Origin of the sequence: Paenibacillus ginsengarvi (assembly GCF_003626695.1) — a bacterium.
GTDB classification, from domain to species: domain Bacteria; phylum Bacillota; class Bacilli; order Paenibacillales; family NBRC-103111; genus Paenibacillus_AB; species Paenibacillus_AB ginsengarvi.
This window is the reverse complement of record NZ_RBAH01000001.1, coordinates 230,093-287,763: the sequence shown is the minus strand read 5'-3', so window position 1 is coordinate 287,763 and position 57,671 is coordinate 230,093. Positions and strand designations below refer to the sequence as shown.

Annotated in this window: 54 protein-coding genes (2 of these 54 running past the window's edge); 43 read left to right on the top strand and 11 right to left on the bottom strand. The window is 56.4% G+C overall.

What is annotated here, in order from left to right:
- Nucleotides 1–136 carry the 5' portion of an asparaginase gene (locus D7M11_RS01445; protein ID WP_120745361.1) on the bottom strand. 875 nt of this gene lie to the left of the window's left edge, so 136 of the gene's 1,011 nt are visible here — the first part of the coding sequence; its start codon is at nt 134–136; its stop codon lies beyond the left edge, outside the window.
- 56 nt (nt 137–192) lie between these two features.
- Between D7M11_RS01445 and D7M11_RS01440 the strand changes: the two genes are divergently transcribed.
- The 5 genes from D7M11_RS01440 to galU all read left to right on the top strand — a co-directional run bounded on the left by D7M11_RS01440 (nt 193) and on the right by galU (nt 3,969).
- Nucleotides 193–453 carry a YlbG family protein gene (locus D7M11_RS01440; RefSeq protein ID WP_120745360.1) on the top strand — a complete coding sequence of 87 codons (261 nt, stop codon included), beginning with the start codon at nt 193–195 and terminating at the stop codon, nt 451–453.
- Nucleotides 454–652: 199 nt separating this feature from the next.
- On the top strand, nt 653–1,090 hold the full coding sequence (locus D7M11_RS01435) for a hypothetical protein (RefSeq protein ID WP_120745359.1): 438 nt from the start codon (nt 653–655) through the stop codon (nt 1,088–1,090).
- Nucleotides 1,091–1,240: 150 nt separating this feature from the next.
- Nucleotides 1,241–2,152, top strand: coding sequence for a selenium metabolism-associated LysR family transcriptional regulator (locus D7M11_RS01430; RefSeq protein ID WP_120745358.1), 912 nt, complete (start codon nt 1,241–1,243; stop codon nt 2,150–2,152).
- 54 nt (nt 2,153–2,206) lie between these two features.
- Entirely contained in the window at nt 2,207–3,064 is an 858-nt protein-coding gene (locus tag D7M11_RS01425) for a PHP domain-containing protein (RefSeq protein ID WP_120745357.1), read from the top strand.
- 8 nt (nt 3,065–3,072) lie between these two features.
- Nucleotides 3,073–3,969, top strand: a complete 897-nt coding sequence (galU, locus tag D7M11_RS01420; protein ID WP_120745356.1) for a UTP--glucose-1-phosphate uridylyltransferase GalU — start codon at nt 3,073–3,075, stop codon at nt 3,967–3,969.
- 73 nt (nt 3,970–4,042) lie between these two features.
- Here galU and D7M11_RS01415 read toward each other — a convergent pair whose 3' ends face one another.
- Nucleotides 4,043–4,969 (bottom strand): SDR family oxidoreductase, encoded by a 927-nt coding sequence (locus tag D7M11_RS01415; RefSeq protein WP_120745355.1) that lies wholly within the window; start codon nt 4,967–4,969, stop codon nt 4,043–4,045.
- On the opposite strand from D7M11_RS01415, the gene D7M11_RS01410 reads away from it, so the two are divergent.
- From D7M11_RS01410 to D7M11_RS01385, 6 genes are all read left to right on the top strand, one after another.
- Entirely contained in the window at nt 4,953–5,975 is a 1,023-nt protein-coding gene (locus D7M11_RS01410; protein WP_120745354.1) for a Gfo/Idh/MocA family protein, read from the top strand. The two genes, D7M11_RS01415 and D7M11_RS01410, sit on opposite strands and share 17 nt — an antisense overlap.
- A complete protein-coding gene (locus D7M11_RS01405) occupies nt 5,972–6,976 on the top strand; it encodes a helix-turn-helix domain-containing protein (RefSeq protein ID WP_240040913.1) in 1,005 nt (334 codons plus the stop codon). The genes D7M11_RS01410 and D7M11_RS01405 overlap by 4 nt, the downstream gene beginning before the upstream one ends.
- 4 nt (nt 6,977–6,980) lie before the next feature.
- The gene (locus D7M11_RS01400) at nt 6,981–8,072 is read left to right on the top strand and encodes a Gfo/Idh/MocA family protein (protein ID WP_120745352.1); all 1,092 of its coding nucleotides are present in this window, start codon (nt 6,981–6,983) and stop codon (nt 8,070–8,072) included.
- Nucleotides 8,072–8,806, top strand: a complete 735-nt coding sequence (locus D7M11_RS01395) for an endonuclease/exonuclease/phosphatase family protein (protein ID WP_120745351.1) — start codon at nt 8,072–8,074, stop codon at nt 8,804–8,806. The genes D7M11_RS01400 and D7M11_RS01395 overlap by 1 nt, the downstream gene beginning before the upstream one ends.
- A gap of 207 nt (nt 8,807–9,013) precedes the next feature.
- Nucleotides 9,014–10,336, top strand: a complete 1,323-nt coding sequence (locus D7M11_RS01390) for an ABC transporter substrate-binding protein (protein WP_120745350.1) — start codon at nt 9,014–9,016, stop codon at nt 10,334–10,336.
- Nucleotides 10,337–10,357: 21 nt separating this feature from the next.
- Nucleotides 10,358–12,232, top strand: coding sequence for a NosD domain-containing protein (locus D7M11_RS01385; protein ID WP_158606378.1), 1,875 nt, complete (start codon nt 10,358–10,360; stop codon nt 12,230–12,232).
- Between the two features lie 20 nt (nt 12,233–12,252).
- On the opposite strand, the gene D7M11_RS01380 is transcribed toward D7M11_RS01385, so the two are convergent.
- Nucleotides 12,253–13,176 carry an AraC family transcriptional regulator gene (locus D7M11_RS01380; RefSeq protein ID WP_120745348.1) on the bottom strand — a complete coding sequence of 308 codons (924 nt, stop codon included), beginning with the start codon at nt 13,174–13,176 and terminating at the stop codon, nt 12,253–12,255.
- 85 nt (nt 13,177–13,261) lie between these two features.
- On the opposite strand from D7M11_RS01380, the gene D7M11_RS01375 reads away from it, so the two are divergent.
- Nucleotides 13,262–15,352 (top strand): right-handed parallel beta-helix repeat-containing protein, encoded by a 2,091-nt coding sequence (locus D7M11_RS01375; protein WP_120745347.1) that lies wholly within the window; start codon nt 13,262–13,264, stop codon nt 15,350–15,352.
- Between the two features lie 57 nt (nt 15,353–15,409).
- Here D7M11_RS01375 and D7M11_RS01370 read toward each other — a convergent pair whose 3' ends face one another.
- Nucleotides 15,410–17,167, bottom strand: coding sequence for an Rqc2 family fibronectin-binding protein (locus D7M11_RS01370; protein ID WP_120745346.1), 1,758 nt, complete (start codon nt 17,165–17,167; stop codon nt 15,410–15,412).
- Nucleotides 17,168–17,412: 245 nt separating this feature from the next.
- Between D7M11_RS01370 and D7M11_RS01365 the strand changes: the two genes are divergently transcribed.
- Complete coding sequence (locus D7M11_RS01365) at nt 17,413–20,193, top strand: calcium-translocating P-type ATPase, SERCA-type (RefSeq protein ID WP_193556072.1); 2,781 nt, start codon at nt 17,413–17,415, stop codon at nt 20,191–20,193.
- 9 nt (nt 20,194–20,202) lie between these two features.
- On the opposite strand, the gene D7M11_RS01360 is transcribed toward D7M11_RS01365, so the two are convergent.
- Nucleotides 20,203–21,117 carry a helix-turn-helix domain-containing protein gene (locus D7M11_RS01360; protein ID WP_158606377.1) on the bottom strand — a complete coding sequence of 305 codons (915 nt, stop codon included), beginning with the start codon at nt 21,115–21,117 and terminating at the stop codon, nt 20,203–20,205.
- Nucleotides 21,118–21,307: 190 nt separating this feature from the next.
- Here D7M11_RS01360 and D7M11_RS01355 point away from each other — a divergent pair, with 190 nt between their 5' ends.
- From D7M11_RS01355 to D7M11_RS01335, 5 genes are read left to right on the top strand one after another with little or no spacing between them, the layout of a single operon-like run.
- Nucleotides 21,308–22,294 carry a Gfo/Idh/MocA family protein gene (locus tag D7M11_RS01355; protein ID WP_120745344.1) on the top strand — a complete coding sequence of 329 codons (987 nt, stop codon included), beginning with the start codon at nt 21,308–21,310 and terminating at the stop codon, nt 22,292–22,294.
- Nucleotides 22,295–22,325: 31 nt separating this feature from the next.
- A complete protein-coding gene (locus D7M11_RS01350; RefSeq protein ID WP_120745343.1) occupies nt 22,326–23,372 on the top strand; it encodes a Gfo/Idh/MocA family protein in 1,047 nt (348 codons plus the stop codon).
- A gap of 23 nt (nt 23,373–23,395) precedes the next feature.
- Nucleotides 23,396–24,235 carry a sugar phosphate isomerase/epimerase family protein gene (locus tag D7M11_RS01345; RefSeq protein ID WP_193556071.1) on the top strand — a complete coding sequence of 280 codons (840 nt, stop codon included), beginning with the start codon at nt 23,396–23,398 and terminating at the stop codon, nt 24,233–24,235.
- Between the two features lie 22 nt (nt 24,236–24,257).
- On the top strand, nt 24,258–25,178 hold the full coding sequence (locus D7M11_RS01340) for a GNAT family N-acetyltransferase (protein ID WP_120745341.1): 921 nt from the start codon (nt 24,258–24,260) through the stop codon (nt 25,176–25,178).
- 40 nt (nt 25,179–25,218) lie between these two features.
- A complete protein-coding gene (locus D7M11_RS01335) occupies nt 25,219–26,523 on the top strand; it encodes a neutral/alkaline non-lysosomal ceramidase N-terminal domain-containing protein (protein ID WP_158606376.1) in 1,305 nt (434 codons plus the stop codon).
- Between the two features lie 70 nt (nt 26,524–26,593).
- Here D7M11_RS01335 and D7M11_RS01330 read toward each other — a convergent pair whose 3' ends face one another.
- Nucleotides 26,594–26,806 (bottom strand): alpha/beta fold hydrolase, encoded by a 213-nt coding sequence (locus tag D7M11_RS01330; RefSeq protein WP_240040912.1) that lies wholly within the window; start codon nt 26,804–26,806, stop codon nt 26,594–26,596.
- A 246-nt stretch (nt 26,807–27,052) separates the two neighbouring features.
- On the opposite strand from D7M11_RS01330, the gene dapF reads away from it, so the two are divergent.
- From dapF to spoVM, 17 genes are all read left to right on the top strand, one after another.
- A complete protein-coding gene (dapF, locus tag D7M11_RS01325; protein ID WP_120745339.1) occupies nt 27,053–27,886 on the top strand; it encodes a diaminopimelate epimerase in 834 nt (277 codons plus the stop codon).
- Between the two features lie 31 nt (nt 27,887–27,917).
- A complete protein-coding gene (locus D7M11_RS01320; protein WP_120745338.1) occupies nt 27,918–29,804 on the top strand; it encodes a bifunctional homocysteine S-methyltransferase/methylenetetrahydrofolate reductase in 1,887 nt (628 codons plus the stop codon).
- A 226-nt stretch (nt 29,805–30,030) separates the two neighbouring features.
- Nucleotides 30,031–30,294, top strand: a complete 264-nt coding sequence (gene remA / locus D7M11_RS01315) for an extracellular matrix/biofilm regulator RemA (protein WP_110840413.1) — start codon at nt 30,031–30,033, stop codon at nt 30,292–30,294.
- On the top strand, nt 30,284–30,907 hold the full coding sequence (gene gmk, locus D7M11_RS01310; protein WP_120745337.1) for a guanylate kinase: 624 nt from the start codon (nt 30,284–30,286) through the stop codon (nt 30,905–30,907). Before remA ends, gmk begins: the two co-directional genes overlap by 11 nt.
- 3 nt (nt 30,908–30,910) lie before the next feature.
- Nucleotides 30,911–31,129: a DNA-directed RNA polymerase subunit omega gene (rpoZ, locus tag D7M11_RS01305; protein ID WP_120745336.1), complete on the top strand. Its 219-nt coding sequence runs from the start codon at nt 30,911–30,913 to the stop codon at nt 31,127–31,129.
- A gap of 120 nt (nt 31,130–31,249) precedes the next feature.
- Nucleotides 31,250–32,464, top strand: coding sequence for a bifunctional phosphopantothenoylcysteine decarboxylase/phosphopantothenate--cysteine ligase CoaBC (gene coaBC, locus D7M11_RS01300; RefSeq protein WP_120745335.1), 1,215 nt, complete (start codon nt 31,250–31,252; stop codon nt 32,462–32,464).
- 77 nt (nt 32,465–32,541) lie between these two features.
- The gene (gene priA, locus D7M11_RS01295; protein ID WP_240040932.1) at nt 32,542–35,070 is read left to right on the top strand and encodes a primosomal protein N'; all 2,529 of its coding nucleotides are present in this window, start codon (nt 32,542–32,544) and stop codon (nt 35,068–35,070) included.
- Between the two features lie 60 nt (nt 35,071–35,130).
- On the top strand, nt 35,131–35,616 hold the full coding sequence (def, locus tag D7M11_RS01290; protein ID WP_120745333.1) for a peptide deformylase: 486 nt from the start codon (nt 35,131–35,133) through the stop codon (nt 35,614–35,616).
- A 4-nt stretch (nt 35,617–35,620) separates the two neighbouring features.
- Nucleotides 35,621–36,571 (top strand): methionyl-tRNA formyltransferase, encoded by a 951-nt coding sequence (fmt, locus tag D7M11_RS01285; protein ID WP_120745332.1) that lies wholly within the window; start codon nt 35,621–35,623, stop codon nt 36,569–36,571.
- 104 nt (nt 36,572–36,675) lie between these two features.
- The gene (gene rsmB / locus D7M11_RS01280) at nt 36,676–38,073 is read left to right on the top strand and encodes a 16S rRNA (cytosine(967)-C(5))-methyltransferase RsmB (RefSeq protein WP_240040931.1); all 1,398 of its coding nucleotides are present in this window, start codon (nt 36,676–36,678) and stop codon (nt 38,071–38,073) included.
- A 180-nt stretch (nt 38,074–38,253) separates the two neighbouring features.
- Complete coding sequence (gene rlmN / locus D7M11_RS01275) at nt 38,254–39,345, top strand: dual-specificity RNA methyltransferase RlmN (protein WP_240040911.1); 1,092 nt, start codon at nt 38,254–38,256, stop codon at nt 39,343–39,345.
- Between the two features lie 16 nt (nt 39,346–39,361).
- Entirely contained in the window at nt 39,362–40,144 is a 783-nt protein-coding gene (locus tag D7M11_RS01270) for a Stp1/IreP family PP2C-type Ser/Thr phosphatase (protein WP_120745330.1), read from the top strand.
- The gene (gene pknB / locus D7M11_RS01265) at nt 40,141–42,321 is read left to right on the top strand and encodes a Stk1 family PASTA domain-containing Ser/Thr kinase (RefSeq protein WP_120745329.1); all 2,181 of its coding nucleotides are present in this window, start codon (nt 40,141–40,143) and stop codon (nt 42,319–42,321) included. The genes D7M11_RS01270 and pknB overlap by 4 nt, the downstream gene beginning before the upstream one ends.
- Nucleotides 42,321–43,244, top strand: a complete 924-nt coding sequence (gene rsgA / locus D7M11_RS01260) for a ribosome small subunit-dependent GTPase A (protein ID WP_120745328.1) — start codon at nt 42,321–42,323, stop codon at nt 43,242–43,244. Before pknB ends, rsgA begins: the two co-directional genes overlap by 1 nt.
- Before the next feature lie 2 nt (nt 43,245–43,246).
- Nucleotides 43,247–43,918: a ribulose-phosphate 3-epimerase gene (gene rpe / locus D7M11_RS01255; RefSeq protein ID WP_120745327.1), complete on the top strand. Its 672-nt coding sequence runs from the start codon at nt 43,247–43,249 to the stop codon at nt 43,916–43,918.
- A 5-nt stretch (nt 43,919–43,923) separates the two neighbouring features.
- Entirely contained in the window at nt 43,924–44,202 is a 279-nt protein-coding gene (locus D7M11_RS01250; protein WP_120745326.1) for a hypothetical protein, read from the top strand.
- A gap of 198 nt (nt 44,203–44,400) precedes the next feature.
- Nucleotides 44,401–44,481: a stage V sporulation protein SpoVM gene (spoVM, locus tag D7M11_RS01245; protein WP_120745325.1), complete on the top strand. Its 81-nt coding sequence runs from the start codon at nt 44,401–44,403 to the stop codon at nt 44,479–44,481.
- A gap of 247 nt (nt 44,482–44,728) precedes the next feature.
- Here the strand turns inward: spoVM and rpmB are convergent, their stop codons facing one another.
- A complete protein-coding gene (gene rpmB, locus D7M11_RS01240) occupies nt 44,729–44,917 on the bottom strand; it encodes a 50S ribosomal protein L28 (RefSeq protein ID WP_120745324.1) in 189 nt (62 codons plus the stop codon).
- 181 nt (nt 44,918–45,098) lie between these two features.
- On the opposite strand from rpmB, the gene D7M11_RS01235 reads away from it, so the two are divergent.
- The 6 genes from D7M11_RS01235 to D7M11_RS01210 all read left to right on the top strand — a co-directional run bounded on the left by D7M11_RS01235 (nt 45,099) and on the right by D7M11_RS01210 (nt 51,192).
- Nucleotides 45,099–45,446, top strand: a complete 348-nt coding sequence (locus D7M11_RS01235) for an Asp23/Gls24 family envelope stress response protein (protein ID WP_420817525.1) — start codon at nt 45,099–45,101, stop codon at nt 45,444–45,446.
- Nucleotides 45,447–45,501: 55 nt separating this feature from the next.
- A complete protein-coding gene (locus D7M11_RS01230; protein WP_120745322.1) occupies nt 45,502–47,232 on the top strand; it encodes a DAK2 domain-containing protein in 1,731 nt (576 codons plus the stop codon).
- 28 nt (nt 47,233–47,260) lie between these two features.
- Entirely contained in the window at nt 47,261–48,115 is an 855-nt protein-coding gene (locus D7M11_RS01225) for a DegV family protein (RefSeq protein WP_120745321.1), read from the top strand.
- A 2-nt stretch (nt 48,116–48,117) separates the two neighbouring features.
- Nucleotides 48,118–50,166 carry an ATP-dependent DNA helicase RecG gene (gene recG / locus D7M11_RS01220; protein WP_120745320.1) on the top strand — a complete coding sequence of 683 codons (2,049 nt, stop codon included), beginning with the start codon at nt 48,118–48,120 and terminating at the stop codon, nt 50,164–50,166.
- Between the two features lie 91 nt (nt 50,167–50,257).
- A complete protein-coding gene (locus D7M11_RS01215; RefSeq protein ID WP_240040910.1) occupies nt 50,258–50,548 on the top strand; it encodes a stage VI sporulation protein F in 291 nt (96 codons plus the stop codon).
- Between the two features lie 221 nt (nt 50,549–50,769).
- On the top strand, nt 50,770–51,192 hold the full coding sequence (locus D7M11_RS01210) for a VOC family protein (protein ID WP_120745318.1): 423 nt from the start codon (nt 50,770–50,772) through the stop codon (nt 51,190–51,192).
- 364 nt (nt 51,193–51,556) lie between these two features.
- On the opposite strand, the gene D7M11_RS01205 is transcribed toward D7M11_RS01210, so the two are convergent.
- Nucleotides 51,557–52,414 (bottom strand): alpha/beta fold hydrolase, encoded by an 858-nt coding sequence (locus D7M11_RS01205; protein WP_120745317.1) that lies wholly within the window; start codon nt 52,412–52,414, stop codon nt 51,557–51,559.
- Complete coding sequence (locus tag D7M11_RS01200) at nt 52,411–52,983, bottom strand: PadR family transcriptional regulator (RefSeq protein ID WP_120745316.1); 573 nt, start codon at nt 52,981–52,983, stop codon at nt 52,411–52,413. The genes D7M11_RS01205 and D7M11_RS01200 overlap by 4 nt, the downstream gene beginning before the upstream one ends.
- Nucleotides 52,984–53,155: 172 nt before the next feature.
- On the opposite strand from D7M11_RS01200, the gene D7M11_RS01195 reads away from it, so the two are divergent.
- A complete protein-coding gene (locus D7M11_RS01195) occupies nt 53,156–54,727 on the top strand; it encodes a catalase (RefSeq protein ID WP_120745315.1) in 1,572 nt (523 codons plus the stop codon).
- A 304-nt stretch (nt 54,728–55,031) separates the two neighbouring features.
- Nucleotides 55,032–56,147, top strand: a complete 1,116-nt coding sequence (locus D7M11_RS01190) for a Gfo/Idh/MocA family protein (protein WP_158606375.1) — start codon at nt 55,032–55,034, stop codon at nt 56,145–56,147.
- Nucleotides 56,148–56,202: 55 nt separating this feature from the next.
- Here D7M11_RS01190 and D7M11_RS01185 read toward each other — a convergent pair whose 3' ends face one another.
- Nucleotides 56,203–56,685, bottom strand: a complete 483-nt coding sequence (locus tag D7M11_RS01185) for a GNAT family N-acetyltransferase (RefSeq protein ID WP_158606374.1) — start codon at nt 56,683–56,685, stop codon at nt 56,203–56,205.
- A gap of 159 nt (nt 56,686–56,844) precedes the next feature.
- Nucleotides 56,845–57,671: the final stretch of a glycosyl hydrolase family 18 protein gene (locus D7M11_RS01180; protein ID WP_120745312.1), read on the bottom strand. The gene runs 1,084 nt beyond the window's last position; the window shows 827 of its 1,911 coding nt (coding positions 1,085–1,911); its start codon lies off the right edge, out of view — the gene reads right to left on this strand; it ends in the stop codon at nt 56,845–56,847.

The following is a 57,671-nucleotide window of genomic DNA, read 5'->3' as shown; positions in this document are numbered from 1 at the left end:
TGGCGAACGTCGTATAGCCGGGATCGCCGGCATAAGCGATCACCCGGCCTTTTCCGTCAACAACGGCAATATGTCCGCAATGAATGGATTCCGTTAAAGGTCCGCGCTCTACGCGCACCAGATGTTCCGAAGACATGATGGGAATCACTCCTGATGAAGTAAAGTCGAAAGATCAAGAGAGGAATAAAGACGATGTATCCACAACGCACCGGCCTTATTTTGTGGGTGTCCGATTCAAGGCATACGAAGCAGCTCGAGAAGTTCGGCACCATTCATTACGTTTCGAAGCGAATGCATTATGTCGTCTTGTATGTGAATAGCGATCGCGCGGAAGAGGCGACGAAAGCGATTCAAAAGCTGTCGTTCGTCAAAAAAATCGAACGTTCGTACCGAAATGAAATTCGGACCGAATATAATAGTAATGTTCCTGACAAGGCGAATCTTTACACGTAACCCGTCACCGCGGGCTTATTTATTATAGCAGGCCTCGCCGATTGTGCAACAATCGGCGGGCGATCTTTTCCCTTTCGCACATTTTTTGCAAAATGGGGCAGAATCCATTTGGAAAAATATAAAAGATCGAGTAAAATAAAGTTAACTCCGATGTACATAGGTAAAAGGGCCTGATTCGTTTAGGAAAGGGGTTGGGATTATGAAGGATAAAATTATGGACCGCTGGAGCACTTATGAGCCTTTTTACGTCGTGTTGGGCGATAAAAAAGTAGCAGATATCATTATTACGAATCATGCCCGATCCCGATGGATCGATCGCGTCGAAAGCGAGAAAACCGGCTTCGAGGACATTTGCGCCTTCCTGTGGGACCGGCTCAAAAAAGAGCAGGTTAAGCCTTATTACAAAAATGAAAAAGATGTTTACGTCGTAGAAGAAGATTTGGTCATGGTGGCCGAGTTTTCGATTATAGACAATGAGTTCGATATCGCCGGCAATCCGCTCCACAAAATGATCATCGTTACTTTCCTCGGACGGATGTCCGAAGTTATCGAGCTCCGGGATTTGAAATCATACTATTCATGGCTTCGCCACTCGAGAAGAATGACGCTGATCAAAAACAGCCGGAAACGAAAATGACGGATGGGGCACGGGACAAGCATGCGGGCAAACGCCGCATGCTTTTTTTGCAGGCGCGGCAGCCGGTATGCCATACTGGAGGGAACTTCCAAATTGTTGCAAATGGGCACGAATTTCGGGTACAGTATCTAGTAGAGAGGGGGGACCGGCATGGCGCTTAATTTCCATCAGCTTCATATTTTTTACACCGTAGCCGAGAAAGGAAGCTTCTCTATGGCCGCGCAAGCGCTCCATATGACGCAGCCTGCGGTTACCATGCAGGTCCAGTCGCTTGAAGATTATTTCGGCACGAAGCTGTTTCAGCGCTCGACGAAAAAAATCGAGCTGACCGAAGCGGGCCGCACGCTGCTGCCGTTTGCGAAACGAAGCATCGATCTCATCAAAAGCACGGATGTAGCCATGTCGAAATTCACCCATATGCTGGAAGGCCGGCTGCAGCTCGGCGCCAGCCTGACGATCGGCGAATACATATTGCCCCGGCTGCTGGGGCCGTTCAGCAGGGAGTACCCGAGTATTTCCGTCAGCCTCAAGGTGATGAATACGACGCAAATATTGGAGGAAATTTTTGGTCATCAGCTTACTTTCGGGCTTGTGGAGGCGCCGATCCATCATCCGGACGTGAAAACGGAAGTGGTACTGAACGACGAGCTTATGCTGATCGTCCATGCGGATCATCCGCTGGCCGAGCAGGAAGTCATCACGCTTGACGATGTGCAGCTATACCCGTTTATACTCAGGGAGCAGGGTTCGGGCACACGCCAGGTCATGGAGCAGGAGCTGCAGCGGGTCGGCTTCGGCACGGACAGGCTCAAAATCGTCATGGAGCTCGGCAGTACGGGAGCGATCAAGTCGGCCGTGGAAGCGGGACTCGGCATTACGCTGTTGTCCCAGGCGGCGGTCCGGCACGAAACCGCATTAGGCATTTTTAAGGTGAAGCGGATCGAAGGGCTCACCTTTACGCGCCATTTTTATTCGATTTTTTTGCAGGCCGCACTGCTGCCCATATCGGCGGTCACGTTTTTGACCTTTTTGCGGGAGCGGGATTTGAAGGCCTGGTTATAGTTATAATTCGGCGCGAGTCGGATTACTCTATATAGGAAGCGGGGAACGGTACACATGACGGACCAGTTTGATCTGCATTCGCATACCACCGCATCGGACGGCACGAACGCCCCGGCGGTAAACGTACGGCTGGCCAAGGAAGCCGGGCTGCGCGGACTCGCCATTACCGATCACGACACGATAGCGGGAGTGGCCGAGGCGGTGGAGGAAGGGCGCCTGCTCGGCGTCGAGGTCGTTCCGGGCGTCGAGATCAGCACGGTAGCCGGCGGTCAGGATATTCACGTGTTAGGCTATTATATCGACTACACGGACGAAACGCTCTTGTCGCGGCTCGGGCAACTTAGGGAAACGCGCAATCAGCGCAACGATATGATGTTGGCCAAACTAAGCGAGCTGGGACTTCCGGTGACGATGGAAGAGGTGCTCGAAGTTTCGAAGAAAAAGCCGCGAAAGGATGAAACCGTCGGGCGGCCGCATATTGCGGAGGTGCTCGTTGCCAAAGGCTATGTGTCCTCGATCGCCGAGGCGTTCGACCGGTACTTGGGCAAGGACGGAGCGGCCTATGTGAACCCGCCGCGCATCCGTCCCGAGGATGCGATCGACTGGATTCGCGAGGCGGGAGGCGTATCCGTGCTGGCTCATCCGGGGCTGTATGACGATGACGAACTCGTAGTGCGTCTAATCGGGTACGGAGTAGCGGGTATCGAGGCTTATCATTCCGACCACACGCCGGATACGGAGAAGCGATATGCGGAGCTTGCCGGTCAGCACGGACTTATCGTCACCGGCGGCTCGGATTTCCATGGCTCGCGGAATGGAGTCGTTTTTCATGCGCCGCTGGGAGCCAGGTATGTGGATGATGCAGCCGTCAAACGTTTGCAGGCCGCCAGCCGATTTTTCGAGAGGAGTTAACCCCTGACATGACAATACGTAAAGCTATTATTCCGGCAGCCGGGCTCGGTACGAGATTTTTGCCAGCTACGAAAGCCCAGCCGAAGGAAATGCTGCCGATCGTCGACAAACCGGCAATCCAATATATCATTGAAGAAGCGATCGAGTCCGGGATCGAAGATATCATTATCGTAACCGGGCGCAACAAACGGGCCATCGAAGATCATTTCGACAAGTCGATCGAGCTGGAGGCGACGCTGGAGGAGAAGGGCAATGCCGACCTGCTGCGCGTCGTCCGGGACATCTCGAATATGGCGGATATTCATTATATTCGGCAAAAGCAGCCGCTCGGACTCGGCCACGCCGTGTTTTGCGCACGGAAATTTATCGGTGACGAGCCGTTCGCGGTTCTGCTCGGAGACGATATTATCGACTCCACGCCGCCGTGTCTGAAACGGATGATCGAGCTGTATGAACGCGAGAAAACATCAGTTATCGCCGTGCAGCGCGTTCCATGGGAAGACGTGAACAAATACGGCATCGTTTCGCCGTCGGGCGCGTCCGTTGCGGATGGCTTGTACACCCGGATTGACGATCTGGTCGAAAAGCCGGAGCGGAACGCGGCCCCGTCGAATATGGCCGTGATCGGCAGGTATATTATCGAGCCGGACGTTTTCCGTCTGCTCGAGGATTGCGCGCCGGGCCGGGGAGGAGAAATCCAGCTTACCGATGCGCTGCGCCAGCTCAATGCGGTGAAGCCGATGGTCGCTTATCCGATCGAAGGCAAACGGTACGACATCGGCGATAAATTCGGGTACATCGAGGCTACGATCGAGTTTGCTTTGAGACGCGACGATTTGAAGCAAGATGTGCGAGAGTACTTGTCCTCGCTTGTAAACGGATGGTCAACGGAAGCGAGACGTTAATAGGCGGGGAATACGGGCAGGCTCGGTGCGAGCCTGCTTTTTTGCGCCGCATAAGGTTCATTGAGTTAAAACGCTAGATTAGAAAAGGGGAGATTAATCGTCCATCCACATCGGTGAATCCGTATTCCCGGGCAAGATTGCCGACTTGCAGGACCTGTCCGTTTTTCAAGTGTACCTCTTCATCCCCCGCCAAGGCCGACACAGCTCGCCCGACATAATACGGCGACGCCGTGCGTTTAAGAGCTTCGACCTCTTGCCAATGATCTTCATCTGTATTGAAATTTCTTAATACCAGTTCCGTTCTCATCCAACCAGGGGAGACCGCTAACGCTGTGATCTTAGTAGGTTCCAGATCGTGAGCTAATCCGAACACTAAGCGGTTAATCGCATTTTTGGCAAGGTCGTAATAGAAGGTTCCTAGATACTTGTTCTGATCGCAAAACGTGGTGTGTACGATTAATCCGGAATTTGCTTCCAACATAAGCGGAATCGCATAATGGTTTATGGCTATCTGTGAACGTACTCCGTTCTGGAACGTCGCATTCCACAGTTGCAGCGGATATTGCCAGAAAGGTTTCGGCTGCAAATCGGTTCCCAAGTCATGAAGACCCCAGACGTTATTCGCAAGGATATGAAGACATCCTTGTTCCTGCCGGATTCTCTCGATCAAAGCTTGTGTATCTTCATCGCAGGTATGATCGCAACGGCAGGCGTAAGCCTCTCCTCCATGATTAATAATCTCTCGTACAGTTTCATCAACACTGCCTGGAAAACCGTTTGTCGTAGCACCGCGTAAACTTCTTCCGGTCACATAAACCACTGCCCCGGCTTTCCCAAGTTCATTGCGCCATAATGCGGAACGATGTCGTAAAAGTGAAGTGAAAATGTCACAAAAAAACACTAATAAACTAAGATGAACTGTGGTATTTTGTAGGAGGTGTCGTATTTTTTTAGTATATAATCCGAGAGGGAGTGGATCGGCTTTGATTCGAATCGCCATGTTGAGCTTTTGGCACGTGCACGCGAGAGATTATGCCAAACAAGTGAATGAGCATCCGGATACGGAAATCGTGGCTGTATGGGACGAGCTTGCTGAGAGAGGCCGCAAGGAAGCCGAGGCAAGGGGCGTTCGTTTTTACGAATCGCTTGACGAGCTGCTCGCGCAACCGGATATTGACGCAGTCGTTGTGGATACGCCTTCGAATATGCATGGAGAAGTCATGGTCAAGGCGGCGAATGCCGGCAAACATATTTTTACGGAAAAGGTGCTCGCCACTACGATCCGCGAAGCGAACGAAATCGTCGCAGCCGTCAGGCAGGCGGGAGTCAAGCTGACGGTATCGCTTCCGCGGTTAAATGACGGATATACGCTGGCGATTCAGGAAGTGCTGGAGCAGGGACTGCTCGGCGAGGTTACCTTGGTGCGGGCCAGATTGTCGCATGGCGGCGCCGTGGCCAACTGGCTGCCGGCCCATTTCTATAACCTGGAGCAAACGGGCGGCGGGGCGCTGATCGATCTCGGCTGCCATCCGATGTATTTGACGCGCTTGTTCCTCGGACTTCCGGAAAGCGTTACAGCGAGCTACGGCTATGTGACGGGAAAAGAAGTGGAGGATAATGCGGTATCGGTGCTGCGGTATCCGAACGGAGCGCTCGGCATCGTGGAAGCCGGTTTCGCCAACAAGTTTTCGCCGTTTACGCTCGAGGTGCACGGGACCGAAGGATCGCTGCTGTTCGGAACGCCGGACAGCCGGATGGTGCTTCGTACGTCCAAGCTCGGCGAGGAAGCGAGCAAATCGTGGACCGTCAAGGAGCTGCACGACAACCGTGCCTCCGCTTTTCAGCAATGGGTAGGCCATATCCAGGACGATACGGTCGCGGCCGAGAACATTCAGCTTGCGCTTGATTTGACGAAGCTGATGGAAGCCTCCAATATGTCCGTACAGCAAAACCGGGCGATCGCTCTGGATGAGCTGGAGCAAGAAGCGGACGCTCAGTGGGTGTGACTGAACGGGCGGAGTCGTCTTCTCTTGTGAAACGCGGGGAGAAGCGGAATCCGTATGCATTCCTAAGCGGAAGAAATCATGATCTCGACCGGCTGGACATTCGTTTTCGCTGGGGCGATTACGGCTTTCGGATCCTTCGTTTTCATTGGACGGCGTTTTCTCCGGGAAAAGTGGTCGGATTCCATAAGCATGCCGAATTCGAGTTTCATTTTATTCCGCGGGGAAAAGGCGTCGTCCTGATGGACGATTTGACGCATCCGTTCCATGAAGGGATGTTTTACTTGACCGGCCCGGACGTCGAGCACCGGCAGGAAGCCGACGACGAGGAAGGCATGGACGAATTATGCCTTCATATCGACATTATTAAGCTGGGCCAGCCGCATTCGCAGAGGCAGCAAGAGGCCGACCTGTCCGGTGAGAGATGGGAGCAAGGCGCGGAGGCCGAGGAAGCGGACGAATGCGTGCGCCGGCTGAGGGAGCTTCCGCGCGTGCCGACAGCCGATGCGTATGGGGCGATGGAAGGGTTTATGACGGCGTTCATGGCGTGGACGAACAATGAACCCGGCATGTATACGACGATCAAGCAGGCGGTCATTCAAATTTTGCTTCGCGCCGTGCGCGCTTACGGGCAGCATCAGGCGGGGGCGAGCTTGCCGACGCGGGATATGAACGCGTACCGGGTCCAACTGGCCACCCAGTTTATCGCGGCGAACTTTATGGGACCGATCACGCTTGAGGATGTAGCCGAGAAAATTCATATTAGCGGCAGACAGCTGCAGCGCATTTTTCGCGACAACGGGTTAGGCTCGTTCAGCGATTATGTCGAGTCGGTCCGGCTCGAGCGGGTATGCGAAAGCTTGCTTGCAACCGAGGAGCCGATTGAGCGGATCGCGCTTGCCAAAGGCTTTACGAGCGCCAATTATTTGTATACCGTATTCCGCAAAAGATTCGGAATAACGCCGGGAATGTACCGGAAAAATAGGCGAAATGAGGCGAAATAGGCATATGACGACTACTCAAACGATTCGAATCGGGATTATCGGCAGCGGCGGCATTGCACGTGCCCACGTTAACGCATACAAGACGATCGACAATGTCGAGATTGTGGCCGTGGCCGATCTCGTACCGGGGAAAGCGCGCGAATTTATCGAGGCGAACGGGCTCACAGCCGCCCAGCCGTTCGAGGATCATCGCGAGCTGCTGCAGCTGGATCTGGACGGCGTGAGCATTTGTACGCCGAATATGGCGCATCACCGCACGTCGGTTGATGCGATGAAGGCGGGCAAGCAGGTGCTGCTCGAGAAGCCGATGTCGGTCACGCTGGACGAAGCGATCGAGATGGTGCAAGTATCCAAGCAGACCGGCAATATGCTGACGATCGGCTTTCAACCCCGTTACGATCCGAACATGCATATCGTTCGCAGCATCGTGCAGTCCGGGCAGCTCGGCAACGTGTACTATGTGGAAACCGGAGGCGGACGCCGCCGCGGCATGCCGCGCGGAACGTTCGTGCGCAAGGAACTGGCCGGGGCCGGCGCGATGGCCGATATCGGCTGCTACTCGCTCGATATGGCGCTTCATGCGCTCGGGTATCCGAAGCCGCTCAGCGTGAGCGCGTATACGTCGAACTTTTTCGGCACGAATCCGAAGTATCATCCGGAGGCGGACCGGTTCGACGTGGAAGACTTCGGCGTTGCGCTCATTCGTCTGGAAGGAGGCATCGCGCTTAACTTCAAAATCAGCTGGGCGATGCATATGGACACGCTCGGCGCAACGATGTTCCTCGGTTCCGAGGGCGGGCTGAAAATTACGCCGGCCGGAAAAGGCCCGTGGAGCGGCGTATGGGACGGAAAAGTCGGCAGCATGACGCTGTTCCACGACGTGCTTGGCCATCATACGGAGAGCCCGATTCCAGTCAAGGAGCATAGTCTGAACCTGTTCCAGGAGAAAGTGAAGGACTTTGTCGCCGCCATTCGCGAAGGACGTTCCGCGCCGATTCCGGGCGAGGAAATTTTGTACAATCAGGCGATTATCGACGGGGTGCTTCGTTCTTCGGAGTTGCGGCGCGAAGTCGAAATTTCACTGCCGAACCTGTAATGGCGAAGCTAACAATCAAGCTTATGTCGTATAACATTCACTTCGGCACGGACAGCTCCGGCGCACCGACCCTGCCCCGGATCATGGAGACGATAGCCGAAGCCGGTCCCGACATCGTTTTTCTGCAGGAAGTGGATAAACATTGGTCCCGGCGAAGCGGATTCGCCGACCAGACGAAGCTGCTGTCCGAGACGCTCGGTTTGTCCGTCGTCTACGGAGCGAATCTGGACCTGGATCCGCCTGTGCCGGGAGCGCCGCGCCGGCAGTACGGCACTGCGATACTCAGCAAACACCCGATTATGGAGAGCCGGAACTATCCGCTGAACAGCTTCGGCGATGAGCAGAGAGGACTGCTTGAGGCCGAGATCGAGCTGAGTGCGGATGGCCCCAGCATCCGCGCGTACAACATCCACATGGGGCTTACCGCCCGGCAGCGGATCGCGCAGGTGGAGGATGCGACCCAGATCATCGGCCGGAAAAGCGGGCCGGTCGTACTCGCCGGCGATTTCAACGCCGAGCCGGACAGCCTTGAGCTGCGGCTGCTGCGTGAAGCGGGATTTGTCGACAGCTTGGCCGGTTTGGCGGCGGGGCCGACTTTTCCGTCGACGGCGCCTGAGTCGAGAATCGATTACATTTGGACGAGGGGAAATCTCTCGGTCGACTCCGCGGCCGTATTGCCGTCGATGGCTTCCGATCACTGTCCGATTGTCGGCGAGTACGTTATGAGTTATTGATCGGTATGATTCCAGGTTAATAGGTGATATGCGGAAGAAGCGTCCCGGCGGGCGCTTCTTTTGTTTTTCGCGTGAAACGGGCGAAAAGTATAAATCTATCGGAAAAATCGCCACTGTATTTTTCAACGTAATCCCCTAAACTGAGGTTGCAAGTCGGGAAACCGATTACTATACCGATTGGAAAATGCGAAATGGGGGATCGGCAAAATGAGTTTAGACCGAATGGCCGTTTTGAAATGGATGAGCGTGCTTACGCTATGCGGAGTGATGACGGCGGGGTGCGGGAACACGGGAGATCAAAGCCCGCCTGCGGAAGTGCCGGACAAAGCGGCGAGCGAACCGGCAGAGCTTGTATTCCATTCGAACAACGGAGATTCCGTGGAAACGTTCGACAGCTTATTTGGAAACGCTTTACGCAAACAGTTTCCCCAGTACACGATCAAGTATATCCGCTCGGAGAAAGGGCAGACGCTACCGGAGCTGCTGGCGCAAAATCAGCGGATCGATATCGTATTCGCCTCGATGCCGAACTTTTTCGAGCTGTCGATGGGTTCGAACTTGCAGTTCGACATGACGGAGCTGGCCCAAAAGAATGCCGTCGATCTGGGCAAGTTCGAACCGACGCTGATCGACGGCGTCAAACTGTCGAGTGACGGCAAGTTATACGGTTTGCCGGTAACGAACATGGTTCAGGCGATGTTTTACAACAAATTGATATTCGACAAGTTCGGCGTCCCTTATCCGAAAGACGGCATGACTTGGGAGGAGACGGCGGAAACGGCGAAGAAGCTGAACCGGTCCGACGGGGGCAAGCAGTATTTGGGCTTTGCCGCCTCTCCGGCGCATATTTTGCGAGCCAACTCGCTGTCTCAGCCGTATCTGGACCCGGCCACCGATAAGCCGACCTTCGAACGGGACGAATGGAAAAAGCTGATCGATGCGATGTTTGTCGCTCCCGCCGCCGACCAGGGCTACAAGGATCGGGTCAAAGCGCTCAAGCGTATTCCGTACCGGACCGAATTTACGGATACGCAGGAGCTGGCGCTGTTCGTTTTCAACTCTCAATTTCCGTTTACCGTCCCGAAAGAAATCGAGAAAGTATCATGGGATGTCGTCGCCTTGCCTACGTTTAAAGAGAAACCGAGAGTCGGTTCGCAGGCGACCCCATATCTGATGGGCATTACGTCTATGGCTAAAAACAAAGATGCGGCGATGAATGCAATCCATTACTTGACTTCAAAGGAGGTGCAGGAAAGCTACTCCAAGGACGGTATAATGCCTGTCTTGAACGATGCGGGCATTAAAAAGGCTTACGGTCAAAACTCCGCGTTCAAGGACAAAAACTGGCAGGCAATTTTCTACAATTCTTTCGCGCCGATGACGAAAATATCCCCTTACCACCTGACAGTGGAAAACATCTTCAAATCGGTGCCGGTCGACGTTGTGCAAGGAACGGCCGATATGAACTCCGCTTTGCGCACGGCCGCCGAAAAAGCGGAAAAAGCGATTGCCGAAGTAAAACGCAAGTAAACTGGCGAGGAGGTAATGGGTATGTTGAACCATGGGAGCGGAAATCCGGTATCTGAAAGGAAGGAGGGCATTAGCCGCAGAAAGCTGCTTGTATCGCTCGGAATGGCCGGAGCTGCGGCCGCTTTGAGTCAAACGACGCTGCTTGAGGCAGGCGGTGCGGAGCGACCCTCGGTATCGCATGCGGTATACGGGACCGGAGGCCAGCCCGGAGAATGCTGCGTCACATTAACGGTATCGGGGCTTCGGGCGTCGACAGAACCCTATACGTTAGTGTACATCACCGATCCCGGGCATGAAGGATGGTTTCATGCCGATGCGAACGATAGCTTATCGGCAGACAATACGGGGACGGTGCTCGTGAACACGTCGGGCATCCGGTTCAAACGGCATTACGGCGAAGCGATCCATGCCAAATGGTTCGGCGCCAAAGGAGACGGAAGCACCGACGACACGGGAGCGATCCAGAGTGCTTTGGATAGTGTCCCCGCAGCCGGAGGAACCGTGTATATCGCCGACGGCGTTTACCGGATCGATGCGGTTCGCGAGCTTCGGCCGGCCAGCAATACGACGCTTCTGCTATCTCCCGGCGCCGTGCTAAAAGCGATACCGAACGACAAGGAGCGATTCGCGGTCATCAATATTATTAATAAGGAAAATGTGACGGTTCGCGGAGGGACGGTCGTCGGCGAGCGCAACGAGCATCTGGGAACGACGGGCGAGTGGGGGATGGGCATTTCGATCCGCAGCAGCCGCAATGTCACGGTATGCGATACGATCGTCCGCGATTGCTGGGGAGACGGCATCTACCTGGGAACGAACGACAGCCAAAACCCGCGTGTCGAATGCGAGCAGATCAAAATCATTCGCGTCACCTGTGAAAATAACCGGAGGCAGGGGATGTCGGTCACGGCGTGCAAAGGCGGAATCGCCTTGGCCAGCCGATTCAACAAGACGAACGGAACCGAACCGCAGAGCGGAATCGATCTCGAGCCGAATGGTACCGTCGTCGTCACCGATTTTGCCGTAATCGGCTGCGAATGCAATGACAACGCGGGGAGCGGCATCGGCATATACGGAACGACCGATACGAATGCGCGAAATATCATTCTTGAGTCGAACAGCTGCTTGCACAATACACGCGGCATTCAGATCCGGAGCGCTTCGAACAACAAAGTGCTGTTCAACAATTGCAGCGATAACACGGACATGGGCATTCGGATCGCTATCAACACCCGTTCGGTTATAACCGAACACAACGACATCATGGGGAATACGGCAGCCCGAAACGGCGGGAAAGGGATATCCGTCGAAGGAACCGCGACCTCCCGCATCCGGCATAATACGATCAGCGGTAACGACTGCCTGAATAACGCGCAGGAAGGGATCGGCGTTACGTATAGCCAATATACTCATGTAGCGGATAACCGGTCGAACGGGAATTTGTACGGAATCCGCTTGGTCGGTACGACGAGCCAGTTTAACGACTTGTCGGGCAACTTTTGCATCGAGAACGTTTACGGCATCCAACTGTGGCAGTCCTCTTACAACAAGATTACGGGCAATACATGCAGCGAGAACAAACAGGCCGGTCTGTGGCTGAGAAAGGAATCCCACCATAACGAGTTATTGTCGAACACTTGCATCGGCAACAGTCAGGCCGCCCACAACGTCTACGATAATATTCTTGTCATGGAGAACAGCGGCTTCAACAACTTGCAGTTGAACACGGCTCGCAAAGGAAACGGAGCCGCCCGCGCCGCGTACGGTATTCGCATTCAGTCGGCCGATTGCAGCGATAATCTGGTGGCGAACAACGATATGCTGGACGGGGGAGAGACGGCCTCATACCTCGATGGAGGCAGCGGCACGACGACGCTGGCAGGAAACCGTCTCTAAAAGGAGCCGTTCCAAGGCGGCTAAATGGAAGTAAGCGGCAAATCCAGATTGCCTCTGCCGAATCGGGCATGCACCGTCTTGGCGTACTCCGTCGGCTTCATGCCGGTCAGCCGCTTGAACTGTTTGGAGAAATACTGCACATTGTTGAAGTCGAGCGAAGCGGCAATTTCGGTTATGGTCCGTTTGTCTTCGCGAATAAGCCGCTTCGCTTCTTCCATTTTCAGCAGCTTGAAGTATTCCATAATCCCGTACCCTGTTTTCGTTTTAAAGGCTGCGTACAGCTGCGCTTTACCGATTCCGAACGTTTTGCCGATTTCTTCGGCCGTAACTTGGCCGGACAGCCGGGTTTTCATAAATTCGATAATGTCGGAAACGGTGCCGCCGTCCTTGACCGGTTTGACGATAGACGCCGGAGCCTCGGTCTCGCTTTGCGGCGTTGATCTTCTTGCAAGCGCCAGCAGCAGTAGCTCCAGTACGTTTTTGATCATTTGTTCGCCGCCGAAAGGCGGATTCGGGCTTCTGACGATTTCGCGGTCTTGCGTTTTTAACTCGAACGATCGGTAGGCTTCCTGCAAAATGAAGGAAAGCAGCCGCTTTTCCGAATCCGTCAAAACTAGCGTTTTGTTGGCCAAGCCGTTTAAACCGGGGGAATGGCATTCGAAGGAGACGATCATTACGTTCGGCGCGCTCCGGTCCGAAGACGATACCCGGTGCAGGGTGCCGGGTCTGAAAAGCGTCAATTCGCCTTGCTTCAGCATTCGTTCGTCGTTTTCCAGATTTACGAGCATTTCGCCCTTGTCGATGTAGCTGAGCACCCAGAAATCGTACTGTTCCATCCCGGACATATAGTGCGTAGGCAGTTCGAAATAGTAAAACGTATATAAATCGGCGACCTCGATTTCCGTTTGCAACCGTAAACGTTTTCTTGGTTTGACTTCCGTCATAAGTCACTCCCCCTTACGGTTATAGGATGAATATATTATAGTAAAAGATCGCTAGTTTTTAAATCGGTTGGAAGGGGTTGTGAGGATGAAGGGAAACAACGATGCCGTTCCTCATCTGTCGGGATCGTCGAAATGGACGACCGGAACGATCGAATCGGGAAGCAGACGGCTCGTTCTGGATGAAGAGATCGATTTCGCGGAGGGGCAGGGCATCTTGATTGCGGGGGCGGGAAAACCGCTGCGGGAAGTGCTGTCGCTCGTTATCGAGGAGGATGCGCGAAGTTCGGGCGTAATCAGCCTTGTTCTTCCGGGTGAGGAAGTCCGGGTGACGGAGGTTGAAGCAGGCTGCGAAACGGTTGCGCTGCGCCTGACGCAGGGCTGTTCGGCTTCCGGGTATATAGCAATCGTACTGGATACAGTAGAATTTCTGATTCCCGTCCAAGCGGGCGAGACGGTGCCGGTCATCGCGGATCGGATTCGCGACTGGTTTTTCGAAGGATGGACGAACGGCGGCGAAGCGGGAACGGCAGAAGTGCGGCTGACAGCCGGCGAGCCGGGGATCAAGCGAGATTCTTTTGTATACGGACAGAACACCGGCGTCGAAGCGGAGCTTGTGATGGAGAAAGGGAAGCGGACGGCTGCGCGGGAAATTGCCGCCCAATGGCGAAGCGGCTCCTACAAAAACTGGGTTCCCGGCGGTTATGCGAATTCAAATGTGGTCTTTTTCGTGGCAAAAGTCGAGGGAGCTATGAAGGGAGAAACCGGGACGTACGATTCGGCATCCACCGGAGCCGTCGGCAGATTGGAAGTCGTACAGTTCGGCAGCTATCTGCTTGCCGGAATCGCGGCCGTGGACGGGCGAACGGTAACGCTGGATCGTCCCGCTTTGGAGCAAATGCGCGGCGTTTATGTCGGCCACGACGATTCGGCCGCGCTCCAGGAAGCGCTGGACCGTGCCGCGGGCGGCGAGTTGTCCCTACCACCAGGCACGTATTTAACTGCGGCGACCTTGAAGCCGGGTGCGGCAACATTGTTACGGGGAGCAGGAAAAGCATCTACTGTGCTTCAATTTCAGGCGCTCGGCCCGGGCATCCATATCACATCGCGGGCAAATGATGTTTATATCGGACATCTTCAGGTGAAAAACGTATGCAGTCCGGACGTTTATTACGATGGGACGGATTCGGAAGTTCACGGCATTCATATTACGGGGGCGAAGCGAACGGTAATCGAGCACTGCTGGTTCGACAATTGCGACGATGCCGCCATTCGCGCGGCCACCCATACGTTCGGCACGAAGCTGCTGTACAACGTGATCGTCAACACCGCCGAAGGCTCGGGAATCGAAATCATCCGCGGCGAAGAGTGTCTCATCCAAGGGAACTTCATCAAGAGGAGTTCGCAGCATGCCGTTCGGCTTTGCGGGGCAAGGAAACCGATCGCAATCGGCAACGTGCTCGAGGATAACGTCGACGGCTTCTCGATACAAGGCTTCGGCATGGGACGGGACGTCAACCAGCGTGCTCAGGATTTTATTATCGAGGGCAATACGATCAAAGATCAGGTTCGGGCCGCCATCGTAATCGCCAATCAGACGAACAGCGGACTCATCCAAGGGAACTGGCTGGAGGGAAGGCGTGCGGAGATTGGCATCGAGCTGCGAACGAGCATCATCCGGGGCCGGCTCAGTACCAACTTCGATGTGGTCGTGCAGAACAATTTGTTAAAAGGGTTCCGGAATCCCGTTATTATTCGCGGAGATCAGCAGGGTATTGTGGTCAAGGGCAACACGATCAAAGATTTTACAGCTAATGAGCCGTACGGCGCCTGCGGCATCTATATGAACTGCGACGATATCGGCGATCTGGCGAGTATCGAAATCCAGGGCAACACGATCGTATGCAAAACGCACGACCAGCTAGGCGTACGTTTATTCCGGGCAAGCCGGGGAACTTCCGTGCAGGTGCACGACAATGCTTTTACGATGAGGCGAAGCGAACTTGCCGCGGTAGCGCTGGACGAAATGTGCATCAAGAACGATAGCGGAGCGGAATACAACCAGGCGGCGCTTTGTTCCGTCAAAAGCGGAACGAGCACGCTCCTGATGCCGGACAACCAAAAGATAACGGCTGTGATCTCGCAGGATACGAACAGCTACTCCGTCCTCCCGGTGTAAAGAACGAGTTGATATGCAAAAAGGCGGCACCGCGCATGGTGACCGCCTTTTCTTCTTTTATTTCACCGTTACCGGCAGCGTCTTGATCGCGTCCTCGTCGGGCGTCATATACAGCGTTTTTTGCCGCTCGTAGATAACGAAGCCCGGCTTCGCCCCGTTCGGCTTGCGTACGTGACGGATGAGCGTGTAGTCGACGGGTACTTGGCTGGACGACTTCGCCTGGCTGTAATATGCGGCCAGCATCGCCGCCTCGTGCAGCGTCGCCTCACCGAATTTGTCGGCGCGGATGACGACATGGGAGCCGGGAATATCTTTTGTATGCAGCCACGTATCGTTCGGCTGGGCGACCCGGTTCGTCAAATATTCGTTCTGGATGTTGTTTTTGCCTACATAGATCGGAACGCCTTCGCCGGACGTATAACAGGTAAGCACCGGCTTGTCGTTCTTTTTCTTTTTGACGTTTTTCTTGCCCCCGCGTTCGCGGAGATAACCCTGCTCGATCAATTCCTCGCGGATGCCCTCGATGTCTACCAGCGCAGCCCGGTCGAGCTGAGTGAGCAGCGTATCGAAGTAAATGATTTCTTTGCGGGCCGATTCGATCTGCTCGTTCACCGCTTCGAGGCTGTTCCGCAGCTTCGTATACTTCTTGAAGTAACGCTGCGCGTTCTCGGAAGGGCTCAGCAGCGGGTCGAGCTCGATGCGCAGAGGCTTCTGCTCCTCGTCATAATAGTTAATCACTTCGATCGATTTGTCGCCCTTGCGGATCGTATGCAGGGAGGCGGTGAGCAACTCGCCGAGTATCCGGTATTCGTCCGCCCCTTTCGCTTCCTCGATCGTTTCGTCCAGCTTCTCCAGCTTTTTCGCATTTTTGTTGCGTTCGTTTTGCAGAAAACGGATCATGTCCGAAGCCCGCTGCTTGACCGTATCCCGCACCGCTTTATCTCCGTAATAGGACTCCAGGCACGCGCTCACCGAATCGAACCGGCTTGAAGTGCCTTCGACATGGGTGAGCTCGATGACGGAAAAGTAGGCCTTGCCGCTTCCCGTCTCGTCTGCGATTACCGGTGTAAACCGTCCTGCGCCGACGTCCTGCATCACCTCGCGGAACACATTCCATACGGCGCTCCAATCCGTTTCAAGAGCTAAGGCAGTTGCCGGGATGCCGCTGCGGAACACGATCTCTCTGGCGGCCAGCGGGCTTACGCCGCTGAAGCAATCGACCAGCCGCTGACGAGTTAGCGTACCGGCTTCGTCCGGTTTGTTTACCGCATCCATAAACGTCGCTTCCGTCATCTCAAGCGGATTCGCTTTGCCCTGCTCCGGAGGAGACGTGTAGGAGCTGCCGGGCATGACAATCCGGTAGTTGCTGATAGCCGGGGTGACGTGGTGGATGCCGTCCAGAATCGTGCCCGACGCCGGATCGAGCAGGATGATATTGCTGTGCCGTCCCATAATCTCGACAACGATCCGCTTCAGGCTAATATCGCCGATTTCGTCGCGCTGTCTGACGTCGATATGCAGAACGCGCTCCAGCCCGACCTGCGCCACCTTCTCGATGACGCCGCCTTCGCAATGCTTGCGCAGCAGCATACAGAACATGGGCGCCTCGGTCGGATTCACGTATTGGGCTTCCGTCAGGTGAACCCGCGGGTACGTGGCCCCCGCCGATAAGAGCAGCTTCAGGTTTTGTCCGCGCGCCCGAATTTGCAGAACGATGTCGCTGCGCGAGGGCTGGTTGATTTTATTAATGCGGCCGCCTTCGCACATCGCAAGCTCGCTTGCGATCGCACGAGTGACCAGACCGTCCAATGACATGATGTTACACTCCTTTTTGGATAAAGCTCTAAGAAGTCCGCAGCGTCCGCAACCGGCGCGCTTACGGGCTTCTCCTATCATGCCACAACAGGACGGGAGGAACAAATGTTTTAATCATTTTTGGCGAACGTGCGCGGCTGAAAATAATCGGAAAACGGACGGGCGGTGGGATATTTTCCGGCTTGTCTGAATACATTTACGTTGAATGGGCGTGTACATTATGGCGCTTCGGGAGGGAATAAAGCGTGGAACAGAAGATGTGGTATCAGATGGAGGCGGAGGAAGCGGCGCGCGCGCACGATGTCGTACCGGCTCACGGTCTTACCTGGGATGAGGCGAAGGCGCGCCGGGAGCGCGGAGGGAATAACGAGCTGACGGAGAAGCGGAACGTGCCGCTGATCGTGCTGTTTTTGAATCAGTTCAAAGATTTCATGGTGCTTGTGCTCATGGCAGCCACACTCGTCTCCGGTCTGCTGGGCGAATATTTGGACGCGATTACGATTGTGGCGATCATCGTCATGAACGGCATCCTCGGCTTCATTCAGGAGTTCAGGGCCGAGCGGTCGCTGCGGGCGCTTAAGGAGCTATCGGCGCCTACCGCCAAAGTGATACGCGACGGAGAGCTCGCGCAAGTACCGGCAAGGGAACTGGCAGCGGGAGACATCGTTCTCATCGAGAGCGGGGACCGCATTCCTGCCGATGTGCGCTTTATCGAGGCGAACAGCCTGTACGTGGAAGAATCCGCCCTGACCGGCGAGTCGGTTCCGGTAGGCAAGCATACGGAAGCGCTGGAGAGCGGGGAAGTGCCGCTTGGGGATCAGAAAAATCTCGGCTTCATGGGGACGATGGTCACGAGGGGAACGGCGAAGGGAATCGTCGTTCGCACCGGCATGGGCACGGAAATGGGCAAAATCGCCGATCTGATCCAGAACACCGAAACGATGGAAACGCCGCTGCAGCACCGTCTCGAGCAGCTCGGCAAAATTTTGATCGCGGTTGCGATCGGGCTGACGATCATGGTTGTCATCGCCGGTATTTTGCACGGCCAGCCGCCTTACGCGATGTTTTTGGCCGGGGTCAGCCTCGCCGTCGCCGCCATTCCGGAAGGATTGCCCGCGATCGTTACGATCGCCCTTGCGCTCGGCGTGCAGCGCATGATCAAGCGCAAAGCGATCGTACGCAAGCTGCCGTCGGTAGAAACGCTAGGCTGCGCGTCCGTCATCTGCTCGGACAAAACGGGAACGCTGACGCAAAATAAAATGACCGTCACTCACGTCTGGCTCGGCGGAGACGTGCTCGAAGTAACCGGAGACGGCTACGAGCCGTCCGGACACATCGTAAAGGCCGGCGCGCCCGTCGATCTGCGGCAAAACCAGACGCTTCGCCGTTTGCTGCAAATCGGCGTCCTGTGCAACAACGCCGTGCTGCACGAAGAAATGCCGGAGCAGAAGCGAAAAGGGGCGAAAGGTCCGCTGAAGCCGGTCTTTTCGATCAAGGGCGATCCGACGGAAGGAGCGCTGGTCGTGCTGGGCGCGAAGGCCGGCATTACGAGGCAGTCGCTGGAGGGGCTGTACGACAGGAAGGGCGAACTGCCGTTTGATTCGGACCGGAAGCGGATGTCGGTGCTGATGCATCATCAGGGAGGCCGCCTGCTGTTCACGAAAGGCGCACCCGACGTTGTGCTCGAAAAATGCGCCTATGTGCTGTGGGATGGCAAGGTGATCCCGTTTACGCCGACGCTGAAGCAGAAAGTGATTGCCGCGAACGAAGGGATGGCCCGCTCCGCGCTGCGCGTGCTCGGCTTCGCCTACAAGGAGCTGAAGTCGACCGATCGCGAGGATACGCCGCATACGCTCGAAAGCCAGCTCGTCTTCGTCGGTCTCGCCGGCATGATCGACCCGCCGCGCAAAGAAGTAAGAGACGCGATCCAGACGTGCAAGCGGGCCGGCATCAAAACGGTCATGATTACCGGCGATCATCTGGCGACGGCGGAGGCGATCGCGAGACAGCTCGGTATGATTCCGGCGAACGGACTGTCGATGTCCGGACAGCAAATCGCCGCGTTGTCCGACGACGAGTTGGACGAGAAGACGGATCAAACCTACGTATACGCGCGCGTCTCGCCCGAGCACAAGCTGCGCATCGTCAAGTCGCTTCAGCGCAAAGGCCATGTCGTGGCGATGACAGGCGATGGCGTCAACGACGCTCCGGCGATCAAGGCGTCGGATATCGGCATCGCGATGGGGCAAACCGGAACGGACGTCACCAAGGAAGCATCGGCGCTCGTCTTAAGCGACGACAACTTCGCCACGATCGTATCGGCGATCGAGGAAGGGCGGGGCATATACGAAAATATACGCAAATTTATCCGTTATTTGCTCGCCTCGAACGTCGGCGAAATTATGACGATGTTTCTCGCCATGATGCTGGGCATGCCAATGCCGCTCGTGCCGATCCAGATCTTGTGGGTCAACCTCGTCACCGACGGCTTGCCGGCGATGGCGCTCGGCGTCGATCAGCCGGAAAAAGATTTGATGCAGCAAAGGCCCCGCACGGCGAAGGAAAACATATTCGCCCGGCGTCTCGGCTGGAAAATCATCAGCCGCGGGCTGCTGATCGGCGTTTGCACGCTGGCCGCATTCTGGATCATGCTGCAGGAAAACCCGGACAGCGCGGCCGGACTCCTCAAGGCCCAATCGGTCGCCTTCGCCACCTTGGTTATGGCGCAGCTCATCCATGTGTTCGATTGCCGCAGCTCGCGTTCGATTTTTCACCGCAATCCGCTGCAAAATAAATATTTGGTGCTGGCCGTGCTGTCTTCGCTGGCGCTGATGCTCGTCGTCATGTACGTGGAGCCGCTGCAGCCGATCTTCAAAACCGTTCCGCTTGGCGTGAAGGAATGGCTTATAACACTCGTATTTGCCGGCATCCCGACGTTCCTGATGGGTTTCGGCAGCGTCCTGACGACGCGCCGGCGCAAACGCCGCAAGCTGATCGGCGGCTACAACTCGAAGGTCGCAGCATAAACATTAAACCTACATGCGGGCTTTCATTGTTTTTAAATATTCCGAAGGCGACACTCCTGTCGCCTTTTTGAATTGGCGCGAAAAATAATGCAGGCTCGAATAGCCGAGATGCTCGGCGATTTCCGTCAAATTGCGGGTTTCCTCGCGAATCATCTGCTTGGCGAGGTCAATGCGCATTTTGACGATATATTCCGTAATGCCGTAGTCGGTATGCTCGCGAAAGACGGCGCGCAAATGCGTCTTGCTTAAAGCGAATGCGGTGCAAATCTGCTCCTGCGTCGGATGCTCCGACAAGTGGAGACGCAAGTAGTCGACGATACGGTCGATCAGCTCGTCCTTGCTTTTCTCCTTCGTAATCGAAGACAGCTTCGCCTTGGGCGTCGTCTGGGCGCGGTTGTTGCGTACGAGTCGGATCAGAAGCGCTTCCAAATAAATTTTGATAAGCTGCTCGCAGCCGAACTCCGGGTCTTCGTTTTTCGTTAGCCGGTGGACCGTCCGGTCCGGCTTCCAGCCCGGGGGCCATATGATCGGCAGCTTGAACAGCTTCGCGCCTTCATCGAGCAGCAGCAGCAGCAGCTTGCGCTCCTCGTCGCCGACGGAGAACGCTTTGCGCGAAAAAAAACGCATCGCCTCGGATTCGCAATCAAACGCGATAATAAACACGTTGGGCGGCGTTTTCTGGTTGCACCTAAGGCTGTGAAACTCGTCCGGCGAATAAAAAATAATTTCGCCCTGCTTCAAATGAAACGTAGTAAAATCGGTCGTTACTTCGACTTCGCCTTTGTCGACGTACAGAAACTCCCAGAACGAATGCTGTTCGCCGCTGTATACGTAATTTTTGTTCAGCTCGGTATAGTGAAAGGAATAAATTTTATCGATCGTCAGCTGCTCCTGAAGCACAATATGCCGGTAACGCCGATTCATGACCGCCACATCCTTATGAGGGAGACTTACTAAAGCTATAGTAGGCGATCTTTTTGAGACAGTCAATAAAAGTGCAAACAATTCGTAAAAGTGCAAATTTATCATCGTTTAGGCCAAATCTTTCGACAATCGTCCTCGGTATAATCGCATTGAAGCTAAATCAAAACTTAATGTCGAGGAGAGGGTTACAATGAATAAAATACGCACCGCCGTTGTCGGATTGAACATGGGACTCGAGCACGCATATGCCTATAAATTGGCGGATCGGTCCGACCTGCGCTGGGTAGTGGATCTGGACGAAGAAAAGGCCGCGAAGGTAGCCGCCGAGCTCGGCTGCAACTACACGACGGACTGGACGAAAATTCTCGACGATATCGACGCGGTCAGCTTGTGTACGCCGCACCATCTGCACGCGCCGCAATCGCTGACCGCGATCGCCGCCGGCAAGCACGTGCTGCTCGAGAAGCCGCTCGCCAATTCCGAGGAAGATTGCCTCAACGTCATCCGCGCCGCGGAGCAGAACAATGTAACGCTGATGCTCGCCTTCGTCGTCCGGTTCCTCCCGGCTATCCGCAAGCTGAAGGAAGCGGTGGACAGCGGCAAGTACGGCAAGCCGATCAGCGCGCAGGGCTGGGTCGAAGCGTTTTTGACTCCGGCTCCGGGCACTTGGTTCGCAAGCAAGGAAAAGCTGGGCGGCGGATGTTTGTTCAGCCACGGCTGCCATTATATCGATATTTTGCTTTACCTGCTCGGCGAACCGAATCGGGTATCGCACTTCGGCACGCGCGTCGGCACCGAATGGATGGAAGGGGAAGGCACGTCCCACGGCATTATCGAGTTCAAGAGCGGCGCGATCGCCCATCTCACGACGAGCTGGGGGATGAGATACAAAAAACCGCCGGCGAAATTCCATATTCATCTGACCGAAGGCTTCCTTGAGCTGGACAACAGCATGTGGACTGTAACGGCCATTTCCAAGGACGGTACGGAAACGCTGTATCAGCGTCCGCCCGAGTATCCGACCCGCCGCGGCCAAAACGTGCTGTTCGAAATCGAGCATTTCCTCGAGTCCATCGCAACCGGACAACGGCCGGAAACGGACGGTCACGAAATTTTGAAGTCGCACCGGACGATCTGGTCGATGTACGGAAGCCAAGGCGTTCCCGTAACGCTGTAAGACGATAAATCCTAAGAAGGAGCTGCTCTCTATGACTATAAAAGTAGGAATTATCGGCTGCGGGCTGATGGGATCGCTGCATGCCCGCACGCTCCATACGCTGCCGGGCGTCAAGGTGGCGGCCGTGCATAACCGGACGCGGGCAAAGGCGGAGGCGCTGGCCGCCGAAGTCGGCGCTACGGTCTATGACAGCTATGAGGCTCTGCTGGACCAGGATCTGGATGCGGTATGGGTGGCGACCCCGGACCATTTGCACGTCGATGCGTCCAAGGCTGTGCTGGAGTCGGGCAAGCATCTGTTTTTGGAAAAAGCTCTGGCCACATCCATGGAGGATGGGGCGGAGATCGTGGCAGCCGGAGCGAAACATCCGGAGCTGAAGGCGATGGTCGCTTATCCGCTGCGCTTCTCTCCGGTATATCGGGCGATGAAGGAAACGCTTTCCGGCGATGTCGGCAAGCCGATCCAGGCGTGGTCGATGCGCACCCATTTTCTCGATCCGAATCAGCGGGTGTACGACAAATACCGCGATCATTATTATGATACACCGAACTGGTATTTCGACGACGTTACGGCGAAAGGGCCAATATTCTCCCACGGCTCGCACGATTACGATCTGCTGACATGGATGTGCGGCGAGATTGAATCGGTATTCGCCTACGGCGGAACGTATCTGCTGCCGCCGGGCAGCGTCGCCGACGCCTTTACCGTATCGCTTCGGTTTGCAAACGGCGGCATCGGGCAAGTCAGCACCCCTTGGGTGACCCGCGTCGAATATGACATCACCGGAGTGGCTACCGAGCGTTTGACGGCCGTGAACAACAACGGACAATTGCTTGTGAAGGACGATAACGGACCGGAGCGGAAAACGTCGTTCGACAGCAACGATATGTGGGTTCGCCTGAACAGCCATTTCGTTGACTGTATCCGGGAGAACAAGCAGCCGCTCATTTCGCTGGCGGACGGCCTGCGCGTAATCGCCGTATCGGAAGCTGCTTACCGCTCCCTGAAGGAGCGCCGCGAAGTGGCCGTCGATTACTCGGCACTGCGCAGCGCGGCGGGAACCGGGGTGCAAGGATGAAACGTAAAGCGCAACTTGCATGCATGTCATGGATCTATATGAAGCATTCGTTCGAACGGGCGCTCGAGTCGATTGCCCGCGCCGGTTACCAGTATGTGTCGTTTGGCCTGCCCCATGAAGGCAAGCCTGCCTTCGACGATACCGACCCTGGCGAGGCGGAGCGCATTTCCGGCTTGCTGGAGCGTTACGGGCTGAAGCCGGTGTCGCTCGTCAGCACGGATGTGCTCTCCCCGGCCAAGCCGCTGGAGCGGGCGATCAGCCGGCTGGAGTTTGCCAAAGCTATCGGCGTGACCGAACTATTGTCGCTCGGGACGACCAGCTACCGGAAATTCCCAAGCGAGCCGATCAGCGAGGAAGAGATGAAACCGCTTAACGAGGCGTTCGCCGACAAGTACCGGCAAATCGGCGAGGAAGCCGGCAAGCGCGGCATCGTGGTCACGATTAAGCCGCATACGGGCAATACCGCGACGGCCGCCGTCATCGCGGACACGCTGCGCCAGATCGGCTCGCCTCATGTGAGAGCCAGCTACGACCCGGGCAACGTCCGCTTCTACGAAGGCGTCGATACGGCGGCCGACCTGCCGATCATCGCCGCGAACACCGTATCGATCGTGGCGAAGGATCATCGCGGCGAGCGGGCGGAGTCCGATTTCCCGATACCGGGCGAAGGCGAGATCGATTTTCGTTCCTTGTTCGCGACGCTGCATACGGCCGGCTTCTCCGGTCCGGTCATCGTCGAGCGGCTGGACGGAGCGGCCGGAGCTTTTAACGCGGGCATTCCGATCGAACAACTCGACGAGCGCGTGGTGCAGGCAAGAGTCAACTTGACGCGCCTGCTGGAAGAAGCCGGTTTCGAACTGTAATTTATTGCGGGGGGAAGCGCGAATGACAGCTGGGGATAGTTTACCGATACAAATACGCAGCCTGGCCGATTGTACGTTTAATCAGGCGGTCGAGCTGTGGAACCTCGGCTTCTCCGGCTATTACTCCGATATGTCGATGACACTCGAAAGCTTTATTCCGAGGCTCGGGCGGGAATCTATCCGTCCCGAGCTTTCTGTCGCGGCATTTGTGGACGGGGAGCCGGCCGGGTTCGTGCTGGTGGCGATGAAAAAAGTGGACGGCGTGCCAATCGCTTGGAACGGCGGCACGGGCGTAAACCCGAAGTTTCGTGGCAAAGGGCTGGCGAAGCGGCTCATGCTCGAAGCGGTGGAAGCGATGAAGCGGGGCGGAGCGGTATCGTGCGTCCTGGAGGTCGTGCAAAAAAATGCCGGTGCGATTGCCGCTTACGAAAGCTCCGGCTTTCAGATTCGAGACGGACTGATCGGCGCCCGGCGAACCGGTCCGCTGCCAGATGAAATCCGGGAGGCGGCGCAGAAGCTCCGCGAATATCCGATCGGGCAGGCGAAGCCGCATCAACTGGCCAAGCTGCCGTTTTTCCGCCATGAAACCGCTTGGTCCGCAGCCTGGTTTAATCATCCGGAGGCGGAGGGCATTCTTGTTTTTGACAAGGATGGTGCGGTAGGAGCGTACGCGCTCGTCGTCCGAAGATATGACGACGAAGGCAAGCTGGCGTCGGTGACGCTGCTTCAGTGCGCGGCGGACCCGTCCCGGGCCGAGCGGAAGCAACTTCTTCATGCGGCGCTAGCGGCGGCCTTTGGCCCGCTTGAGGAAGATTGCAGGCGGGCTACGGACAACTTGTCCACCTCGGACCCAGAATTGGCGCAATGGCTGACGAGCGCGGGCTTCGAAACGGTGTATACGCAGTATTTGATGATCGCCGAGCTTCGGGAGGGGCAAGGCTAGTCACGAATTTCACCGAAAGCAACGGATGGAGGGCTCTATCATGATCCGATGTGGAATGGCGGAAGTCGAAATAACACCGAAGCTCGGAAGTGTAATTCCGGGATACTTCGGTCCGCGGCATGCAAGCGGCGTAAAAGACTCGCTGTACGCCAAATCGCTCGTAGTCGAATCGGGAGAAAATACGGTAGTGATCGTAGTGCTCGATTCCATCTTTGTCCCGGAATCGGTGACGCAAACGATCCGCGAGCGGGTTGCCGAAGATACGGGGATCGGGGCGGCGGCCGTACTCGTATCGGCCACGCATACGCATACGGGCGGTCCGGTATCTACAGGGTTCGGCTCGGTGGAAGATCCCGCCTATTTGGCATGGGCCGCGCAGAAGGCGGCGGACAGCGTCCTGCTGGCGTACCGTACCCGAAAGGAAGCGAGAATCGGGTTCGGGCGCGGCCACGAAGCGGACATCGCCTTCAACCGGCGGTTTTGGATGAAGGACGGCTCGTTTAGGACAAATCCGGGCGTAAGCAACCCGCTGATCGACCGGGCGGCCGGCCCGATCGATCCGGAAGTACTGGTCATGCGGATCGACGATGCGGCCGGCAATCCGATCGGCGTCGTCACTAACTACGCCTGCCATACGGATACGGTCGGTGGGGCGGAGCTGTGCGCTGATTATCCGGGCGAGCTGAGCCGATGCGTCAAGCGTGAGCTTGGCGAGCAGGCCGTCAGCCTGTTTTTGTTAGGAGCGTGCGGGGATATTAACCATATCGACGTTTCCGGCAAATACCGGAAGGGCGCCGATCATTATCGCTGGATGGGCCGTATTCTCGGCGCCGAGGCGATCAAGGTGCGGGAAAAGATTCGAGTAAGCGACTCGGCGCCGGTAGCCGCGCTCAGCGAGACGTTTACGCTCAAGCTGAGAAGTCCGTCGCAGGAGCGGATCGACGAGGCGCGCCGCATTATCGAGACCGGCACGGACGACACGCGTACCGCACTGTATGCCCGCGAGATCGCACGGATCGCCGACGAAAATCCGCCAGTAGAGGCCACGGTCGAAGTGCAGGCCGTTCGAATCGGCGAGCTCGCCATTGCCGGGCTGCCCGGTGAAATTTTCGTCGAATTCGGCCTTGATATCAAGCGGCGGTCGGCCTTCGGTTATACGATGATCGATACGCTCAGCAACGGGACGATACGCGCCTACATTTGCACGCGCGAAGCGTACCGCCAAGGCGGGTATGAGCCGCAGATGACGTTCCGCAACCGGTTCCCGGAAGAGACGGGCGAACGGCTCGTCGAATCGGCCGCGAGACTTTTGGACCGGCTGAACGAAGCTGGAAGCTCCTCTTGATTGCCACGTTGGTCCTCGCGTTATGCGAGGGCTTTTATTTTTAACTCAACTTTCGCAGCCTCAAATTTCTTCATTTAACTTGCAGGAACTCGAGCACGACATTGAGGAGTTCGGTTTGATACTCCACATTGGATAGATGAACGGCAGGTAAGAGGGTCAGCTTCGCGCCAGCTACGGTCTTGGCGATTAATTCACCGTGCTCTGGAAGAGTCACCGTATCATACTGCCCTGCGATAACCAAAGTCGGACTGCTGATTAGCGCGGCTGTCCGGCGCATATCCATGTCGCGAATAGCAGCCCTGGTTTTGCGGGCTCCGCAAAGTAACAGTAGTAGCTTTCATCGAAGAAATTCACGCATATGCGTATTCTCGCAGATTTACCAGCGCTTTCCGCAATATAAGCCGTTTGAGGCGGCTCCATAAACGTTTTGCTCGCCCGGAAACGTTCTCGCTCACGAAATCCCTATGCATTCCGACCGTTTTGCTCTATAATGATTCTAATCCTAAGCATGAGAACAGGTGGATGCACCATGGAATTTACGAAAATGCACGGTCTCGGGAACGATTTTATCGTCGTTTATGGGGAATCCCGCTTGCCGGATAACGTCTCCGAGCTGGCCGTCCGGCATTGCAACCGGTTTTTCGGGATCGGCGCCGACGGGCTCGTTTACATTTTGCCTTCGGACAAGGCTGACTTTTTGATGCGAATTATTAATTCCGATGGCAGCGAGGCGGAGCAATGCGGCAACGCAATCCGCTGCGTCGCCAAATACGTTTACGATAACGGACTAACCGATAAAACGGAGCTGACGATCGAAACGATCGGCGCAGGCGTACAGCCGGTGCGGCTTTCTGTGGAGGACGGCCGCGTGCGTCAAGTGCGCGTCGACATGGGGGCGCCGATTCTGAACGGGCCCGACATTCCGACGACGGTCGAAGCGAATCCGGTCGTCGGTTTTCCCGTAGCGGTGGACGGAACCGAGTTCCGTTTTACCGCCGTATCGATGGGGAATCCGCACTGCGTCATCTATGTTGACGATGCGGCCGGCTTCGACTTGTACCGGTGGGGACCGCTGCTTGAGACGAACGGGCTGTTTCCGCGCAGAACGAATGTCGAGTTCGCTACCGTCCGCTCGCGGGACCGCATCGAGATGCGGGTGTGGGAGCGGGGAGCGGGACCAACGCTTGCCTGCGGCACCGGGGCTTGCGCGACGCTTGTGGCGGCCGTGCTGGACGGCAAGACGGATCGCAAGGCCGTCGTGTCGCTGAAGGGCGGCGATTTGGCGATCGATTGGGACGAGAGCGACGGCCGCGTTTATATGACGGGACCGGCGGAGATCGTTTACAGCGGAACGGCGGAGTGAATCATACGGAAAGCATGGGAGAGAAGCGAGAATGAAAGCCAATTTGCGGGACGCGCTGAAACGGCAGGTGCTGATCGGGGACGGGGCGATGGGGACGTATTTGTACCAGCTCGGTTTTCCGGTAGGCGTGTCGTACGAAGAATATAATTTGCTCAAGCCGGATGTGATCGGCGACGTTCACAAGCAGTATTATGCCGCCGGCGCGAGATTGATTGAGACGAACACTTTTTCCGCGAACCGCGAGAAGCTTTCGAAGTTCGGGCTGGAGCAGGACGTCGCGGCTATCAACAAAGCGGGCGTCGCCATCGCGCGCGGAGCGGTCGGCGAGGATGCTTATGTCGTCGGAGCGGTAGGGGCGATCCGGGCCGCGCGGCGCCGAAACATTCCGCAGGAACAGCTTGAGAGCGACTTCCGCGAGCAGATTGAGGCGCTTCTGGAAGGCGGCGTCGACGGGCTGCTCTTCGAGACGTTTTACGATCTGGAAGAGATGCGGATCGCCGTTCGCGTGGCGCGAAGCTTAACCGATTTGCCGATTATCGGGCAGTTTGCCACGGACGGCGGAACGACTACGAACGACGGCGTAGACTACCAGAAGGCGTTCGATATATTGGTGGCGGAAGGCGTAGATGTGCTCGGCTTCAACTGTCACAGCGGGCCTAACGGCATTTTGCGGACGATGGAGAAGCTGGCGCCGATTCCCGGCACGCCGTATTCGGTATTTCCGAACGCGGGGCTGCCGGGCTATGTAGACGGCAAGTATGTGTTCGGCTCGAAGCCGGACTATTTTGCCGAAAATGCGCTGAAATTCGCCCGGCTGGGAGCTCGTCTCATCGGCGGCTGCTGCGGGACGACTCCGGAGCATATTGCGGCGATGGCCGCCGCTTTGAAAGATTTCGATCCGGCAGCGGTGATCGCAGATAGTGTTCAAAAACCGGCAGGCGAATCCGCGCAAGCGAGCGAAACATCCCGGCCGACCGTGTCTTCTCCGGCTGTACCGGAACAAGCGAAAGAGCCGGGCTTGCTGGAACTAGTCGCACAGCGCCATACCGTCATCGTGGAATGGGATACGCCCAGAGACCTCGATATCGGCAAGTTTATGCAAGGGGCCGAAGCGCTGCGCGCCGCCGGTGTAGACTCGATCACCATGGCCGACAACGCCCTCGCCGTGACGCGGATGAGCAATTTGCCGCTCGGCATTTTGATCAAGCAGCAGCTCGGGGTAAGACCGCTTCTGCACATCGCCTGCCGGGACCGCAACCTGATTGGGACGCAGTCCCATCTGATGGGTATGCACGCCGTCGGACTCGATCATACGCTCGTCATCACGGGGGACCCTTCGCGCTTCGGCGATTTGCCGGGCTCGAGCTCGGTGTATGATATGACGTCGTTCGAAATGATCCGACTGATCAAGCAACTTAATGAAGGGGTCGCCTTCTCGGGCAAACCGCTTAAGCATAAGGCGAATTTTATCGTGGCCACTGCGTTTAATCCGAACGTCAAATATTTGGAGAAGGCGGTTCAGCGGCTGGAGAAAAAAATCGAAGCCGGCGCCGACTTTATCATGACCCAGCCGGTGTACGACGCCAAGCTGATCGAGAACGTATACGAATCGACCAAACATTTGAACGTTCCGATCTTCATCGGCTTCATGCCGATCGTCAGCGAGAACAACGCCACGTTCCTGCACAACGAGGTGCCGGGCATTCAGCTGTCGGAGGAGGTCCGCCGGCGGATGGCCGGTCTCAGCGGCGAGCAGGGACGCGCAATGGGCGTTCAGATTGCCAAAGAGCTGCTGGATGTCGCCATGCCGAGATTCAACGGAATCTACTTGATGACGCCGATGCATTTCTACGACGTCAGCGCGCAGTTGACCGCTTATGTATGGGAGAAGACGGGCCGGCAGCCATTGGCGCGCTAAAAGCCGATTTGTACTTGTCCGTACTTATAAAATGCATTAGAATAGGGTATTGAGTGGGAATACATGTTTGCAGTCGACCAAACATGCACAGTAGTGGGGATACCCGTGAAAATGGCCGCCTTGCTAGAGTATGAGACTAGCAGGAATGGGCAAGAATAGTGCAAGGCCGTTGCCGGCTCGGATCAATAAGTTGACCCGGCGGTCTTGAATTCGTAGGAGGGCAATGATGGCCATTAAACTGATCAATATCGGCTTCGGAAACATTGTGTCCGCAAACCGGATCATTTCGATCGTAAGTCCCGAATCCGCACCGATTAAGCGGATTATTCAGGAAGCGCGCGACCGGCATATGCTGATCGATGCCACGTACGGCAGACGCACGCGTGCGGTGATTATTACCGACAGCGATCACGTTATTTTATCCGCCGTGCAGCCGGAAACGGTGGCGCACAGACTTACGAACAATAAGGACGATGATCATGACGAGTAATGCGGACAAAGGCCTTTTGATCGTGCTATCCGGCCCGTCCGGCGTAGGCAAAGGCACCGTCTGTTCCATGCTGCGCACACTGGCTCCGGAACTCGTATATTCGGTTTCCGCGACGACCCGCAACCCGCGCGTCGGAGAGACAGACGGCGTAAACTATTTTTTTAAATCGAAAGAACAATTCCGTTCGATGATCGAGAAGGACGAACTGCTCGAATATGCGGAATATGTAGGCCAGTACTACGGAACGCCGCGCAGCTTCGTTGCCGATACGATCCGTGCCGGTAAAGATATTATTTTGGAAATCGAAGTGCAGGGCGCCATGAAGGTGAAGCAGCGGTTTCCGGACGGCGTATTCATCTTCCTGATGCCGCCGTCGCTGGACGAGCTTCGCAGCCGGATCGAAAACCGCGGGACTGAAACCGACGAGTCGATTCGCAATCGTCTGTCCGTCGCGGTTGATGAAATCAGGCTGCTGGAACATTACGACTATGCGGTCGTCAACGATCGCGTCGAATCGGCGTGCGAACGTATCCAATCGATTATTACGGCGGAGCACTGCAAGCGCGAACGGATTATGCCTTATGTGAAATCATGGATGGAAGAGGTGCGTTAACCGATGTTATACCCATCGATCGACCTGCTTATCAATAAAATCGAAAGTAAATATTCCCTGGTCGTGGCGGCGTCCAAACGGGCGAGAATGCTGCGCGACGGCTCCAAAACGGACTTGAAAGATCCGACGGCGAGCAAATATGTCGGAGTAGCGCTCGAAGAAATTTACGGAGACTACATCCAAGTAGAAAACCAGCCGAAAGAAGGCTTGAAGCAAGCTTAAAAAGAAAGACCTCATGAAAACAACCTCTGGCAGGTTGTTATTTTTTTCTCTTCACATGTTTGGCCGTGGCGAAGCAGCTGATCTTCACTTTCACTTTTCGGGGAAAGGGTGTTTCTACAAATGCTCAAAGGAAAAACGATCGTGCTTGGCGTCACCGGAGGAATTGCCTGCTACAAGGCGGCGGCGCTGTGCAGCAAGCTTACCCAGGCCGGCGCGGACGTACGCGTCATCATGACGGTGTCGGCAACGAAATTTGTTGCCCCGCTTACGTTCCAGACGTTGTCCCGTCACGACGTAGCGATCGATACGTTCGACGAGAAGGATGCTTCCGTCGTTTCGCACATCAACCTGGCCGACAGCGCCGATCTCGTTGTCATTGCACCGGCGACCGCCAATATCATTGCCAAGCTGGCGCATGGCATCGCCGACGATATGCTGTCGACGACGCTGCTTGCGACAGAGGCGCCGATTTTCATCGCGCCCGCGATGAACGTACATATGTATGCGCACCCGGCTGTCGCGGACAATATGCGGTTGCTGCGCGAGCGCGGGGTGCAATTCATCGAGCCGGGCGTAGGCCAGCTCGCTTGCGGCTATGTCGGCAAAGGCCGTCTGGCTGAGCCGGAAGAGATAGCCGCCGAGATCGAGCGGTTTTTCGATGCGCCGAAACCGCTGGCGGGCAAAAAAGTGCTCGTGACGGCAGGAGGAACGGTGGAGAGGATCGATCCCGTCCGTTACATCACGAATGATTCGTCCGGGAAGATGGGCTTTGCGATCGCTGAAGAGGCCAAGGAAATGGGCGCGCACGTGACTGTAGTAGCCGCGAATACATCCGCTGCCGTACCGGCGGGAGTGGGCGTCGTGCGAGTCGAATCGACGCAGAATATGCTGGACGCCGTACTTGCCCGTTTTGCGGAGACGGATATCGTGATCAAGGCGGCCGCCCCTGCGGATTACAGGCCGGCGCACCGGTCCGAGCAGAAAATCAAGAAAAAAGACGAAACAATGACGCTGGAGCTGGTCAAAAATCCGGATATTATCGAAACGCTCGGCAAACTGAAAACAAATCAGTTCACCATAGGCTTTGCAGCCGAAACGAACGACGGCGAGCGATATGCCATGGAGAAGCTGAACAAAAAAAATTGCGATTTGCTCGTGCTGAACGATGTGACGATGGCCGGGGCCGGCTTCGGGACGGACACGAATATCGTCAAAATTTTCGACGCTGGCGGTCTGGTCGTGTCGCTGCCGCAGCTAAGCAAGCGCGAGGTCGCCCGTAGGCTGTTGGAGATTGCAGCCGAGCGGCTGGAAGGCCGCGGCGGGAGTGAAGCCTGATGCGGCATAACGGCGGATCGGCGGCGGGGCTGTACGAAGGCTCGCTGCTGCCTGAAGAAACGAAGGCCAAAGAGCTGATACGGTATGCTCAAGTTATCGTGGACGTTCCGGCCAAGCAAACGAACCGGCCGTTCGATTATATCGTTCCGTCCGAGCTGCGCGAATGGGTCAGCGTAGGCAGCCGTGTCGGCGTACCGTTCGGCCCGCGCACGCTGCAAGGCTTCGTCGTCGGACTGTCGGAGCAATCGGCGATGTCGGCTTCGCGGCTCAAGCCGATCGAGCAGGTGCTCGATCTGATGCCCCCGCTTAATCCGGAGCTGGTGCAGCTTGCCCGCTGGATGAGTCACACCTACATTTGCCACGACATTACCGCCCTGCAAGCGATGATTCCCGGCGCGCTCAAAGCGAAGTATGAGAAGTGGATAACGGTGGCGGATACAGCGGCAGGCGGCGGATCGCCCGGCGGGCAGACGTATTTGCTCGATGCAAGCCCCGAGGAGGAAGAGATCGTAGCGTTCGTTCGGCAAAAAGGAAATGTAACGACCGAGACGATGCTGAGCCGGTTCCCGAACGCAGGGCCGCATCTGAAGCGGCTGTTGGAAAGAGGGACACTTGCCGAGGTGCAGACGGTCAAGGACCGGCTGAACGCGAAAAAGGTGCTCTACGTGGAGCCGGCTGTGAGCAGGGAGGAGCTTCTTGCCCATAGCGAGAAGCTGCCGAGCGGTTCCAAACGGCAAAAGGAGCTGCTGCGTTTTTTCGCGGATAGCAGCGAGCCGCTGGCGCTTGCGGAGCTCACCGAAAAGCTCGGCATGAGTCCCGGGACCGTAAAAGGTCTCGCGGACAAAGGCTGGCTGACCGTCGAAGCTCGCGAGGTATTCCGTGATCCGTATGCGGACCGGCAATTCGCCAGAACGGAGCCGCTGCCGCTGACGGAGCAGCAGGCGGTCGTGCTGAAGGAGATCGCGGATACGCTGGACCGCCGCGCGCATCGCGTGTTTTTGCTGCATGGCGTCACAGGTAGCGGCAAAACCGAAGTGTATTTGCAAGCGATTCAGCGATGTCTGGATCAAGGCCGGGAGGCGATCGTGCTCGTTCCGGAAATATCGCTTACGCCGCAAATGGTCGAGCGGTTCAAAGGGCGCTTCGGGGAGGCCGTAGCCGTGATGCACAGCCGGCTATCGAACGGAGAGCGTTATGACGAGTGGCGGAAAATCGGTCTGAAGAAGGTCAAAGTCGTCATCGGCGCGCGTTCCGCCATCTTCGCTCCTTTCTCCAGCCTCGGCCTCGTCATCATCGACGAGGAACACGAATCGTCCTACAAGCAGGAGGAAAGCCCGAAGTACCATGCGCGCGATGTCGCCGTCGAACGGGCAAAGCAGCATGGTGCGGCCGTCGTGCTAGGTTCGGCCACACCTTCGCTCGAAAGCTTTGCCAAAACAGCGAAGCAGCCGGCTATAGAATCAGAGGAGGCAGCCGATTCGGCATACAAGCTCCTCACTATGTCCGAGCGGGTCGAAGGACGCCCGCTGCCTGCGGTCCATGTCGTCGACCTGCGCGAAGAGCTGAAGGCCGGCAACCGCTCCATGTTTAGCCGGGGACTGCACGAAGCGATAGAGCAGCGCCTGGAACGCGGGGAGCAAACGGTTCTGCTGCTCAACCGCCGTGGCTACTCGACGTTCGTCATGTGCAGATCTTGCGGTTACGTCGTACAGTGCCCGCATTGCGACATATCGCTGACGTACCACCAGGTGTCGCGAACGATGCGCTGCCACTACTGCGGCTTATCCGAGCCCGAGCCGAAAAAATGTCCGAGCTGCGAAAGCGAGCATATCCGCTACTTCGGCACCGGGACGCAACGGGTCGAGGAGGAGCTCGGCAGGCTGTTCCCCGGCATCCGCGTTATTCGAATGGATGTGGACACGACATCGGAGAAGGGGGCCCACGAGAAGCTGCTGGGTCGGTTTCGGAACAGGCAGGCGGACGTGCTGCTCGGCACGCAGATGGTTGCGAAAGGACTCGACTTTCCGCTCGTTACGCTCGTTGGCGTCATCGCCGCCGATACGGTGCTGCATTTGCCGGATTTTCGGGCGGCGGAGAAAACGTTCCAACTGCTCACTCAAGTAGCCGGCCGCGCCGGTCGTCACCAACTGCCCGGCGAGGTGTTCATTCAGACGTACACGCCCGAGCATTACAGCATCGTGACGGCAAGCGGCCATGACTACGAGTCGTTTCTGGACAGCGAGCTGGAGCTGCGCAGGTTGCGCGGCTACCCGCCTTATTGCGAACTCGTACTCGTGACGTTATCTCACGAACAAGTTCCGCTGCTTGTCCGGGCGGGCGAATCGTTCGCGGCCAGACTGAAGCAGCTGTGGGAACGAGAGCGGCTTTCCCTTTCCGGGGAAGACGCGTACTTCGAGGTTTACGGCCCGGTCGCGTCGCCGATCCCGCGAATCAAAGATAGATATCGGTTCCAATGCATGATAAAATATCGGGGGAATGTCGACGTATCCGCCATGCTCGCGGAAACGTCCGCCGCTTTCGACGAAACGGTGCGCAACGACAAGCTGCTTATCAGCATCGATGTGAATCCGCAAGTTCTAATGTAAGGATGCTCTCCATAACAGGTCCCGCTGTCTGAATGCTCATAAAGGAAAGGAAGCTGCCCGATGGCTATTCGAATTATAGTGAAAGATCCGGATCCGGTGCTTCGCGAAACAGCGAAGCCCGTACCGAAAATTACCCCGAACATCCACAAGCTGCTGAACGATATGGCCGACACGATGTACGATGCGGAAGGCGTAGGACTAGCAGCGCCGCAGATCGGCATCTTGAAGCGGGTCATCGTCATCGACGTAGGCGACGAGCACGGACTGATCGAGATGATCAATCCGGAGATCGTCAGCCTGGAAGGCGAGCAGCTTGGTCCTGAAGGCTGTCTCAGCATTCCGGGACTGCGCGGCGACGTGAAGCGGGCGATGAAGGTGACGGTAAAAGGACTGGACCGTAACGGCGACGAGCTCGTCATCACCGGCTCGGAGCTTTTGGCCCGGGCGTTCCAGCACGAGGTGGACCATCTGAACGGCGTGTTGTTCACAGATCTGGCCCAAAGCGTATACCGCGAAGAGGAACGGCAGAAGAAAGGCGAGGAGTGAAGACATGAACGTCGTTTTCATGGGAACGCCCGATTTTGCCGTTCCTTCCCTAAGAACGCTGCTGGACGGGGGGTATAACGTCGTGGCTGTAGTGACGCAGCCCGACCGGCCGAAAGGGCGAAAGCGCGAGCTGACGCCTCCCCCGGTCAAGGCGGAGGCGATGAAACACGGCATCCCTGTCCTTCAGCCGGAGAAGCTTCGCGATCCGGGCGCTGTGGACAGCATTCGCGACTACGCTCCGGATCTGATCGTGACCGCTGCTTACGGGCAAATTCTGCCGAAATCGCTGCTGGCGCTGCCGAAGTTCGGCTGCATTAACGTCCACGGCTCGCTTCTGCCCAAATACCGCGGCGGCGCGCCGATTCAGCACGCCGTCATGAACGGCGAGGCGGAAACCGGCGTCACGATCATGTACATGGCCGCCGGTCTCGATACGGGAGATATGATCAGCCGCACCCAGGTGCCGATCACGGACGAGGACACGGCAGGCACTTTATTCGATACACTAAGCGCAGCCGGCGCCGACCTGCTGCGGCGCACGCTTCCCGATCTGCTGGAAGGACGTTTAACCGCAGTTCCGCAAAACGAAGCCGAGGCGACTTACGCGCCCAACATCAGCCGTGATAACGAGCGAATCGACTGGTCCAGGCCGTCCCTTGCCATTTTCAATCAGATTCGCGGGCTGAACCCGATGCCCGGCGCGTTTACGTTATGGAACGGCGAAGTGTTCAAAGTATGGGCGAGCCGCAAGCCGGCACTTGCGACCGGCGCTTCTGCCGAAGCGCCCGGAACGGTGCTGCAAATGACCGACGATGGTCTGCAGGTGCGAACGGGCGACGGCTCGCTTTGGCTGACGCAGGTGCAGCCCGCCGGGAAAAAGGCGATGAGCGTATCCGATCTGAAGCGCGGGACGCTTATTCCGCCTGGCACCGTACTGGGGGTTGAACCAAGTTGAAGCCAAACGAACAATCCCCTCGCAAACAAACAAAGCCGGGGACGGACCAGCACACGAACGGACGTCCGGGCGGCAGCAAGGCGGGGAGCCAAGGCGCTCCGGCTGTGTCCGGGCGCGGACGTTCACCTGCCGCCGGCTCAAGGGCAAGGGCGCTTTCGGCGCGCGAGATCGCGCTTGACGTGCTTACGCGCGTAGAGATGGAGCAAGCCTACAGCAATCTGCTGCTGAATCAGATGCTGCTGAAGCATCCGCTCGAGAAGGCGGATACAGCGCTCGCAACGGAGCTTGTGTACGGAACGATTCAGCGACAGAATACGCTGGACTACTATCTCGCCCGTTTTGTAGCCAAAGGTCTTGCGAAGCTGGAGCCGTGGGTGCGCAACTTGCTTCGAATCGGCTTGTACCAGCTGCTATATCTGGACCGCATTCCCGAGCACGCCGCCGTGAACGAAGCGGTTTCGATCGCCAAGCGCAGAGGACATGCCGGCATTTCCGGCATGGTCAACGGGGTGCTGCGCAGCGCGATTCGCCGCAAAACGGAGCTCTTCGTCCCCGAATCGCTTGATCCGGTCGCCCGGATTGCGCTGGAAGCCTCCCACCCGGAATGGCTCGTGGCAGACTGGGTAAGGCGATTCGGTGCCGAAACCACCGAACGGATGTGTTTGGCGAATAACGAGCCGCCACATACGAGCGTGAGAGTGAACGGCATCAAGCTGTCCCGCGACGAGCTGATCGCCGAATTGACGCAGGCAGGCTATAACGCACTCCCCTCTGCTGTTTCCGAGGCGGGAATCGTAGTTGCAGGCGGCGGAAATATGGCGTTAACGCCCTGGTACACGGGAGGTCGGCTGTCCGTGCAGGACGAAAGCTCGATGCTCGTCGCCGAAATGGCGGACCCGCTGCCGGACATGGTGGTGCTGGACTGCTGCGCGGCGCCCGGCGGCAAAACGGCGCATATGGCCGAGCGGATGCGGGATCGCGGTCGAATCGTCGCTTGCGATCTTCATGAGCACAAGCGCGAGTTAATCGAGGCGCAAGCCCGGAGGCTCGGCCTGACATGCATCGAGACGAAAACAGCGGATGCTCGGGAACTGCCCGAGCTGCTGCGCGGTGCCGGGTTTGATCGCATTTTGCTGGATGCTCCCTGCTCGGGACTCGGCGTTATTCGCCGCAAACCGGACATCAAATGGGTGAAGCGGCCGGAGGACTTGGCGGACATCGCCAAGCTGCAGACGGAGCTGCTGTCCGGAGCGGCTACGCTCCTGAAGCCGGGCGGCCTTCTCGTTTACAGCACCTGCACGTTGTCGGAGGAGGAGAACGAGCGGGTGGTCGAACGATTTTTGGCCGAGCACGCAGCGTTTACGGTGGAGCCTCCGCCGGAAGAGATAAGCAAACGGCTGCCTACAGAAGCGATCGGATCGTCGGGAATGGTCACGATTTTGCCGCATTTGTTCGGCTCGGACGGCTTTTTTATCGCCAGACTGCGGAAGCGGCCGGAGTAGCAATGGTCGCGGATCGCCCCAGACTTCCTGAATAACAATCGACCTGCGGCACCGGCGACGAAACTTTAGCTATTCCCGCGGTTATGCTAAAATGAAGAAATAATACCCGGTCGGCGCTTGCCGCCGGTCTCACGCGTGTGTTTACGACATGTGAAATCAAAGAAACGGGCAGGGATATTTTTGCTGAAACCTTTAAAGCCGTTAAAACCATTATTGCCGCATGTGCCGGAGAAGCCTTCCGCTTACGATTTTTCCCTGGAAGATTGGGAGGCGTGGCTGAAAGAAAAAGGAGAACCGTCCTTCCGGGCGGGACAAATATTTGACTGGTTGTACGTGAAGCGTGTCGGCACGTTCGAGGACATGTCCAACCTGTCCAAGTCGCTGCGCGATAAACTGGCGGATTCCTTCGTTTTCGTATCGCTGAAGGAAATTGCCCGTCAGCAGTCCAAGGACGGGACGGTCAAATTTCTGTTCGAGCTCTCCGACAACAATGCGATCGAAACCGTCATCATGAAGCACGATTACGGCAACAGCGTCTGTGTCACGACACAGGTGGGCTGCCGCATCGGCTGCACATTTTGCGCTTCGACGCTTGGCGGGCTGAAGCGGAATTTGTCCGCTGGCGAGATTGTGGCGCAAGTGGTGACCGCCCAGCGTCTGCTCGACGCCACAGGCGAGAGAGTAAGCAGCATCGTCATTATGGGGATCGGCGAGCCGTTCGAAAACTATGACGCGATGCTCAAGTTTTTGAAGCTGATGAACCACGACAAAGGGCTGAATATCGGCCAGCGACATATTACCGTATCGACGAGCGGCATCGTGCCGAACATTTACCGGTTTGCCGACGAGAACATGCAGATCAATCTGGCGATATCGATTCATGCGCCGAATGACGAGCTGCGTTCCAAGCTGATGCCGGTTAACCGGCGCTATCCGTTTGCGGAATTGGTCGAAGCTTGCAGTTATTATTTGCGCAAGACGGGCAGACGGATTACGTTCGAATACGCGCTTATGGGCGGCGTCAACGATGCGGCGGAACATGCCGAGGAGCTGGCGGGCGTACTTAAGGGGATGCTGCCGCTCGCCCACGTCAATCTGATTCCGGTCAATTTCGTGCTGGAACGCGATTTCAAACGAACGGAGAGGGACGATATTTTCGCTTTTCAGCGCATTCTGGAAAAGCATAATATTCCCGCGACGATTCGTCGCGAGCACGGCAGCGACATCGCCGCCGCTTGCGGACAACTGCGGGCCAAGCATATGGAGTCATAAGATGAGGTGAGGGTTCATGCTAACGGCGTATCGTACCGATGCCGGACTTGTCCGGCTTATTAACGAAGACCGGGCGGCGGTGAGAGACGAGTGGAACGGGTTTACCCTCGCCATCGTAGCGGACGGCATGGGCGGCCATCAGGCGGGGGAGATCGCCAGTACGATGGCTATCGAGCTGGTGGAGACGGAGATGCGCACCGTCCGCGCCGAAATGACGCTTGAGGAGCGCCAGGAGACGGTGCGCCGCGCCATCGCCATCGCCAACGAGGAGGTTTATGAATTCGCCTCCAAGCAGCCGCGTTATCAGGGAATGGGCACGACCGTTGTCACCGCGCTCGCCTCGCAGAACGAAGTCGTAATCGGCCATATCGGCGACAGCCGCGCCTATCTCGTCTCGGGCGAGTCGATCCGGCAATTGACCGAGGATCATTCGCTGGTGAACGAACTGGTCAAGTCGGGGCAGATTACGTCGGAGGAAGCGAACGTTCATCCGCTGCGCAATGTCGTTACGCGCGCGCTCGGCACGGACAAGCAGGTGGAGATCGACATTATCCGCTGCGAGTGGCGCGAGGGCGATATTTTGCTGTTGTGCAGCGACGGGCTGAGCGGGCTTGTCGAGGAAAGCGAGATGCGGGACATTATTGCCGCCGTTCATGATTTGCCGTGGAAGGTAGATCGGTTGATCGCCCGTGCCCTGGAAGAGGGCGGAGGGGACAACATTACGGTTGTGCTGCTTGCGAATGTCGCCCGGGACCCAAAGCCAGTAACGGATGAGGCGGAAAGGAGGGATGGAGCATGATCGGCCAAGTGCTGGGAGGACGTTATGAAATTCTCGACCGGATCGGCGGCGGCGGCATGGCGCTTGTGTACAAGGGACACGATATTTTACTGAGCCGCAAGGTAGCCGTCAAGGTGCTGCGCCAGCAATACGTGCATGACGAAGAGTTTATTCGCCGTTTCCGGCGGGAAGCCCAGGCGGCCGCATCTTTGTCGCATCCGAACGTGGTCAGCATTTACGATGTCGGACAGGAAGACGAGATTCATTATATTGTTATGGAGTACATCGAAGGCAAGACGCTGAACGATCTGATCAAGGAACGATCGCCGCTGCCTGTCGACGAGTCTACCCGGATCGCCGCACAAATATGCGACGCGCTCGATCATGCCCACCATAACCAAATCATCCATCGCGATATTAAGCCCCATAATATTTTGATCGGCAAAAACGGCCGCGTCAAAGTGACCGACTTCGGCATCGCCCGCGCAGCGGATGCTTCGCAAATTACGCAGACCGGCTCCGTCGTCGGCTCGGTGCATTATTTTTCGCCTGAGCACGCGAAAGGAACGCTCACAGGCGCCCAGTCCGACCTGTATTCCCTCGGCATCGTGCTTTACCAAATGCTTACCGGGCGTCTGCCGTTTCTCGGAGAAAGTCCGATCAGCGTCGCGCTCAAGCACTTGCAGGAGGATGTGGAGGAGCCGCGCAAGGTGAACCCGCTCATTCCGCAAAGCGTCGAGAATATCATCCTGAAATCGATGCGCAAAAAGCCGGAGGAGCGTTACCGTTCAGCTAAGGAAATGCTTCAGGATCTGGATACTTGCCTGCAGCCGGAACGTCGGAACGAAGCCAAGATCAAGTTTTCCTCTGACGACGAGCTTTACGATGACAGCGAGAAAACGCGCGTGCTGCCAGCCATTCGCGGCGACTATACGCCGGTGGCGGATCACGATGACGAAGAGGACGACGAAACGCCGCGCAAACGCCGCGGCTGGATTAAGCCGGTCGTATGGACGGTCGTCACGCTAGTTTTGCTTGGGCTTATGATGGCCGGCGTCATGTATGTGCAGAAGCTGATCGAAGTTCCCGAGATTGAGATTCCGAACGTAGTCGGTATGAATGTGCAGGAAGCCCAGAAGGCGCTTCAGGATAAAAACATGTCGAGCAAGGTCGTCACGCAGTCGAATGCGCAAACGCCGAAGGATATCGTCATGCAGCAGGACCCGACGTCGGGCCGGGTTAAGGTGAACAACATCATCACGCTGTACGTAAGCGACGGGCCGGAGAAGAAACGGATGCCGGACTGGAAAGGCAAGTCTGTGAACGATGTGCTGAACACGGAATTGCTGCGTCTTGGGATCAACAAAGCCCAGGTCAAGCAGGAGGCGACTTTCGGTAACGAGGAGCCGGGAACGATACTGGCCCAGACGCCTGCGGCCGACGAGGAGTACGATCCGAAAACCGTTGAGATCAAGCTGTCGGTCAGCAAAGGCAAGGAGCAGATCGAGATGCCGAACCTGATCGGCCTGACCGAGGCGGCCGCTCAGTCGAGAGCGAAGCTGAACGACCTGAAGCTGGTCGTCCAGCAGGAGGCGACGTTCAAAAAGCCGCGCGGTCAAGTGTTCGACCAGCATCCGTACAAGCCGGGCGAGCTCGTGTCTCCGGGTGCGGAAGTGAAAATTTTCGTCAGCACCGGGTATCCGGATACGGCGAAGGAAATAACGGTAACGAAAATGATCGCTCCGTCCGAAAAAGGCAAGGAGAGCACGATCGAAATCAAATACAGCGACGCTAGAGGCGACGATCTCGAATGGGATAAGCCGCGCAAAATCACGGATGCCCAATCGTTCGATATCAAGCTGGTGCTTTCGCCGGATAAGGACGGGCAAATCCAGTATTTCCGGGACGGCAAGCGGATCGACATCGATACGGTTCCTTATTCGGGCAAAACGACGAGCAGTCCGGTATCCGGCGTTCCAAGCGGACCGCCGGCGTCGGGCGGCCAGCAGCCGGGCGGAGCGGCCGGAAGCACCACAAACGGCGCTACGAACGGGAACACAAACGGAACTACAAATGGCACAACAAATGGCGCAACGAACGGCACGAAACCGCCTGCCGGTACCACCGGAGGAACAACCGGCGGTACGACGGGCGGGCAGCCCGGTACGACGAATCCTGGCGCGGGAGGACGAAATTGATGCCCGAAGGGATCATCGTGAAAGCACTCAGCGGCTTCTATTATGTCCGACCGGTTGATGACGAAGACACTCTTATCCAGTGCCGGGCCCGGGGCATCTTCAAGAAAAAGGGCGTCACGCCCCTCGTAGGCGACCGCGTGCAGTTCGCCGTGACGGAAAACGGCGAAGGCACCGTCGACGAAATAGAGCCGCGGAGCACGGAGCTGATTCGACCGCCTGTGGCGAACGTCGATCAGGCCGTGCTCGCGTTCTCGCTGACGGAGCCAGCGCTAAATTTGCAGCTGCTGGACAAATTTCTCGTTCATACGAGCAATAGCGGTCTGGATACGATCATTTGCCTGACGAAGCGGGATCTGCTCCCCGAGGGCGGCGAAGACGACGTTACCGCTCATGAGGAAATATCGCTGGATGAGGTCAAGCGGCTGTATGAACGAATCGGGTACACAGTCATCGTAACGAGCACGAATACGAAGGAAGGGCTGGAGCAGGTGCGTGCCCGACTGGAGGGCCGGATTAGCGTCTTCTCCGGTCAATCCGGGGTAGGCAAGTCATCGCTGCTGAACGCGATTATGCCAGAGCTGACGCTTCAGACCAACGAGATCAGCATGAAGCTGGGGCGAGGGAAGCATACGACCCGGCATGTGGAGCTGATCTCGCTGGATGGCGAGCAGGGCGGCTTCGTCGCCGATACGCCGGGCTTTAGCCAGCTCGACTTTTTGCATATGGAGGCGGACGAGTTGTCGTCCTGCTTTATCGAGATGAAGCCGCTGTCCGCAGGGTGCAAATTCCGTGGCTGCCTTCATCAGAGCGAGCCGGGCTGCCAGGTGCTGGCGGCGCTGGAGCGCGGCGAGATCGCGCAAACCCGCTACAAGCATTACCTCATCTTTTTACAGGAAATGAAAGAACGGAAACGGAGGTATTGACAATGTCGAATTTGCTGATTGCTCCGTCGATCTTGTCGGCGGATTTCGCCAAGCTGGGCGAAGAAATCGCCGATGTGGAACGCGGCGGCGCAGACTGGATTCATGTGGACGTTATGGACGGCCATTTCGTGCCGAACATTACGCTCGGCCCGCCGATCGTACAGAGTATCCGGCCGCATACGAAGCTGCCGCTGGACGTTCACCTGATGATCTCGAAGCCGGACGATTACATTGCCGCCTTCGCCAAAGCGGGGGCGGATTACATTACCGTTCACGCCGAAGCGTGCACGCATCTGCATCGCACCGTACAGCTGATCAAGAGCGAGGGCGTGAAAGCCGGTGTAGTACTTAATCCGGCAACCCCGCTGACAGTGCTCGAGCATATCGTAGACGAGCTTGACCTCGTGCTGCTTATGACGGTCAACCCGGGCTTCGGCGGCCAGCGGTTTATCGGCTCCAGTGTGCCGAAGATCGCGGCGCTGCGCCGGATGCTGGACGAGCGCGGACTTCAGCGCGTACATATCGAGGTCGACGGCGGAGTGAATGAGGAAACGGCGCCTCTGGTTGCCGCAGCGGGAGCGAATGTGCTCGTCGCGGGCAATGCGGTATTTTCGCAGCCAGATCGGCGCGCGGCCATGGCCGGCATTCGCGAAGCGGCTTCCCGGAGGGAGTAGCGCGCTTGAAAAAAACATTGATGCTGCTGCTTTGCAGCTTTGTAGCCGGTCACCTGCTGCTCATTTTTTCGTGGACCGATTTTTCGATATTTCGCTATGTATATTCGCTCGGAGCTTTGTTTATCGGGATTTATTATTTCAAGACGTACGAATCGCTGGGACTGCGGATCGGCTTTATCGTCACGGCGATGGTGTTCTGGCTCTTGCTGTTGTTCGTTTATGTCGCTATCGGCAAAATACCGATATTGAATCTCGAGCCGCCGGGGCTGAAGATGGAGCAATAACGCGGAGGTATGTTTTCGGCTCCGACCGCATATAGATGACTACAAGAGAGCCGCTCTTGTAGTTTTTTTGTTCGGATCATCACCTTTTCCGAAGACGGGCATAAGCTGGCACATAAGGTGGTTCCATGCGGCGGCACAGGAGGGAAACAAGCGACGGGCGTCCAAAAGCCGCGCGGAACAGGCGAGGGAGGGGTAGAAATGAAATTTTACACGATCAAACTACCGAGATTTTTGGGTGGTGTCGTGAAAGCGATTTTGAATTCGTTCAGCAAAAATTGATGGAGCGGCCGCGCTGCCGGCGCGCGCCGCGCAATTCGGGAATGCCTCCGTCCGCTAACCGAAGCAATAGCGATCCTCCTCACGTTAACTGATCTCTTCGCCGCCGGTTTTCCGCTTGCGGGCCATGCGGGAGAATCGTCCAAGCGGGCAGAGGCCGTGTCTGGCGAGACGTAAAAAAAAAGCACCTGAACAGGTGCTTTTTGTCTATTTGCCTTGAGCGAATCAAGACAAAGGTCCGGGCGAAATCTTACACGCGCTCTACGAGGCCGGATTTCAGAGCACGGGCGCTTACATAAACGCGTTTCGGTTTGCCGTTTACCATAATGCGAACTTTTTGCACGTTAACGCCCCAAGTGCGCTTGTTCTTGTTGTTAGCGTGGGACACGTGATTGCCTTGGCGCGGGCTTTTGCCAGTAATCGTACATTTGCGGGACATGAGTTACACCTCCTGAAAAAACAATCATACCGAGCACATACTTAAGTATATTAGCATATCCGTAGTAGCCTCGTCAATTATCGGTTGAAACGGTTTTGCATTTCTTTCTTTTGTCGATTATAGTAAAATGAAAGTAATGTTTCAAGAAACGAACCGGGGAGGACTTGCCGTGACTGTACAGATGGATAACGAGTGGGGAAAAGTATTCGTTTCAAACGATGTGATCGCGGTGATCGCCGGCTCGGCCGCCCTCGATTGTTACGGACTGGTAGGCATGGCGTCGCGCAAGCAGCTCAAGGACGGCTTGGCGGAGATGATCGGCCGGGAAAACTTGAGCCGAGGGGTGGAGGTTCGCACCGAGGCCGACGGCTTACATATCGTCCTTCATATTATTGTCGGCTACGGGACGAAAATTTCCGAAGTCGCCCATAATGTGCAGTCGAAAGTCAAATATGTGCTGAACGAGGTTGTGGGACTGAAAGCCGACTTCGTCGATATAGTCGTACAAGGGGTTCGCATCGCGCGCTGAAGGGCATAAGCAATATTGACGGGCAACGAATTCCGATGGATGGGGGAGTTTTTTCTTGAGTAAGCGCTTTAAAACGTTAAATGGGCCAGACTTTACCAACATGATGAGCAAAGGTGCCGAAGCCCTGCATGCCGGCGTAGATCATGTCAATGCTTTAAACGTATTTCCCGTGCCTGACGGCGATACGGGGACGAACATGAATATGACTTTGACTTCCGGTGTGGACGAGCTGAAGAAGAAAACGTCCCCTCATATCGGCAAATCGGCCGAGGCGTTGTCGAAAGGGCTGCTGATGGGCGCCCGCGGCAACTCCGGCGTCATTTTGTCGCAGCTGTTCCGCGGCTTCGCCAAATCGATCCAGGAGGCCGACGAGATCGATGCGCAGCAGTTTGCCGCAGCTTTGCAGCATGGCGTCGATACGGCCTACAAAGCGGTCGTGAAGCCGGTGGAAGGAACCATATTGTCCGTCGCCCGGGAAGCGGCGAAGCATGGTCTTGCGACGGCGCGCCGTCATGCCGATATTACCGAGCTGATGAGCGAGGTGCTGAAAAAGGCGAAGGAAGCGCTGGCCAAAACGCCGGAGCAGCTTCCGGTGCTGAAGCAGGTCGGCGTCGTTGATGCGGGCGGCCAGGGCCTGGTTCTGATCTACGAAGGCTTCGTTGCCGCGCTTCGCGGCGAAATGCCGGAAGGCGCGGGAGCGGGACATGCCGTTCAGACGCGCAGCCCGTCGCATCTGCTCGACGTTGGTTCGCTCAGTGCGCAAGCGCATATGGCGACGGAGGATATCGAGTTCGGCTATTGCACCGAATTTATCGTCCGGCTCGATCCGGCGAGAAGCGCCGCGGCTGGGTTTACGGAATCGGCGTTCCGCGAGCAGCTTGTCGAGCATGGGGATTCACTGCTTGTTATAGCCGACGACGATCTTGTGAAAGTGCACGTTCATGCGGAATATCCGGGCAATGTGTTGTCGCTGGCGCAGCGGTACGGCGATCTGGTCAAAATCAAAATCGAAAATATGCGGGAGCAGCATTCCCATATCGTATCGGATAGCGGAGGGCAACCGGCAGCGGAGCAGCCGAAGCAAGAGGAGCGCGAGGCGGCCGTATCTGTCCGCCAAAGCAAAGGCGCGAAGCGGTTCGGCTTCGTTGCCGTAGCGGCCGGCGAAGGAATTTCGGCGATTTTCAAAAATCTCGGCGTCGATGTCGTGTTGTCCGGCGGACAAACGATGAATCCGAGCACGGAGGACATCACCACTGCGGTCGAACGGGTGAATGCGGAGACGGTATTCGTCCTCCCGAACAATTCGAACATTATTTTGGCCGCCCAGCAGGCTCGCGAGCTGATGGAGCGCAGCGTCATCGTGGTGCCGACGAAAACGGTGCCGCAGGGAATAGCCGCTATGCTGAAGTTTCAGGCCAGCGAATCGGCAGAGCGAAACGGCGCGCTTATGGAAGCGGCGATTGGCGACGTACAGTCCGGACAAGTCACTTACGCTGTCCGCGATTCGCAGATTGACGGGGTCGACATCCACGAGGGCGACTATCTCGGCATCCACAACAACCGAATCGTAGCGGCTGAGCCGTCCATGATCGACGCGTGCGCCAAGCTGCTGGCCAGTATGATGGCGGATGGCGGCGAAGTTGTGACCGTCTTGACCGGAGCGGAGGCGCGAGAGGAAGATACGGTGCAGCTAGCCGAGCTGATCGAGGATGCGTACCCGGACGGCGAGTTGGAAATACTCGCGGGAGGACAGCCGCTATACTATTATTTGTTCTCGGTAGAGTAAGATAACCAAAAGCGGGAGGGGGACGCCGGTGGCAAACATTCGCATAGTGACGGACAGCACATCCGATATTCCGGAGGCGGTTCGGAAACAATACGGCATCGAGATGGTGCCCTTGAAAGTGCATTTCGGCTCGGAGACGTATTACGACGCCATTACGATACAGCCCGACCAGTTTTACGAGAAGCTTGCAGCGTCGTCTTCGCTGCCGACCACGTCGCAGCCGTCGCCGGCGGATTTTCTCGATCTGTACAAGAGGCTGACGGACGAGCCGGATACCGAAGTCATATCGATTCATTTATCGGCCGCCCTAAGCGGCACGTATCAATCGGCCTTACTGGCCAAATCGCTTTTGGACGCTGAGAAGCCGATTGCGATCATAGATTCCAAGTCAGCCTCCTACGGAATCGGCTTGCTCGCTGTGGAAGCGGCGAAAGCGGCTCAGGCGGGGAAAAGCAAGGACGACATTCTCGAGCTGCTTGCCCGGATTCGCAAGGAAATGCGCATATATTTTCTTGTCGGCACTCTCGAATATTTGCAGAAAGGCGGCCGAATCGGCAAGGCTGCGGCTTTGTTCGGCTCGCTGCTCAACATTAAGCCGATCTTAACGCTGGACGACGACGGCGAGGTGTCTTCGGTGGACAAGGTTCGCGGCCACAAGAAGGCTGTCGCCCGCATCGTCGAACTGCTCAAGGCGGATTTCGGCGATAGGCTGCTTAATATGACCGTCGCCCATGCCAGCTCGCCCGATGTGGCAGCCGAGTTCAGCGAAGTGCTCAAGGCGAACTTTAACATCGCCGAGATGACGTTTACGGACGTCGGTCCCGTAATTGGCACTCACGCCGGACCGGGCACTGTCGCCGCCTTCGCCAGGCCGGTGTTATGAGCATGGATCTGCACTCGCTGCCCGTCCGTTCTGTCTCGGGTGTTACTCCGGCCAAGGCGAAGGAGCTGGAGGAGCTTGGGATCGATTCGGTGGCGCGCCTGATCGACTATTATCCGTTCCGGTACGAGGACTACCGGATTCGCGATCTGGCGGAAGTGAAGGACGGCGAGAAAATAACGATTCAGGGTAAGCTGTACAGCGAACCGGCTTTGCAAATGTACGGGCGCAGCAAATCGAGAATGTCTTGCAAAGTGTACGTGGACCCGCTGTTCGTGACGGCGGTCCTGTTTAACCGCCATTTTCTGAAGGATCGGCTTCGTCCCGGACAGGAAATTGTGCTGACGGGAAAATGGGAGGCGAAAAGGCTGCAGCTTACGGTTTCCGAGGCGGAGTTTCCTGGCGGGAGCTCATCGCAGACGGGAACGCTGCAGCCCGTTTATTCGCTGACGGCGGCATTGTCGCAAAAATGGATGCGCAAAACGGTAAAGCAGGCGCTGACGCAGTTCGGCGCGCTTGTGCCGGAGGTGCTGCCGCCGCAGCTTACGGACAAGTACGGCTTTATGGCGCGCAAGCAGGCGGTTTACCGGATTCACCATCCGGACGATGCGGCGGAAGGCAGACAGGCCCGCAGGCGGCTCGTGTACGAGGAGCTGTTTTTTTTCCAGCTCAAAATGCACGCGTTCCGGGCGCTTCAGCGGAAGAAAGCCGACGGGGTAGCCCACGAGTTCGACAACGAGGTCGTGCGCCAGTTTGTCCGCGCGCTGCCGTTCAAGCTCACCGATTCGCAAAAAAAAGTAATCGGCGAAATTTTGCATGATTTGAAGCAGCCCTACTGCATGAACCGGCTGCTCCAGGGTGATGTGGGAGCGGGCAAGACAGTTGTAGCCGCCGCCGCGCTATTCGCATCGGTACGGGCCGGACACCAGGGGGCGCTCATGGTACCGACGGAAATATTGGCCGAGCAGCACAAACGGTCGCTGGAGCGGCTATACGAGCCGTACGGCATTCAGGTCGGCCTGCTGACCGGAAGCCTTACGGACCGGCAGCGCCGGGACACGATCAATTCGCTGCATATGGGCCTTATTGACGTTGTAGTAGGTACTCATGCGCTTATCCAGGACGATGTGATGTTCCGCAATCTCGGACTTGTCGTAACCGATGAGCAGCACCGATTCGGCGTTAACCAGCGCAGCGTGCTCCGGCGCAAAGGAATGAACCCGGATGTGCTGACGATGACGGCGACTCCGATTCCGCGGACACTTGCGATTACGGCGTTCGGCGACCTCGACGTGTCGACGCTGCGGGAGCTGCCGAAAGGGCGCAAGCCGATTCAGACGTATGCGCTCGGGCACGATAAGCTGGAGCGTGTAATCGACTTTATCCGCAAAGAAGTGAGCGGAGGCCGCCAGGCTTATATCATCTGCCCGCTGATCGAAGAGTCGGACAAGCTCGATGTGCAAAATGCGATCGACGTGCACGCCCAGATGTCGCACGCGTTCCCGGAATTTCGCGTCGGCCTGCTCCACGGCCGGATGCCGGCACAAGAGAAGGACGACATCATGAATGCGTTCAAGGACAACGACGTGCAGGTGCTCGTATCCACTACCGTCATCGAGGTCGGCGTGGACGTGCCGAACGCCACGGTGATGGTCATCTACGATGCCGTCCGTTTCGGGCTGTCGCAATTGCACCAGCTGCGGGGGCGTGTTGGCCGGGGCGAGCATCAATCGACGTGTATTCTGATCGCCGATCCGAAAAACGAAACGGCCAAGGAGCGAATGCGTGTCATGACCGAGACGAACGACGGCTTCGAGATTGCCCGCCGCGATTTGGAGCTGCGCGGCCCCGGGGATTTTTTCGGCACGAAGCAAAGCGGCTTGCCGGAGTTCAAGCTGGCCGATATGATGAGCGACTTCGAGATCATGGAGCACGCGCGGGACGACGCGGCTGAATTGGTCGCCCAGTCCGACTTCTGGACAGCGGCGGACAATTTGCCGCTGCGCGAGTTTTTGCAGCGAGAACAAATATTGGACGGCGAACGGCTCGATTGAAGCAGCTACTCCCGGAGATCGGCAAAAGAATAGGCGTAACCCGGACACCTCCCGCATATGGTATACAATGACTATGCCGGGAGGTGTTCGGTTGGTTACGTATCAAAGTTACGGAATCCCGCGGGAACTGGTGGAGCGCATCAAGCTGAAGCTGAAAGACCCCGATACGAAAGACCGGGTGAAGCAGCTTTTGGACGGGGTGACGAAAGCCGATTTGCAGGACCGGGTGAAGGTCAAGTCGCTGCTGAGCAAGCTGACGAAGGCGCTGCATGAGCCGGTCTCCGACGCGCTGGCGAATCAAATCGTGCAAATGGTGATCGATCTGAAGCTCGATCCGAACAATACGTTTCACCTGATCAAGTTGTGGGGCATCTTCCGGTAAAGCGATCGGTCCGGGAGCGGCAGGGACGGTAGGCCATGAGGCTTATCCGTCTTTTTTGCGTATCAAGGTGGAGTGTCATGGAAATGTTACATAGGGATACGTGCCGCTTCAAGAAAGTAGGGCATTTTTTGGAATACGGCTGCCGAAATAGTGCCAAACTGGTGTATAGTAATGATGTAGGACAAGCAGGAACCCATAATCGATAAGAAGGAGCGATGCGTGTGTCGGTAGATGTTTATTTGAATTTTAACGGCAATTGTCGGGAGGCGATTCAATTTTATGCGGAGGTATTCGGTCTGGGAACGCCGAAAATGATGACGTTCGGCGATGTCCCACCCAATCCGGAATTTAAGCTTCCGGAGGAAGCGAAATCGCTAATTATGCATTCGCGGCTATCGATCGGCGGGAGCAACGTGATGTTCTCCGACGTGTTTCCCGGCATGCCCTTTACGCAGGGCAATAACATCAGCCTATCGTTTGTGAGCGAAAGCCGAGAGGAAGTCGAAACGGCGTTTAACCGGTTGAAGGAAGGCGGCTCCGTGATCATGGAGCTGCAGGAGACGTTCTGGAGTAAGTGTTACGGCTCCTTGACGGATAAGTTCGGGATCGGCTGGCAGGTGAACCTGGGGATCGGCGAGTGGTAAACGGAAAGTAATTGGACGATAACGTGTGCCAGCAAAGGCCGCCCGGCTCTCTCAAGCTCAGGAGAGAAGCCGGCGGCCTTTCGTTTAGGAACGAGACTCATCCTCATAGGCGATTCTGAGCTTTCTGGAGCGTTCGACTACTTCTTGCATCGTCGGGTGCTGGGCCTCCTCATGACGTGAATACAAGATGAAGGCAATACTCAATAAGCCTAGGCAGCATATGCAATAAATGACAAGCGTAGCGATCAGTATCATGGTGCCGCTCCTTTATTGAGTCAAGAATGGATTTCATTCTCATTGAAGACTATAACTTTATTGTGCATATATTGGCAGGAGTGTCAAGACAGGGATCGCTATTTTTGTATCAGCCAGCAGTTGGTTTCGAATCAAGCCAGGGACGAATAAGGGGAAGTACGTTTACAGGTTGCATGGCGCTCGTGTGATCGAGTCCGTCTAAAAGAGCCACGTCCCAACCGGCTTCGATCAGCCGGCCCCTGGTCTTGAGGAGTGGACCGGCGATATCGACCGTGACATCTCCCCATTTCTCGCCGTACTCGATTCGATCGGCGCTGCCGGCGAAGCAAAGACGCGGACAACGGAGCAGATGCTGAATGGCGGAGTCATCGAAGCTTTGCAAGCTTTCGTAGAGGGTAACGAATTGTTTCGTCTGGGCTTCGCTCATGGTGACTTCTACGGTTGACCAATCGAATTCGTCCGCTTGTTCCGGCGAATAGCTGGGGCCGTACGTTCCTTGATTGGCGGTAGCCATAGCATAAGTAGCCGTCGTTACTTTTAACATCTCTCTATAAGGACCGCCGATCGGCGGGAATCCACCCATGATGAGGGCGGACAAACGGTTCGTGCGGAGGGCCAGCTGCAATCCGGCAAGAGCGAGCCAGGAGTAACCGTAATAGGCGAAACGTTCCGCCCCGGCCCGATCCGCTATCGCCAAGAAGTCGTTTGACAGCTGCTCCGGCGTAAGTGAATCCGGCTTCGGGTTGAGGATGACATGCCCCTCGTAATCGAAGGCGATGACTCGGTACCGGTCTTTGAGACCGTCGATTAGCGTTTTGCCAAGCGAGGGGTCTACGCCCCATTTCTTCAGCTCCTCGGCTTGAGCCCCTTCGGCGGGTTTCGGATTCACAGGCAATAGCAGCGCCTGGCCTTTCCCCTGGATATCGACGTTTATGTTCGTTCCGTCGTGCATCGTAACCTCAATCATTCGTTCTCCTCCTTCACATGATGTTCCCTAAATCCATATTGGCCGGACTCGATATGTTGCAGCATCCGTAGCGTATGCTCTGCTTGGCTCTCTACATAGCGAACCCACAGGCCAACAAGCTCGGGGTGCTTGGATGGATCGGATGGAAACTCCGATGTCGGCAGCGACTTCAGGAACTGCGCCGAATGGAGCAGGAGCGTATGGCGTTCTTGCAACAGGGCCAAAACTTCAGTTCGAGGCATCATTTCCATAAAAGCAACGCCGACGGAGAACGATTGGATATCACTGCTCTTCAATGCCGCTTCGAGGAGCGAATAAAATTCTTCCTTTCCCTTCTCCGATACCGAATATTCGGTGCGGGAAGGCCCCGGCTTTTCCTCGCTTTGCGAAGGTACCGGCTGAATTAGCCGCTGCGACTCCAGCTTCTCCAAAGCATGGTAAATCGAGCCGGGTTTTACGTTGGTCCAAGTGTCCGCACGCCAGGACGTAATATCGCTGTAAACTTTGTAACCGTGACTCGCGCCGCTGCGCAGGATGGAGCCGAGTACAAGCAGCCGAACGGATGACATGAAGGAAACCGCCTCTTTCTATTCAAATTTGAATAGCCGATACATGAAATGGTAACACGAGGTGTATATCTAGTCAAGTTTGAATAGCTGGCGATGTTTTCGTACATAATTCACCTGCTTAAGGAAATACTGGGGAGGTTAAAAGAACAAGCATCTGGATGGAGGGACAAGGATGGGGCAGGATGAGACTGATCTAACATTAACGAATCGGCAAGGTCATCCGGTGACCAACAATCAGAATATAAGAACTGTGGGCAACCGTGGTCCCGCAACTTTGGAAAACTACGATTTCATCGAGAAAATCAGCCACTTCGACCGGGAACGAGTGCCCGAGCGTGTCGTACATGCGCGGGGCGCAGGCGCCCACGGGTATTTTGAAGCATATGGTACGGTCGGAGAAGAGCCCGTCTCTACCTACACGCGGGCCAAACTATTTCAGGAGAAAGGCAAACGGACACCGGTATTTGTCCGCTTCTCGTCGGTGATTCACGGCGGCCATTCGCCGGAGACGCTTCGCGATCCGCGCGGCTTTGCCGTCAAATTTTATACGGAGGACGGCAACTGGGATTTGGTCGGAAACAATTTGAAAATCTTTTTCATTCGCGACGCGATGAAGTTTCCCGACATGATCCATGCTTTCAAACCGGACCCGATAACGAACATTCAGGATAGCGAACGGTTTTTCGACTTCTGCTCCAGCTCGCCGGAGTCGTTTCATATGGTGACATTCGTATACTCGCCGTGGGGGATACCGGCCAACTACCGCATGATGCAGGGATCTGGCGTAAACACGTATCGCTGGGTAAATAGCGAAGGGAAGGCCGTGCTCGTCAAATACCACTGGGAGCCAAAGCAAGGCATTAAAAATTTGACGCAGCAGCAGGCGGGGGAAATCCAGGCGACCAATTTCAATCATGCTACGCAGGACTTGTACCAGGCGATAGAGCGCGAAGACTATCCGGAATGGGAATTGCTTGTCCAGATGATGAGTGATGAAGAGCATTCCGAGCTGGATTTCGATCCGCTCGACGATACGAAGCTGTGGCCGGAAGACCAGTTCCCGTGGCTGCCAGTCGGAAAGATGGTGCTGAACAAAAATCCGGAAGATTATTTTACGGAAGTGGAACAGGCCGCTTTCGGCACCGGCGTATTGGTAGACGGTCTCGATTTCTCGGACGATAAAATGCTGCAAGGACGCACGTTCTCCTATTCGGATACGCAGCGCCACCGGGTAGGAGCGAACTATTTGCAATTGCCGATCAACGCCCCGAAAAAGCGGGTAGCCACGAACCAAAGCGGCGGACAAATGCAGATTAGGACGGATCGCGCCTCGGGACAAAATCCCCACATCAATTACGAGCCCTCGATCCTTGGCGGATTGACGGAGGCCAGTCAACCGGGGAAAGAGCATACACCGTACGTGGCAGGCCAGGTCAAACGCGAATCGATCGACCGTCAAAGCAACACCAAGCAAGCGGGGGAAACGTTCCGCAGGTTCGAGGAGTGGGAAAGAGCCGATCTGATTCTCAATCTCGTCACGGACCTCTCCCGCTGCGATTCGCGCATTCAGGCAAAAATGATCGCGCTGGCGGAGGAAGCCGACGAAGAGTACGGCCGCCGTTTGAGAGAGGGATTGCAGCAAGCTCCGGCAGAGAGTTCCGGCCAAAGCCCGCTCGGCAACAAAGACGCCGGCGAAGCTCCGGCTCAAGCTGTGCGCAAAGGCCGCGACGCGGAGCCGTATTGAGCGTTAAGGGAAGGATAACGAGGAGGCATCCGCTGCGACTGGCGAATGCCTCTTTTTCGCTGCGTATGAAAGTGCGGTCTGTACGCCGTCTTTTTGTGTATTCGCAACCCCTTACGTGGACGTGGCTTCCGATACGAAAAATATGAACACGGCTTTCCGCGACGTGGCCGAGGCGGCTAACAAAAGTATCGATCAAAAGATGAAAAAGTAAAAAACGGGATTCCTTTCTCAGCCGATTCGGTCTATTCTAATCATAGAAGAGATTTACAATCATTATTTTCGCAAGCAGGAGGTTATGGTTCGAATGAGGCCGATCACGCTGGGGATGGTAGGAAGCGGAGATATTAGCAACCGTTTTTTTGAGCAGGCGGCGAAGCTGGAGGGAGTCTGTTTTGCGGCGACGTGCGCCAAACATTTGGACAACGCGAAGCGGAAAGCGGACAAGTACAACGTGCCCAAGGCTTACGACGACTACAAGCAGATGATGGACGAGGAAAAGCTGGACGCGGTCATTGTAACCACTCCTCATTCGGTCCATGCGGAAGTCGTTCTGGCTGCACTCGAGCGGGGACTGCATGTACTAAACGAAAAGCCTATGGCGACGTCCTATGAAGATTGTCTCCGTATGGTGGAAGCTGCGGAGCGGAGCGGCGCGCTTCTGATGAGCTTGCCGTACGATTGGAATCCGGCTTTTATCACCGCGCTTCGTTATGTGGGTGAGGAAACGATCGGCAAGCTGACAGGGGCGGAAGTACAGCTCAATATTCCCGGTCCTCCGCGCGACAACTGGTATTACGACAAGTCAGTTTCGCATGGCGGGGCGATTCTCGATTGCATGGTGTACCCGATCAGCCGGTTAATCGGCTTGCTCGGACCCGCGCGCAGCGTTATGGCGGAAGTGAATACGCTAATCCCAAAACGGATCGTGGGCGGCGGGAAAACGGTGCTCAGCGATGTGGACGATAACGCCACCGCCATCGTCGAATTTGCGGGAGGGCAGCATGCGGTCGTGCGGACCTTGTGGGGAACCTCGTTCAATCAGAACAATACGATCGTTTACGGCCGCAAAGGTACGGTAGCGTTGAACGACGGCGGGTTCCCGCTCGTTGTCCATTCGCCGGCAGCGCCTATACCGGATGCGGAGCCGGTCGTATGGCGGGGCGCGAAGGACTGTTATGCGCCGAAGCTGGAGCAGGTGGAGAGCACGGACAAAGACATCATGAGCCACTTCATCCACTGCCTTCGCTCCGGTCAGCCGCCCAAGCAATCGGCGAGACAGCAGCTCCATGTGCATGAGATCATGTTCGGTGCCTACCGTTCGGCGGAAACCGGCTGCCGCTACGAGCTGACGACTACGTTCGAACCTTACCATCAGGCGATAAGGCCGAGCCAGTTCGATACGAAAAGCGATTTTATTTAAGCCGCATATGGAACAAGCAGGCTGGCGCTCCGGCGCCGCCTGCTTGCTGCTTTTTCTAGGGCTGTTCGAGCAGCTTCTCCATTGATATGCCGACGATGGCCTCGCCCCGGAAGTTGAGCTTTTTGCTCAAGGCAAACGGCTTGAAGCCGAGCTTGTCATAAAACAGCAGCGCCCGCGGATTGGTGCTGTGACAGACGAGCAGGAGGCGGGGGACGTTTAACTCGGCGGACGCTTTCGTTATCATCGTTCGGATCAGAAAAGCGGCGGCTCCCTGTCCCCGGTGGGCTGGCGCGACAATAACATTACCCAGATGACACTGCTTCCCTTCCTCGTAGCCGTAAAAGTTCGCGTAGCCGGCGATGCCGCTCTCATCCTCCACGATGGTCGGACACCAGCGGTTTTTCGCATTTTGCTCGAGCTGCCCGGCCTGGAGCGGGAACTTGCCCGACGGGAACATAAAATACAGCTCGTCTTCGGTTTCTACGAACGTACATATCGTTTGATAGTCCTCGCTTTGCGCAGGTCTGCAAGTATACATGGGCATCCTCCTGTGCTCTTCTTATTTACTTCCATTATATCGGTGTCATGCGTAGGGCAAGCGCCAATTCGTACGGCAGGTTCAGCCAAAAAGTTGACCGTTCCCGGCAGTTTCAAAAAGCAGCGATCCGCATAAAGGAACGCTGCTTTTGGTAACGGTTTATTTGAGCTGCAAAATCGAATTCCACACGTCGGTCGTCTCGTAGCCGAGTCTCCATGCGGCGACTCCGGCCAGGTCGTACTTGTTCGCAATGTCGACCCGGGCTTTGACTGTCTCCTCGTTTTCCAGCCAGAAGACGTAGCGGTACCCGCCGTCTTCATATTCGACCTTATACTGCTGAAACTGCGGGTCCCATGTCGATACCGCTTTTTTGGCGGCGATCAGTGCGGGAATATCTTTCATATAGATGGCACGGTTGCTCTCCAGCGCGCCGGTACCTGGATTGATTTTCCACTCTCTCACATAGTAAGGGATGCCGAGCACCAGCTTGTCTCTAGGAATGCCGTATTCGAGAAACTCCTGTACGCCTTCCTCCGCCCAAGGCAGACCCGATACGGAGCCGGGCTTGTCGCTGCCGGAATAATGCTGATCGTAAGCCATCGTAACGACGTAGTCGACGATGCCGGCGAGCTTCTCGTGGTCGAAGGCCGACAAGTGATTCCATTTCACGCTTCCCCGGGGCAGATCGACGGAAACGAGCAGACCTTTCGCACGCGCCGCGGTTGTTAAGGAACTCATGAACGTGGTAAAAGCGGCGCGGTCCTTGCCCGCCAGGTTTTCAAAGTCGATATTGAGCCCGTCCACGCCGAGCTCCGCCGCTCGGTTGGTGAGTGCTTTAATAAACGTTTGCTGTGCGGCCGGATTGGCTAAAAATTGCGTCGTTAAAGCCGAATCGAATTGGTTGTTGACGAGCGGGTGAATGTCATAGCCCTGGCTTTTGAGCCAAGCGATCGATTCTTTGTTCGACATGTCCTTCATCGCGCCGT

Excerpts from the sequence above, each read along its gene's own strand:
- D7M11_RS01440 (WP_120745360.1), top strand. The coding sequence starts at position 193 with ATGTATCCACAACGCACCGGCCTTATTTTGTGGGTGTCCGATTCAAGG.
- D7M11_RS01435 (WP_120745359.1), top strand. The coding sequence starts at position 653 with ATGAAGGATAAAATTATGGACCGCTGGAGCACTTATGAGCCTTTTTAC.
- D7M11_RS01430 (WP_120745358.1), top strand. The coding sequence starts at position 1,241 with ATGGCGCTTAATTTCCATCAGCTTCATATTTTTTACACCGTAGCCGAG.
- D7M11_RS01425 (WP_120745357.1), top strand. The coding sequence starts at position 2,207 with ATGACGGACCAGTTTGATCTGCATTCGCATACCACCGCATCGGACGGC.
- galU (WP_120745356.1), top strand. The coding sequence starts at position 3,073 with ATGACAATACGTAAAGCTATTATTCCGGCAGCCGGGCTCGGTACGAGA.
- D7M11_RS01415 (WP_120745355.1), bottom strand. The coding sequence starts at position 4,969 with ATGGCGATTCGAATCAAAGCCGATCCACTCCCTCTCGGATTATATACT.
- D7M11_RS01400 (WP_120745352.1), top strand. The coding sequence starts at position 6,981 with ATGACGACTACTCAAACGATTCGAATCGGGATTATCGGCAGCGGCGGC.
- D7M11_RS01395 (WP_120745351.1), top strand. The coding sequence starts at position 8,072 with ATGGCGAAGCTAACAATCAAGCTTATGTCGTATAACATTCACTTCGGC.
- D7M11_RS01390 (WP_120745350.1), top strand. The coding sequence starts at position 9,014 with ATGAGTTTAGACCGAATGGCCGTTTTGAAATGGATGAGCGTGCTTACG.
- D7M11_RS01385 (WP_158606378.1), top strand. The coding sequence starts at position 10,358 with ATGTTGAACCATGGGAGCGGAAATCCGGTATCTGAAAGGAAGGAGGGC.
- D7M11_RS01380 (WP_120745348.1), bottom strand. The coding sequence starts at position 13,176 with ATGACGGAAGTCAAACCAAGAAAACGTTTACGGTTGCAAACGGAAATC.
- D7M11_RS01375 (WP_120745347.1), top strand. The coding sequence starts at position 13,262 with ATGAAGGGAAACAACGATGCCGTTCCTCATCTGTCGGGATCGTCGAAA.
- D7M11_RS01370 (WP_120745346.1), bottom strand. The coding sequence starts at position 17,167 with ATGTCATTGGACGGTCTGGTCACTCGTGCGATCGCAAGCGAGCTTGCG.
- D7M11_RS01360 (WP_158606377.1), bottom strand. The coding sequence starts at position 21,117 with ATGAATCGGCGTTACCGGCATATTGTGCTTCAGGAGCAGCTGACGATC.
- D7M11_RS01355 (WP_120745344.1), top strand. The coding sequence starts at position 21,308 with ATGAATAAAATACGCACCGCCGTTGTCGGATTGAACATGGGACTCGAG.
- D7M11_RS01350 (WP_120745343.1), top strand. The coding sequence starts at position 22,326 with ATGACTATAAAAGTAGGAATTATCGGCTGCGGGCTGATGGGATCGCTG.
- D7M11_RS01345 (WP_193556071.1), top strand. The coding sequence starts at position 23,396 with ATGTCATGGATCTATATGAAGCATTCGTTCGAACGGGCGCTCGAGTCG.
- D7M11_RS01340 (WP_120745341.1), top strand. The coding sequence starts at position 24,258 with ATGACAGCTGGGGATAGTTTACCGATACAAATACGCAGCCTGGCCGAT.
- D7M11_RS01335 (WP_158606376.1), top strand. The coding sequence starts at position 25,219 with ATGATCCGATGTGGAATGGCGGAAGTCGAAATAACACCGAAGCTCGGA.
- D7M11_RS01330 (WP_240040912.1), bottom strand. The coding sequence starts at position 26,806 with ATGGATATGCGCCGGACAGCCGCGCTAATCAGCAGTCCGACTTTGGTT.
- dapF (WP_120745339.1), top strand. The coding sequence starts at position 27,053 with ATGGAATTTACGAAAATGCACGGTCTCGGGAACGATTTTATCGTCGTT.
- D7M11_RS01320 (WP_120745338.1), top strand. The coding sequence starts at position 27,918 with ATGAAAGCCAATTTGCGGGACGCGCTGAAACGGCAGGTGCTGATCGGG.
- remA (WP_110840413.1), top strand. The coding sequence starts at position 30,031 with ATGGCCATTAAACTGATCAATATCGGCTTCGGAAACATTGTGTCCGCA.
- gmk (WP_120745337.1), top strand. The coding sequence starts at position 30,284 with ATGACGAGTAATGCGGACAAAGGCCTTTTGATCGTGCTATCCGGCCCG.
- rpoZ (WP_120745336.1), top strand. The coding sequence starts at position 30,911 with ATGTTATACCCATCGATCGACCTGCTTATCAATAAAATCGAAAGTAAA.
- coaBC (WP_120745335.1), top strand. The coding sequence starts at position 31,250 with ATGCTCAAAGGAAAAACGATCGTGCTTGGCGTCACCGGAGGAATTGCC.
- def (WP_120745333.1), top strand. The coding sequence starts at position 35,131 with ATGGCTATTCGAATTATAGTGAAAGATCCGGATCCGGTGCTTCGCGAA.
- fmt (WP_120745332.1), top strand. The coding sequence starts at position 35,621 with ATGAACGTCGTTTTCATGGGAACGCCCGATTTTGCCGTTCCTTCCCTA.
- D7M11_RS01270 (WP_120745330.1), top strand. The coding sequence starts at position 39,362 with ATGCTAACGGCGTATCGTACCGATGCCGGACTTGTCCGGCTTATTAAC.
- pknB (WP_120745329.1), top strand. The coding sequence starts at position 40,141 with ATGATCGGCCAAGTGCTGGGAGGACGTTATGAAATTCTCGACCGGATC.
- rsgA (WP_120745328.1), top strand. The coding sequence starts at position 42,321 with ATGCCCGAAGGGATCATCGTGAAAGCACTCAGCGGCTTCTATTATGTC.
- rpe (WP_120745327.1), top strand. The coding sequence starts at position 43,247 with ATGTCGAATTTGCTGATTGCTCCGTCGATCTTGTCGGCGGATTTCGCC.
- spoVM (WP_120745325.1), top strand. The coding sequence starts at position 44,401 with ATGAAATTTTACACGATCAAACTACCGAGATTTTTGGGTGGTGTCGTG.
- rpmB (WP_120745324.1), bottom strand. The coding sequence starts at position 44,917 with ATGTCCCGCAAATGTACGATTACTGGCAAAAGCCCGCGCCAAGGCAAT.
- D7M11_RS01235 (WP_420817525.1), top strand. The coding sequence starts at position 45,099 with ATGGATAACGAGTGGGGAAAAGTATTCGTTTCAAACGATGTGATCGCG.
- recG (WP_120745320.1), top strand. The coding sequence starts at position 48,118 with ATGGATCTGCACTCGCTGCCCGTCCGTTCTGTCTCGGGTGTTACTCCG.
- D7M11_RS01205 (WP_120745317.1), bottom strand. The coding sequence starts at position 52,414 with ATGATTGAGGTTACGATGCACGACGGAACGAACATAAACGTCGATATC.
- D7M11_RS01200 (WP_120745316.1), bottom strand. The coding sequence starts at position 52,983 with ATGTCATCCGTTCGGCTGCTTGTACTCGGCTCCATCCTGCGCAGCGGC.
- D7M11_RS01195 (WP_120745315.1), top strand. The coding sequence starts at position 53,156 with ATGGGGCAGGATGAGACTGATCTAACATTAACGAATCGGCAAGGTCAT.
- D7M11_RS01190 (WP_158606375.1), top strand. The coding sequence starts at position 55,032 with ATGAGGCCGATCACGCTGGGGATGGTAGGAAGCGGAGATATTAGCAAC.
- D7M11_RS01185 (WP_158606374.1), bottom strand. The coding sequence starts at position 56,685 with ATGTATACTTGCAGACCTGCGCAAAGCGAGGACTATCAAACGATATGT.